This is a genomic window from Streptomyces sp. NPDC058880 (genome assembly GCF_042742535.1).
Lineage (GTDB): Bacteria > Actinomycetota > Actinomycetes > Streptomycetales > Streptomycetaceae > Streptomyces.
Genome location: NZ_JBHYMC010000016.1, coordinates 52,997 through 110,014, shown reverse-complemented (window position 1 = coordinate 110,014; position 57,018 = coordinate 52,997). Strand labels below are relative to the sequence as shown.

The following is a 57,018-nucleotide window of genomic DNA, read 5'->3' as shown; positions in this document are numbered from 1 at the left end:
GGTTCTCCGGCTTGCCGTTCGGTTGGGCGTCGATGGTCGCCGTTCCGAACGGCAGCGGCAGCGCGTTGGTCGTCAGTCGGCGGCGAGGCTGACCGTCGACGCCTTGGCTTGGCGGCGGGAGCGGGTGAGGCGGCGGGTCATGAGGGTGATGAAGGCCCACTGGATGTGGGCTTCGGCGTGGGACATGAGGCGTTCGTAGTCCCTCGCGTTGCGGCGGGCCCGCATCGTCCACGAATTCGACCGCTCAACCACCCAGCGCTTGGGCAACAAGACGAAGCCCTTGGCGTCCTTGGGCCGGGAGACGACCTTGACGGTGATGCCGAGGGTGGTCTGGGCCCAGGTGCTGAACTCGTCTCCGCCGTAGCCGTTGTCCGCCCAGACCAGGACGATCTCGGGGTGCTCGGCGTGAAGGCGGGTCAGCAGGACGCGGGCCGCGTCCCGATCCTGGACGTCGGCGGGCGTGACGAGCAGGTCGACGAGCAGGCCGTCCTGATCAACCAGGAGGTGCCGCTTCCGCCCATTTATGTGTTCGTTCGCGTCGTAGCCGCGCGTCGCCTTCGACACGGTCTCCGCGCCCTTGACGGACGGCGAGTCCACGATCACCCGGACCGGCCAGGGACACCGCCGGCGGTACAGCCGCAACCGCCGACGGAGCTGGTCGAGGATGTGCCGCAGCACGCCGGCCTTCGCCCAGCGGGCGAAATACCCGAACACCGTGCGCCATGGAATGCCGAAGTCGGCGGGCAACGCACGCCATTTCGTCCCGTTGTCGGTGATGTAGCGGATGGCGTCGACCACGCGCCGGCGGGGCCACTTCTCCGGGGCCCCGCCCTTCGGGGTCCGGCAGGCGGGGGTGGGCAGGAGCCGTTCCAGGAGGGCCCATTCGATGTCGCTGGTGTCGGAGGGGTAGCGGTAGCGGGACAGTGGCACGACGGGGTGCCGGGCCGCGACCTGAAGAAGGGGCCAACTGCGGGGCGGTCGCGGCCCGTTGCCTTTCCGGGGTTCACTCCAGGTTGGCGAGGAGCTGCAGGGTGGACTCGATCGCGCCCATCTGCGCCATGACCGTGCGGATGTAGGGGTCGTCGGGCTTCTTCTTCTGGTGCGGCAGGTACGCGTATCACGGCACAGCCGAATGATCAGCTACACCACGTCAAGGGACATGATCCTCAGTCGCCCCGAGCGTGACCGCGAGCGCTTGGAACGCACGCTCCCCCGCTTCGCCCTTGGCCGGCGGAGTGCGGCTCCACCCCGACCGGGTGCGCCCCTTGGCGGGTTTCAGGTGCTGCCCGGCCTCGTCCCTGAAGACCATCCATGAGCCCAGGAACCGGGTCGTCCCCGTCTCCGGCTCGGCGGTCCTTCAACCCGCCTCCGGGGTATGCCGGTCGTCACGACTGCCCACCCTCGTCGATGTCGGCTTGGGATACGCGCACTCCGCGCAGGGCTCGGCCGGCAGCTCGGCCTTCGCCTCGTCGAGGAGGCGCTCGTACCCCGGCCTTGTGCCCTGTCCTCCCAAAGGTCCGGCGAAGTGACCAGTAGCTCAGAGCGACCGGTCGGCGCCTTCGGCATGGAGGGCAGCGAAGTCGGCGTGGGCCGCTCCGACGGCTTCGGGGTACGCCTGGCGCTTCTCGTGCTCGGCGAGCGCCCGGTAGATGCTGGCCAGGCCGGGGTTCTGTCCCTTGCGCTTGCCAGTGGGGTGATCAGGTCGGGCCGGATCTTCTCGACGGACTCGCCCGCCGCGCGGCGCCGCAGCACGGTGTGCAGCATGTCGTCGGTGATGACGGGGGGCCGGCCGCCGTGCTTGCCCTTGCGGGAGGCGGCGTCGAGCCCTTCGAGGGTGGCTTCACGGATGCTCTCGCGCTCGGTCTCGGCCATCGCGGCGAAGAACCCGAACAGCATCCGGCCGCGGGCCGGACGGGTCGTAGATGCCGGGCAGCGGGCCGGCCAGCATCTCCAAGGCCAGGCCGTGGGCGGTCAGGTGGTCGGCCAGCGCCGTGAGTTCGGCGGCGTCGCGGCCGAGCCGCTTCATCTCGTACACGGCGCCTGTGCGCCGTCGTCGACAGGGGTAACGTTGCTTGATGGGACACGATCACTCTGTACCGGGGTTGCCGGCCCCTGGCCAGCGGGGGCCCGACGGGACCAGGCCTGCCTCGTACGCGGAGATGGCCGCCTCCACTCGGTTGCGTGCGCCCAGCTTCGCAAATACCGCGCTGACGTGTGCTTTCACCGTGCCCTCGACGAGGTGCAGCCGACTCGCGATCTCCGCGTTGGACAGTCCCGTCCCGAGTCCGGCGAGCACCTCGCGCTCCCGTTCGGTGAGCCGCTCCAGTGAGCGGTGAGGGTGCGCAGCCCGGTGGGCGCGCAGCCCGGCGATGACCCGGCCAGCGACCCGCGGGGACAGGTAGGCCCCGCCGGCTCCCACCGCCCTTACCCCGTTGAGGAGTTCTCTCGGGTCGTCCGCCTTCAGCAGGAAGCCGTCGGCGCCCTCTTCCAGGGCCCGGGTGACGTACTCGTCCTGGCCGAAGGTCGTCAACATGATCACACCGATCGCTGTCGACTCCCGGTGGAGCCGCGCCGCTGCCGTCAGCCCGTCCAGGCCAGGCATCTGGATGTCCAGCAAGACCACGTCCGGCCGGTGCAGGCGGCTGAGCGCGAGGGCCTCATGCCCGTCGCTTGCCTCGGCGACCACCTCAACGTGCTCGTCCCGGGCGAGGATGGCCAGCACCCCCGCCCGGACCGTCGCCTCGTCGTCGGCCACCAGGACCCGGACCGGCCGACTGCCCGGTGTTGTCTTTTCCACGCGGCGAGCCTACGGCCGACGCACAGCCGTGCGAAGGGCGGGCTCCACAGATTCAGTCCCGAGTCCGGGCACACCCCTGACGAACGGCAGGACGCTGCTGTCGTTCGACCCATGGGCGCCGGCGCCGCGGGCTTCTAGCGTCGCTCTCGTACAGGAAGCGCGGTGGCCGCCCAGGGCTGCGCACCATGCGTCGGTCGGTGCGCGCCGCCGTCGGCTTCCGCGTTCGGCGACCGACACGAAGGAGTTTCGTGATCACCCTTCGAGGACTGACCAAGCGTTACGGCGAGACCATCGCCGTGGACGGTCTGAGTCTTGACATCAAGAGTGGGCAAGTGACTGGCTTTCTGGGGCCCAACGGTGCCGGAAAGTCGACCACGATGCGCATGATTCTCGGCCTTGACCATCCGTCCGGGGGTGAGGCGCTCATCGATGGCAAGCCGTACTCCTCGATGCGCCACCCGATCCGCGAGGTCGGCGCGCTTCTGGATGCCAAGGCGCTGCACCCGGCCCGTTCCGCACGCAGCCACCTGGTGGCGCAGGCGCGTAGCAACGGCATTCCGCTGCGCCGGGTGGACGAGGTGCTGGAGACGGTCGGCCTGGCGAAGGTTGCGCGGCGCTCCGCTGGGGCGTTCTCCCTCGGTATGTACCAGCGGCTGGGCGTGGCGGGCGCGCTGCTCGGCGATCCACAGGTACTCATCTTCGACGAGCCGGTCAACGGCCTCGACCCCGACGGTGTCCGCTGGGTGCGTGAACTCGTGCGGTCCCTGGCCGCAGAGGGCCGGACGGTCTTCCTGTCCAGTCACCTGATGAGTGAGATGCAGCTGACCGCCGACCAGCTGGTCATTATCGGACGGGGCAAGCTTCTGGCCGACACGCCGATGGCCAACCTGTTGGCCAGCAGCTCGCTGTCGTCGGTGCGGATGCGCACCCCGGACGTGGCACACCTGCGCACGCTGATCGACCATCTCCGGAAGGACGGCGACGTGAACGTGGAGTCGCCCGCGGCCGACGAGCTTGTCGTGAAGGGCCGTAGTGTCGAGCAGATAGGCGACTTGGCCTACCGGCTGGGGCTGCGGCTGCACGAACTGCGGACCGTCTCCGCTTCGCTGGAACAGGTCTATATGGAACTGACCGCGCAGAGCGTGGAGTACGCAACGGGCGCCCCTGTGTTCGGTGGCACGAATTCCAAGGAGACGCAGGGAGCGGGAGCATGAGCACCATGTCGGCTGACGTGAGAGACGGCCGCCGTGGGCGCATGGTCTCCGGCCACACCGGTGGCGGATTCGTTGGCGCGTTCACCTCGGAGTGGACCAAACTGTGGACCATCCGCACGCCGTACGTCTGCCTGCTGGTTGGCCTGATCGTGACTGCGATCTTCACTTTTTACTACGGGTCGATCGCTCGGATCAACGACAAGCCGATCCAGCCGGTCGGCAACGCCTCGGTGTCCTCGGTCATCCTCACCCAGTTCGCCCTGGTGATTCTTGCGATGACGATGGTGACGAGCGAGTACTCCACGAGCAGCATGCGCACCTCGCTGCTGTGGGTGCCGGTCAGGCCCCGCGTGCAGCTGGCCAAGGCGCTCCTGAGCGCCTTGGTGGGCTTCGTCACCGCAGTGGGATGGGCTGTGCTGGGCATCGCCCTGGCCTGGGGGCCCTTCCGGGGTCACGCCAGCTTCGCGCTGTCAAAGGTGGTGTACCAAACCGTTGCCATGGGCGTCTATTCCGCCCTCGTCTGTGTGATGACGGTGGGGGTGTCGTTCGCCTTGCGGACGGCGGCGGGCTCCGTGGCCATGATTTTCTTCGTGGTCTCCGCGCTGCCCAGCATGCTGGTCGGACTGGGGGGCCCGGTGCTGCTGGCCATCAACAAGTACATGCCGCAAACCGTGGGTGGCTATTTCATGCTGGGTGATGGCAAAGCCCCGTTCCCGGATGTCGTGAGCTTGCTGATCCTGCTGGTGTGGGCAGTCATCGCGCAGGGGGCCGGTCTCTTCGTGCTGCGACGGCGTGACGCCTGAACAGCGGCGCAACCGGCCGAACGCCCTCACCGTGTACCCCCCCCGCGTCGGGCGTCCGGGTTCGTCCCACAGAATCGCCCCTGACCGGTGAGGACATCCAGCGGAAGGACGGCCGACGCGCCATGCTGCACACGCGTATCACCTCAGCCAGGCCCGTGTTCGCCGACGTGGCTCTGTGGGGTGTGCTCGCAGCCGCCACCGGCTTCGGGTTCTGGGACGCGGGTTCGGCCTCCCTGGTTCTGGATCTGTTCCTCCCCTTGGCCGTGCTGGTGGTGGCGGTGCCGTGGTCCCGCCGCCAGCCGGCGGCCGCCGTTGTGCTGGTCAACGGGCTGTGCGTGTTGGGCCTGTCCGACTCCGCGACTCCCGGCAACGCCCACGTCCTGTCGTTGGTCGCCGTGAGCTGTCTGCTGGGTGCCCGGGTCGCCGCGGCATGGCGCCCGCTCCTGGTGCTCGCCGGGTGCGCAGCGGTCGATCTCGCGACATGCGCGGTGCTGCGAACGCCTCCCGTATGGTGGCTCTACGCGATGACCGTGCTCCCCGCAGCCCTTTTGCTGCCCTGGCTGGTTGGACGGCATTGGCGTGGCCGGCGGGATCTCGTGAGGGAGGGCTGGCGGCTGGCCCGGAGCCTGGAAGAGCGCCAGCATCTGGTTGCGGAGCGGGCGCGGCTGACAGAGCGCGCGGATATCGCGGCCGACATGCACGATTCCCTCGGCCACGCCCTGAGCCTGGTCGCCCTGCGGGCCGGGGCCCTGGAACTCTCGCCCGACCTCACCAACCGCGACCGCGCCGACCTCGCCGAGCTGCGCAGGACGATCGCGGATGCGGTGGAGCAACTGCGGGAGACCGTCGCCGTCCTGCACGACCCGCCCGGCACGGACAAGGATGCGGTGCTGCCCGTCAACGGCACCGTCGAGGATCTCCTCTCACGGGCGGCCGCTTCCGGGGTGCCAGTGCAATGGGAGCGGCGCGGGGCGGTGCCCGAGATGTCCCCTCTCGTCGAACGCGGGATGCACCGGGTGGTGCGGGAGGCCCTCACCAACGCGGTGAAACATGCGCCGGACTGTTCGATCAGGGTGCGGATCACCCATGAGCCCGACCGTACCGTCGTGAGCGTCGTGAACGCCGCTCCGTCGGCTGGCGGACCGTCACACGCACGTGAGAGCTTGGCAAGCGGCGTCGGCGGCCGGGGGCTGACGGGGCTTCGGGAGCGGGTGACGGTCCTCGGCGGCTCGATGCGCGCCGGGCCCGGCGAAGGCGGGTTCCACGTCACCGCTGTCCTCCCGCATCAGGCCACTGCCACCGCCCGTCGCGGGACGCCGGCGCCAGAACCAGGATCGGCGGATGGAACGCCGGTCGGGAACCGAGGGCCCGCGTCGACGTCCGAATCCGCTCCCCACCTGGACCCGGAGACAGACGCAGCACCGGGCACCGTCGTACCGGAGTCCGCCAAGCGGCTCGCCTCCGTACGGAGCGACGCCCGTCGCCGCTCCGCCGTCGCCCTCGTGGCACCTGTCGTCGCAGCCGTCTTCTTCGTACCATCCGCCTTCTACCTGGCCTGGCAACTGACCACGAGCGTGCTGCCGCCCTCCCGGTACGAGGAGTTGACCACCGGCCGGCCTCGCGTCGAACTCGCCGCTCTCCTGCCGGCCCGCGCCTATCCCTACCCGTCCGACCAGGCCCGTTCCGCATCCCGACCGCCCGGCACATATTGCGAGTTCTACCGTTCGGGCCGCGATCTGTTGGGCGAAGTGGACCTCTACCGGCTCTGCTGGTCCGGCAACACGCTCATGACGAAGGACATCGTGCCCGCACGCCGCCCCTGACCGCCCCGAACAGAGCGAGAACCATGAAGTACGTCATACGCCGGATCGCGGCGGAGGAGTGGCGCGAGCTGCGAGCGATACGACTTGAGTCCCTGCTGAACTCGCCCGACGCCTTCGGCGTCCGTCACGCCGACGCTGTCGCGCTCTCCGACCGCACGTGGCGGAAGCAGACAGAAAGGGCCGCGGCGGCGGCCGACGACGCACTGTTCGTGGCCATCGACGAGACCGGCTCCTGGGCCGGAACCGCCGGGGTCGCACCCCTGGACGGCATCCCCGACACCGCACACGTGCACGCCGTCTATGTCGCCCCGGCGCACCGCGGTCCGGACGGTCCGGCGCGGGCGCTGATGGAAGCGGCAATCGACTTCGCACGCGAGCACACCGATTACACCTGGCTCACCCTGGGGGTACGCGAGGACAATCACCGCGCCATGGCCTTTTACCGACGCATCGGGTTCCACGACCTCGGGAAAACCATCCCCTACCCGCTGGACTCCACCAAGTTCGTGCGCATTCTGGGCTGCCCCGACTTCCGTGTCTGCCGAGTAGCACATCGAGGAGGCGGACGGAGCGGTCCCTATCCACCTCGCTCGTCGTTGCCGTCGTCATCGTCATCGTCATCGTCATCGTCATCGAGGCCGACGGCATCCGGGTCGCGCAGCGGGCGCAGGCCGTCGACCAGCTGAGATGCGGTGAAACTGTAGCGGCCCAGGACGTTCAGATGCCGCTGTCCTGTTCGAAGCTGCGGAGCAGGTCCGCCGCCACGCTCACCGCGATCGTGGCGGGCTCCTTCCCGCCGATCCCGGGGATCCCGATCGGGGTCTTGATCCGGTCGATGGCATCCGGGGCGTGACCGCCCTCGGTGGCCAGGCGCTGCCGGAACCGCGCCCACTTCGCCGAGGAGCCGATCAGACCGATCGAGCCGAGGCCGGCGGTGCGCAGTGCGGCGTCGCACAGCGCGGCGTCCTCGGCGTGGTCGTGCGTCATGATCAGCACGTGCGCACCGGGCGGCAGCTCGGCGAGGACCTCCTCCGGGAGCAGCGGCGTGTGGTGCACCCGGATCTGCGCCACCGCGTCCGCGAGCACCCCGAGCCGCTCGCCGGACAGCATGTCCGGGCGGGTGTCGACCAGGTGCAGATCGAGGTCGTGGCGGGCCAGGATGCGCGCCAGCTCCAGCCCGACGTGCCCGACGCCGAAGACCGCCACCGCCTCGACCACCGGCAGCGGTTCGAGCAGCACCGTGACGGAGCCGCCGCAGCACTGCACCCCGTGCGGGCCGGTGACCTTGTCGTTGAGGGCGAACTCCAGGATCTCCGGCTCGGGGCGGGCCGCACCGGTCAGCTCGCGTGCCCGGTCGATGGCGACGGCCTCGATGTTGCCGCCGCCGATCGACCCCCAGGTCTCGGTGCGTCCCACGACGAGCTTGGCACCGGCCCGGCGCGGGGCGTGGCCGCGCACCGCCGCGACGGTCACCAGCACGCCGGGCTCCCGGCGTGCCCGCAACCGCGCGACCGCGGCCACCCAGCCCGTGTCAGGCATCGCTCGGCGCACCCGCCCCGACGGCGAGCGGGCGGGCGTCGGGTGCCGGCCCGCCGTACGGTGTGCCGCCCCGGCGGGCCGACTCGACCGCCCAGTACACCGCCTCGGGCGTCGCCGGAGAGGCGAGTTCCACGCTGACCCCGGCGGGCCCGAAGGCCGCAGCGGCCTGCCGCAGTGCCTCCCGCACCGAGAAGGCCAGCATCAGCGGGGGTTCGCCCACCGCCTTCGACCCGTAGACCGCGCCCTCCTCCGTGGCGTTCTCCAGCAGCCTGACGTTGAACTCCTCGGGCATCTCCGAGAAGCTCGGCAGCTTGTAGGTGCTGGCCGCCCGGGTCAGCAGCCGCCCGCGGTGCGGACCGTCCCCGGCGTCCCATCGCAGGTCCTCCAGCGTCAGCCAGCCCGCGCCCTGTACGAAGCCGCCCTCGACCTGACCGACGTCGATCAGGGGGGAGAGGCTGTCGCCGACATCGTGGACGATGTCCACCCGCCGGATCCGGTAGGCGCCGGTGAACCCGTCCACCTCCACCTCGGCCGCGGCGGCGCCGTAGGAGAAGTACTTGAAGGGTGAGCCCCGGAACGCCTTGGCGTCCCAGTGCAGGCCCTCGGTTCGGTAGAAGCCTGCCGCCGACAGCTGGACGCGCTGGAAGTAGGCGGTGCGTACCAGGTCGTCCCAGTCCAGTTCCGCGTCGCCGCCCAGGACGCGCGCGACGCCGTCGACGATGCGCACGTCCGAGGCGTTCGCACCCAGCCGGGTACCGGCGACCTGGAGCAGCCGCTCGCGGATCTGCTCGCAGGCGTTCTTCACCGCGGCGCCGTTGAGGTCCGCCCCGGCGCTGGCCGCGGTGGCGGAGGTGTTGGGCACCTTGTCCGTGCGGGTGGGGGCCAGCCGCACCTTGTGCAGCGGGATGCCCAGCGTGGTCGCCGCCACCTGCAGCATCTTGGTGTGCAGGCCCTGTCCCATCTCGGTGCCGCCGTGGTTGATCAGGACCGAGCCGTCCTTGTAGACCAGCACCAGCGCGCCGGCCTGGTTGAAGGCGGTGAGGTTGAAGGAGATCCCGAACTTGATCCCGGTGACCGCGAGCGCCCGCTTGGTGTGCGGGTGAGCGGCGTTGAAGGCCGCGATCCCGGCCTGGCGTTCGGTGATCCGGGCGTCGCCCCGGACCTGGTGCCAGACGGTGGAGATCCGTTCGGGGTGCAGGACCCGCTGTCCGTATGGCGTCGCGTGGCCCGGCCGGTAGAAGTTGCGTTCGCGCAGTTCCATGGGGTCCAGGCCGAGCAGCGGCGCGCACCGGCCCATGATGTCCTCGATCACCCGCATGCCCTGCGGTCCGCCGAAGCCGCGGAAGGCGGTGTTGGAGACCTTGTTGGTCCTGGCGATACGGCCGGTGACCCGTGCGTTGGGGATCCAGTAGGTGTTGTCGATGTGGCACAGGGCGCGGGCCACGACCGGCTCCGACAGGTCCAGGCTCCAGCCGCCGTCCGCGGTCAGGGTCGCCTCCAGGGCCTGGATGCGGCCCTCGGTGTCGAAGCCGATCTTCCACGCGGCGTGGAAGCCGTGGCGCTTGCCGGACATGGTGAGGTCCTGGGTGCGGTTGAGCCGTACCCGGACCGGCCGGCCGGTGAGCCTGGCACCCAGCGCGGCGACGGCCGCGAACCCGTGGGGCTGCATCTCCTTGCCGCCGAAGCCGCCGCCCATGCGCAGGCACTGCACGGTCACCTCGTGGCTGTGCAGGCCGAGGACGTGCGCGACGATCTCCTGTGTCTCCGAGGGGTGCTGGGTGCTGCTCTGGACGAACATCTGCCCGTTCTCGTCGACGTGGGCCAGCGCCGCGTGCGTCTCGAGGTAGAAGTGCTCCTGGTCGGAGAACTGGAACTCGCCGGTGAACACGTGCGCGGAGTCGCCGAAGCCGGCGTCGACGTCTCCGGTCTCCATCAGAGGCCGGGCGCCGTGGAAGCTCCCGGCCTCCATCGCCTCCCGCAACGTGATCACGGAGGGATGCTCGTCGAGGTCCACCTCGACGGCCGCCGCACCCAGCCGCGCCGCTTCCAGGCTCTCCGCGAGCACCCAGGCGACGGCGTGGCCGTGGAACATGACCGTGTCGGGGAACAGCGGTTCGTCATGCTTCATCCCGGCGTCGTTGACGCCGGGCACGTCCGCTCCGGTCAGTACGCGGACCACGCCGGGCACGGCGAGCGCGGGTCCGGTGCGCAGCGCGGTGATCGTGCCGTGGGCCCGCATCACCTGGACCGGATAGGCGTGCAGGACGTCCTTGGTGCGGTGAACCAGGTCGTCGGTGTAGAGAGCGGCGCCGGTGACGTGCAGACCGGCGCTCTCGTGCGGCAGCGGAAGGCCGACGACGGGCCCCTCGGGGCGTTCGGACAGTTGGCTCATGACGACACCGCCTCGGTGGTTCGCGCGTACAGCTTCAGCAGGCTCTGCCCGAGCATCGCGGAGCGGTACCCGGCGCTGGCCCGATGGTCGTCCATCGGCGTGCCCTCTTCCCGCAGCACCCGGGCCGCGGCCTCGACGGTCCCTGCCGTCCAGGGCTCGCCCTCCAGGGCGGCCTCGGTGGCGAGGGCGCGGATGGGGGTGGCGGCCACACCGCCCAGGCCGATCCGTGCCGTGCGGACCATCCCGTCCTCGATGTCGAGGGCGAAGGCGACGGCCACGCTGGAGATGTCGTCGAAGCGCCGCTTCGCGATCTTGTGGAAGGCGGTGACGGGCGGCAGCGGCAGCGGAACGCGCACCGCACGGATCAGCTCACCGGGACGGCGCACGCTCTGCCGGTAGCCGGTGAAGTAGTCGCGGAGGGGGACCTCGCGCTCGCCGTCGGCGCCGGAGAGCACCAACGAGGCATCCAGCGCGAGGAGTACGGGCGGACTGTCGCCGATGGGGGATCCGGTACCCAGATTGCCGCCGAGGGTGGCGCTGTTGCGGATCAGGCGGGAGGCGAACTGCGGGAACAGCTCCGCCAGCAGCGGGACGCTGCCGTCGAGCCGGCGCTCGATCTCCGTGAGGGTCTGGGCGGCACCGATCTCGATGTGGTCGGATCCGACGTGCAGCGCGCGCAGCTCGGGCAGCCGGTCGACCGCGACCACGCATGGGGCCCGGCGGGAGAGGATGTTGACCTCGACACCCCAGTCGGTGCTGCCGGAGACGACCACCGCGTCCGGCCGTTCCCGCAGCATCCGCAGCGCGTCGGCCAAGGTCTCCGGCCGCAGGAACGTGCTGTCGCCCTGCGTGTAGGCGGTGGCGGCCGGCTCCGGCGGCGCCTGCTCGCGGCGCTGCGCCAGGGGGTCGTCCTCGGCGGGCATGCCGACGGCGAACGCGGCGTCGCGGATCGGGCGGTAGCCGGTGCAGCGGCACAGGTTGCCGCTCAGCGCGTGTAGATCAAAGCCGTTCGGGCCGTGCTCGGAGCCGGTGCCGTCGGCCGACCCGGCGTGCGCGCAGCGGCCGGGCCGGTAGTACTCGGAGGCCATGCTGCAGACGAACCCCGGTGTGCAGTAACCGCATTGGGAGCCACCGCGGACGGCCATCTCCTGCTGTACGGGGTGCAGTACGGCCGGGGCTCCGGACGTGTCGGCGGCGGCGAGGCCCTCGGAGGTGACGACCTCCTGGCCGTCGAGCGCCGCGACCGGGACCAGGCAGGCGTTGACCGCCACCCAGTCGGTGGGCTTGTCCACCCCCGGACGGGCCACCAGGACGGAACAGGCGCCGCATTCGCCCTCGGCGCAGCCCTCCTTGGTACCGGTCAGGCCCCGCTCGCGAAGGAAGTCGAGCGCCGTGGTGTGGGGTGGGGCCGGTGAAATCGGGGTTTCTTTCCCGTTGACGGTGATGCGCGCCGCTACCATCGCGCGGCCTCATTCCGGCGCACGGTCGATCGGACTGTCCAAGTCGCCATGTCAGGTGCTTTCTCTTCCGTGGTCGCAGCCGGGCACACCGCGGTACCGCAGCGCGACGGGTCGGCACGCGACGGCGTGCCGTAAGGGGTGACATAGATGAGAAGACGCCGGGGCCGCAATCGGCACGCCGGCGAGGGGGCTGCTCAGCAGCCGTGTGCTACACGACCCGGAGCCCAGGCGATCTGGTGTGCGAGGCGAATCAGCGCGGAGACGGTCGACATCCGGTTTCGCCTCCTTCCAGCAGCTCACGAGCGGGGTGCGGTCGAAGGTACGTTGCCGCAGGTTCATCGGTCAAGCAGGAGCCCGCCCATGCCGGCCGATCCGGACCGGCGGCGGGGCCGCCCCGGGCGCGCGCCGCGCACGGGGCGCTGTCAGGGGGCCCCGCCGGTCAGCAGTGCCTCGGCCACGGACGTACGGGCGTACAGCACGAAGCGGCCGGTCCGGTGGGCACTGACCAGGCCGGCGTCGCGGAGCGCGGTGAGGCACTGGGACACTCCCGCCGCCGACAACCCGGTACGGCCGGCGAGTTCGGTCGTGGTGGCGGGCGAGTCCAACTCGGCCAGCAGCAGGGACCGCGAGCGGCCGAGTACGGCGGCCAGGACGCCGTCCCGGGCGGCCGTACGGGGCTCCCACAGGGAGCCGATCCCGCGGGCCGGATAGGCCAGTTGCGGTGGGTCCGGCGGCGCCAGGCGGGTGAACGGGACCGGCCCGGTGAACACCGACGGGATCAGCAGTAAGCCGGCGCCGGCCTGCTGCCGGGACAGTGGCGCGCGCCGGCCGGCCAGCCGGAGGGCACTGTCGTCCCAGCTCACCGAGGAGTGGAGCTCGCTCAGGAGGCGCCCCGCGCCGTGCTCGGCCACCTGCCGGGCCCGGTGGAAGACGTCGGCGTCGAGCACCGCCCGGATCCGCACCCAGTAGGGCGCCAGAGCGACGGCCCAGTAGGCCTCGATCTCCTCCGCGACCCGCTCCAGAAGGCGCGGCACGTCGTCGTACAGGCCGCGGAGCCCGGGGCCGCTACGGCCCTGCTCGCCCCACAGCCGGTCGAGCTCCCCGCGTACCCGGTCGGCGGGCGTGGTCCGGATCGCCGCGAGTTCCTCCTCCAGCGTGGGGGACGGCCCGGTGGGCGCGGGATTGAGGAAGTCGGGGACGTACCCCGAGCGTGGTACCAGCTCGGCGAGCCGGCCCCGGTCGAGCCCCGCGGCCGCCAGCCGTGGCCGCACCTGCGCGGTCCAGGCCCGGTGCACGGCGTGCTCGTGCCCCGACCGGAGCAGGCGCATGCTGGGCCCGACCTCCCACATGGGTGAGACGGCGAACCTCATCCGCGCCAGGTCGCCCACCGAGAACGCCAGTTCAGCCCGCACCGCCACCCCGAGGATTCACACATGTCCGAACTGATGGGCAGGCAGCCTACCCGCCGACGATCATCCGGTGCATGACCTCACAGACGATCACAGCGGCAGGCACCTGGAAGCTCGGCGACCGCACGGTCCACCGGATCGGTTTCGGCGCGATGCGCCTGGCCCAGAGCGGCGAGGCCCTCGTCAAAGACGCCGTCCCGCGCGACCGCGGCCAGGCCGTGGACGTCCTGCGCCGCGCGGTGGACCTCGGCGTGAACCACATCGACACCGCGGCGTTCTACTTCTCCCCGCTGCGCTCCGCCAACGAGCTGATCAACCGCGCCCTGGCCCCGTATCCCGAGGACCTGGTGATCGCCACCAAGGTGGGGCCCGGCCGTGATCCCTCGGGCGAATGGACGCCCCACGCCCGGCCGGAACAGTTGCGCGGTCAGGTGGAGGAGAACCTCCGGCAGCTCGGCCGCGACCACCTGGACGTGGTGAACCTGCGGATCGTCGGCGCCGATTCGATCGCCGAACGCTTCGGAGTGCTGGCGGAGCTGCGGCAGGCCGGTCTCGTCCGGCACCTGGGGCTGTCCAACGTACGGCCCCACCACCTGGCCGAGGCACTGGCCATCGCACCGGTGGTGTGCGTGCAGAACATGTACGGCCTGGGGGTACAGCCCGGACAGGACGCGTTCCTGCGCTCCTGTGGTGAACAGGGCATCGCTTTCGTGCCGTTCTACTCGATCGCCGGCGGCGGACGGGAGGCCGGCGCGTCGGGGGAGGACAGCGCCGAGGTGCGCGAGGTCGCGTCGGCGCACCGGGCGAGCACCGCTCAGGTCAGGCTGGCCTGGACGCTGCAGCGGGGACCGCACGTCCTGGCGATCCCCGGCACGGGCGACCCGGAGCACCTCGCGGCCAATGTGGCCGCCGGCGCCCTGCGCCTGTCGACGGCCGAACTGGCCCTGCTGGACGCCCTGCACTCCCGCGAGGGCGCCCGGGCGCACGAAGCGCGCGGCCCGCAGCGGTCCGCCGGAGGCGGTGGCGCCCCGGGGGGCGCGGGCTGAGCTCCGCCCCCGCCGGCGGGGCACCTCGGCTCCGCAGGACGAGGGGGGTGCGCACGGACGTCCGTCGTGAACGGGTCCCGGAGCGGGGGGTGATGGACGTGCGCCGCGGCCGCGAGCCGGTGGTTTGCGTGGGTCGGCGGCAGAGCCTATCGTCCCTAAAAGCAAATCAATTGCTTTTAGGGGGCGCTTGCCCTCCGTGGACGACAAGGAAGGCTTCCCCCGTGCACCCAGCACCGCCCGCCGTCGCACCGTCCTGGACGGTCGGCTCCGTCGTCGTCCGACGCATCGACGAGATCCCCCTGCCGCCGCAGACCGGCCCGTGGCTCCTGCCGGCCGCCACTGCCGGCGTCGTCTCCGAACGGGACTGGCTGCGGCCCGACTTCGCGAGCCGGGACGGTGTCCTGCGGCTGGACAGCCACAGCTTCGCGATGGTCGTGGACGGGCTGCGCGTCCTCGTCGACACCGGTATCGGCAACGGCAAGACGCGGGCCAACCCGGCCTGGCACGACCTGCGCACCGACTACCTCGAACGCCTCGCGCGGGCGGGGTTCCCGCCGGAGTCCGTCGACCTGGTCCTGCTGACCCACCTGCACACCGACCACGTCGGCTGGAACACGCGCGAGGTCGACGGCGGCTGGGTCCCGACCTTCCCCCGCGCCCGCTACCTCACCTCGAAGGCCGAATACGACTTCTGGGCGGCCCGCGACATGGACGAGGCGCGGGCGGCGATGTTCCGCGACTCCGTACACCCGGTCGACGCCGCGGGGCTGCTGGAAGCGGTGGACGTGCCCGCCGGCGGCGTCACCGTCGCCGCCGGCCTGGAGCTGGTGCCGGCTCCGGGCCACACGCCCGGCCACGTGGCCGTACGGGTGACCAGTGGTGACGCCACGGCCCTGATCACCGGGGACTGCATCCACCACCCCGTGCAGCTGGCGCGGCCGGAGATCGGCAGCTGTGTCGACATCGACCCGGAGCTGGCCGAGGCGACGCGCCGCTCGCTGCTCGCCTCGCTCGCCGACACGGACGCACTCCTCCTCGGTACGCACTTCCCCCCGCCCACCGCCGGCCGCGTGGTCATCGACGGGGGCGCCTACCGGCTCGAACCCGTTCCCGGCCGGCCGGCGGACGCCGCGTCCTGACGTGCCGAGCGGGCGGCGGTACGGGACGGCGCGGCGGCCCGGCGGGGGGCGTCGAAGCCGTCCAGGAGGTCCCGCACGAGCGTGCGCGCGTACGCGGCGGTGAGACCCGGAGGATCTGTGGGATCCACGCGCTCCGCGGGGTTCCCCGAGCGGAAGAGGATGCGGTACATCATGGGCGCCACGACCCGGTCGAGGACCAGCTCCACCCCGGGGGCGTCCTCGCCGCGCACCGCGGCCCGGGCGAGCACGACCTCGATCTGCTCCGCCGCGTACTGCGAGCACCGCGCGGCGTTGGCGCCGTCGGGGGCCCCGAGCAGGGCGTCGCGGAGGTAGGCGCGGCCGACTGGCGAGGCCATCTCCTCGATGAACTGCTCGGCCCAGTGCCGCAGGTCCGCGGCCAGGCTGCCGTGGTCCCGCGGCGGTGCGTCCGGCCGCAGCTTCTCCACGGCGACGTCCGACAGCAGCTCCTGGAGGCCGCCCCAGCGCCGGTACACCGTCGACGGGGTGACACCGGCGCGCGCCGCGATCAGCGGAATGGTCAACTCGGTCCGGCGCGCCTCCGCCTGGAGTGCGCGCACCGCCGTGTGGACCGCCTCCTGGACGCGGGCGCTGCGGCCGCCGGGGCGGATCATCGGTTTGCCGGGCACGGCAGCAGCTTAAGGCAGAGTCCTTGCTCCACCGGGTGTGCGGGTCGGCCGGGCCGGTGAGCGGCCCGGAGGCCGGCCGAGCCCGATATCCGGGCCGGGCGGCGGCGCGCTCGAAGACGGCCGTCTTGTGCGCCCGCCCGCCGGGAGTCCTCCTCCGGCGCCCCGCCGACTGCCCTACAGTGGACCCTCCGCGATCCGCAGGAGACCGACATGCGAGCCCAGCCGTCCGCGGGCCGACCGGACGACAGCGCAGACGCCCTGTTCGGCCTGGAGGACATCGACCCGGGGCGGGCTTCCCGCGCGCCGGCGGACGCCGGTCCGCTGTTCCGCGACAGCCCCACCGCCCGCCGGCTGCTGTCCGTACGGGCCGTCTTCGCCGAGCCCGCGGCCGCCGCCTCGCCACGCGGCAGGCAGGTCCTCGCCCGGTACCCGGACGCCGAGATCGTCCCCGTCGACTCACACTGGCGGATCCCCGACCTCCACGGGAACGAGGGGAACGTCGACCGCTGGGTCCGCATCAAGACCGAGACCCTGGTCCTGGGAGAGAAGAAGACGCTCACCACCCGCCCCAACGGCCGCTCCGCGGACTGGATCGCCCCCGGTCCGGCCAACGGCTGCGCCATGGCCTGCGCCTACTGCTACGTGCCGCGCCGCAAGGGCTACGCCAACCCGGTCACCGTCTTCACCAACATCGAGCGCATCATCGCCCACCTCTCCCGGCACCTGGTGCGCCTCGGCCCCAAACCCGAGCCCAACCAGTGCGATCCGACCGCCTGGGTCTACGACATCGGCGAGAACAGCGACTGCTCCGTCGATGCGTTGATCAGCGACAACGTGGCCGACCTGGTGCACGCCTTCGCGGGATGGCCCGCCGCCAAGGCGTCCTTCGCCACCAAGTTCGTCAACCCGGACCTGCTCCGCCTGGAGCCCCGCGGCCGGACCCGCGTGCGCTTCTCCCTCATGCCGCAGAGCGATTCCCGGCTGCTGGACATCCGTACCAGCCCGGTGGAGAGCCGCATCGCCGCCGCCTCGGACTTCCTGGACGCGGGCTACGAGGTCCACTTCAACCTCTCGCCGGTCGTGCTGCGGCCCGGCTGGGAACGGGACTGGTCCCTGCTGCTGCGGCACATGGACGATGTGCTGCCCGCGCGGGTGAAGGCACAGGCGGCCGCCGAGGTCATCATGCTGACGCACAACAAGGACCTGCACGAGCTCAACCTGGGCTGGCACCCCCGCGCGGAGGACGTCCTGTGGCAGCCGCGTCTCCAGGAGCCGAAGCGCTCGGAGAACGGCAGCTGGAACGTCCGCTACCGCAGCGGCGTCAAGGCCGGGGCCGTCCTGGCGATGCGCGACCTCGTCGCGGCACACGCCCCGTGGCTGCGGATCCGGTACGCCTTCTGACCGGGCGCCGGTGTCAAGCACATTGACAGAAGTCGAACACGATCGGACGCTGAGAGCGCTCTCAGGCTTCAATGAACGCACCCCCTGCCCACACCTCTCCGTCGGCAGGTCCCCCCCACACACAAGGAGGAGAGAGAGTGTTGCGCTTGTCGAGAGTGCTGGCGTTCGGCGTCGCGGCCCTGTCCGTCGGCGCCGGTGTGCTGTTCTTCGGCCCGCCGCCGTCCGCCGGGGCCGTTCCGGCCACCATCCCGCTCACTGTCAAGAACACCTCGGGACGCGGCGAGCCCGTCTACATCTACAACCTGGGCACACAGCTCGCGACGGGCCGGCAGGGCTGGGCCGACGCCGACGGAACCTTCCACCCCTGGCCCGCGGGCGGAAACCCGCCCACCCCCGCCCCCGACGCGTCGATCGCGGGTCCGGCCGACGGACAGACCAGGACGATCCGCATGCCCAAGTTCTCCGGACGCGTCTACTTCTCCGTCGGACGCAAGCTCGTCTTCCGGCTCACCACCGGCGGTCTGGTGCAGCCGGCCGTCCAGAACCCCGCCGACCCCAACCACGACATCCTGTTCAACTGGTCCGAGTACACGCTCAACGACGCCGGCCTGTGGATCAACAGCACCCAGGTCGACATGTTCTCCGCCCCTTACGCGGTGGGCGCCAAGGCCGCCGACGGCACGGTGAAGACCACCGGCCGCCTCAAGGCCGGGGGCTACGACGCCGTCTTCGGCGGGCTGCGTGCGGCCGGCTGGGGCGGCCTGATCCAGAGCCGCGCCGACGGCACCCCGCTGCGGGCGCTGGCGCCCGGCCACGGCATCGAGGCGGGTGGAATCCCGGCTGGAGTGATGAACGACTACATCGACCGCGTCTGGAGCAAGTACAGCTCCACCACGCTCACCGTGAAGCCGTTCGCGAACGAACCGGGCACCACCTACTACGGCCGGGTCTCGGGCGGCGTCATGAACGTCACCAACGGTTCGGGAGCGGTGGTCACCAGCTTCCGCAAGCCCGACTCCGACAGTGTCTTCGGCTGCTACAAGCTCCTCGACGCCCCCAACGACACCGTACGCGGCCCGATCTCGCGCACCCTGTGCGCGGGCTTCAACCGTTCGACGCTCCTGACCAACCCGAACCAGCCCGACGTGAACGGATCCGGCTTCTACCGCGACGCCGTCACCAACCACTACTCCCGCCTCATCCACGCGCAGATGGCCGACGGCAGGGCGTACGGCTTCGCCTTCGACGACGTGGGCGCCCACGAGTCGCTCGTGCACGAGGCCGATCCGCGGGAGGCCTTCATGACGCTGGAGCCCCTCGGCTGATCCCGTGTGCGGCCGGCCGGTCAGCGGGCCTCAGTGGTCGTGGCGCGCGCCGTGCTCCATCGGCCGGGGCCCGTCCGCGCCGGCCTCGCGGCCGAAGAGGGGCAGGGGAGCTTGCTCGCCGGGTCCCGTCGCGGTGAGGGGGATGTGCAGGCTCTGGCACATCCGCCGGGCGCGGGCCAGCGCGCTGAGGGTCATGGGGGAGGGGGACCGGCTGGGCAGTTCGACGGTGACCCGAGTCGGGCGGTGCGTGTGCACGAGGGACTCGATCTGCAGGGCTGCCGCGGCCCGGTCGGTGACGTGCAGCTCGTGCAGGATCCGTACCCGCAGCGTTCCATCGGCGATGTGGTGACTGATGACCATGTCGAACCTCCCCGCACCCGCCGGGATCCGGGCACCCCGCCGTCGGGGTCTCCGGATCCCAGTGTGCGGCAGCAGGCCTGCCCGGACGAGCCGGGCGGGTCAGGCCTTGAGGACCCGGCCCGCCACCGTCAGGGCCAGGCGGCGCGGAGCCAGCGTGGACGCCGTCGCCGAGAGCCGGTTGCGGAGGCCGACGACGATGCTGGGCGGTGTCCTGTCGCGTTCCAGCGCCCGGCGGGTCGCCGTGACGACCTGCTCGGGGGTGGCCATCCGCCCGACGGCGGCGTCCCGGCTGCCGACGACGTCGAAGAACTCGGTGCTGACCGGGCCGGGCGATACGGCGAGGACCCGCAGCGAGGAGGAGCGCGTCTCGTAGGCGACGGCCTCGGTGAAGTTCAGGACGAATGCCTTGGTGGCCCCGTACACCGCCATCGCAGGGGTCGGCTGGTACGCGGCCGAGCTGGCGACGGTGACGAGGGCGCCCCGGCCGTCGGCCGCCAGGTCCGGCAGGAACTGCCTGGTCAGCTCTGTCAGCGCCGTTACGTTGAGCTGGATCATCTCGCTGATCCGCGCGGGGTCTTGGTCGGCGAACGACCCGTGGCTGCCGAACCCCGCGTTGTTGACCAGTGTCTGGACGCGCAGCCCGAGTGCGTCGAGCTCCGCGTGCAGCCCGGCCGCGGCGCCCGGCCGGGCGAGGTCGGCGGCGACCGCGCGGGCCCGCACCCCGTGCCGGCTCCGGAGGTCCGCCGCGATCTGCTCCAGCCGGTCGGCGCGGCGGGCGACGAGCACGACGTCCGCTCCGCGCGCGGCCCACTGCTCGGCGAACTCGACGCCGAGGCCGGCGCTGGCCCCGGTGATCAGGGCTGTGGTTCCGCGGTATGTCATAGACACGGTTGGCGTTCCGTTCCTGTGGTCAGGTTGATGGGCGATACCGTGAATGTAGACAGAGTAAACATTGTTGTCAATGACAACATCGAGCGAGGGGAGGCCGCTTTGGCCGACACCGATCCGCCCTACCACCACGGCAACCTCCGGGAAGCGCTGCTGGCGCGCGCGGAGGCGGTCCTCGCGGCGTCGGGGGCGGACAGCCTGTCCCTGCGCGCCCTCGCCCGGGACCTCGGCGTCAGCCACGCGGCGCCGGGGCGTCACTTCCGCGACCGGCAGGCGCTGCTCGACGCGCTCGCCGTGGGCGGCTTCACCCGCCTCAACGACGACCTGCGGGCCGCCGTCGAGGCACCCGGCCCCGTCACCGCCCGGCTCGCGGGCATGGGGCGCGCCTACATCGCCTTCGCCGTGGCGAACGCCCCGCTGCTGAGCCTGATGTTCACGGTCAAGCATGCCGACGACTCCAGCGCCGAACTGCGCGAGCTCGGACATCAGAGCCTGGACATCGCCGCCGGGCTCGTCGCCCTCGCGCAGCGGGAGGGCGTCGTGCGGGCCGGGGAGCCGGACCGTCTCGCCCAGGTCGCCTTCTCCACCGTCCACGGCCTCGCGGCCCTGGCGGTCGGCTCCCTCCTGGAGGGCACCCCGCTGTCCGAGGCGACCGACCTCGCCCTCGACGTCCTGATCACCGGCCTCGCCGCCCCCGGCGGCGGCGCGGTACGGCCCGGTGCCTGACCGCTCGAAACGGTGACCCCGTCGGTGTCGCTCGGGGCCTGTCCTGCGGAGCCGGGTCGGCCCCTGGCCGCGATCCGCCGGACAGGCCCCTAGCGCATTCGGGTCCGCGGCGCCACCTCGTGGCCGCGCTGCGCGCCGGGTGCCGGAGGGTGCCGAGGGGTGAAGGCTCATGCATCCGAGGCGTCGGCGGGCCTTCGACCTCCTGTTACGCCGCCGACTGTCCGGGGGTGCCCATCAGGGGGGCCGGAATTCGTCGCCGTCGATGGCGCATAACGGTTCCTCCGGTCCGATGAACTCCAACGAAAGTGCGCGTACGGGCAGTTGGGCGTAGTTATGCTCCCGCCGACCGGTCAGAAGGTGACCCTTTTCCGATAATTCAAGGACGCCGATGGAGCATAGAGACATTCCGCCCAAAACAGCCCGTCCGGAGGCGGGGGCAAGCCGGGCGCTGCCCGTGATCGGGTCCCTGGCCGCCGTCTGCCTGGTCGGGGCGCTTGTTTCCTCCTCCGAACCGGTCGGCACGATCCTGATCGCCGCGGGCGGCCTGTGCACCGCGGCTGTCGTCGTCGAAGCCTTACGGCGCGGCCGCGCGCTCGCTGCCCGAACCGCCGAGATCGCCGCGCTCCAGCACACCCTGTCCCGGCAGGAGACCGAGGCGACCCGCCTGTCCGCGGTGGTGCTCCCCGAGGCCATCGAGCGGCTGCGCCGGGGCGAGGCGGCCGAGGAGGTGCTCACCTCCCTGGGCGGCCGTGCCGGCAACGGTAACCGCTGGGGCAGCGACGCCGCGCTCACCCCCCGCTTCAGGGCCGCCCTGCAAGCCGTACTGGCCCATGTCATCGACGCCGTCGACAACGAGGAGAGCCTGCGCGACTCGGCGCAGCGGGCCTTCGTGAACGTCGCCCGCCGCGTCCAGGCGATCGTCCATCAGCAGGCCCACGAGATGCGCGAGATGGAGGACCGGCACGGCCGCAACCCGGACGTGTTCGGCGACCTCCTGCGTCTGGACCACGGCACCGCCCTGATCGGCCGGCTCGCCGACTCCATCTCCGTCCTCGGCGGCGCGCGCCCCGGCCGGCAGTGGAGCAGGGCCGTGACCCTCTACAGCGTCATGCGCGGCGCGATGTCACGGATCATCGACTATCAGCGGGTCGAGCTCCACTCGGTCACCGAGGTCGCCGTCCTCGGCCCGGTCGTCGAGCCGCTCATCCACACCCTCGCCGAACTGCTGGACAACGCCACCCGCTACTCCCCGCCGCACACCCGGGTCCACCTGACCGCCGTCGAGGTGCAGTCGGGCATCGCCGTGGAGATCGAGGACGGCGGCCTGAGCATGAGCGAGGAGGCCCGTGCGCGGGCCGAGAAGATGCTCGCGCAGGCGCAGTCCGGCATCGACCTCAACGACCTGGGCGAGACGCCGAGGCTGGGCCTGGCGGTAGTCGGCCGGCTGGCGCAGGCGTACGGGTTCCAGGTCTCCCTGCGCTCCTCCGCGTACGGCGGTGTCCGCGCGGTGGTCATCGTGCCGCAGCACCTGATCACCACGGCGTCCGCGGCGACCGGTCTCGCCCACGGCATCGGCTCCTCCTCGGGTCCCAGGGCGGTGTCCGCCATACCGCGTGAGCACCCCGTCGACGCACCGTCGGCCGGCCCGTCCGTGCCCCGGCCCGCTCCGGCACCCGGACCCCTGTCCGGCCCGATGCCCGCCGACGGCGGGCCGACCACCGAACGCACGGCGACCGGTCTGCCGCAACGGCGCCGGAAGGACCGTGTCACCACCTCCGACGTCCGGCCGGCCGCGAGGCCGCAGCCGACGCACGACAACGGCCCGGGGATGTGGCTGGAGGCGTTCCACAGCGGGCTGTCGGGTGAGCCCGGCGAGGACCCGCCGGGCGGCCAGGACGCGTCGGGTTCAGCGACCAAAGGGGCGTAAACAGTGATGACTCAGCGAAGCAGCATGGACTGGATGCTCAAGGACCTGGCCGCCGGAGTGCCGCAGACGCGGCACGTGATCGTGCTGTCGGCGGACGGGCTGTGCGTGGCGCAGTACGGAGCCGAGACGGACACGGCCGACCGCCTGGCGGCCGCGTGCGCGGGCCTGCAGAGCCTCGCCGGAGCGGTGGCCGCCGAACTGCCCAGCTCCGAGGGCAGAATGCGGCTGGTCGTGATCGAGATGGACGGAGGCTTCTTCTACCTCATGGCCGCCGGAGACGGCTCCTACCTCGCGGTCCTCGCCGACGAGGGCGTCGACGCGGGCCTGATGGGTGCGCAGATGCGCAACCTGGTGACCCGAATGGGGGACCACCTGAGCAGCCCGCCGCGGCACGACGGGCAGCCCGCGTGAAAGAGCCGCCCGTGAGCTGGGAGGACAGCAGTCCCGAACGGCTCTACGTGATCACCGGCGGACGCAGTGGGCCCTCCACCTCCGTCCGCCTGGACCTCGTGACCCTGGTGGTGGCGAAAGGACCTCCCCGGCCCGAGATGCAGCCCGAGCAGGCCTCCATCCTGCGCATGTGCCAGTCACCGCTGTCGGTGGCCGAGATCTCCGCGTACGTGGGACTGCCCGTGAGCGTCGTCACCGTGTTGGTCGGAGACCTGATGGCCGCCCAGCGCGTGCACGTCCGCCCGCCCGTCCCCGCCGCGCAGCTACCCGACCTTGCTCTGATCGAGGCAGTGATCGATGGACTTCAGAAGCTCTGACCCGCCCTCCGGGCCGCGCGAGGCGGACGTACTGCCGCAGACGGCCGCGGCGGCCGTGAAGGTCGTGGTCGTCGGCGGGTTCGGCGTGGGCAAGACGACGATGGTCGGTGCGGTGAGCGAGATCAAACCGCTGACGACCGAGGAGACGATGACCCGGGCAGGCGTCGGCGTCGACGACACCTGGGGGGTCTCCCACAAGATCACCACGACCGTGGCCATGGACTTCGGCCGCATCAGCATCAATGACGAGCTCGTGCTGTACCTGTTCGGGACACCGGGCCAGGAGCGCTTCTGGTTCCTGTGGCGCGGGCTTTTCGAGGGCGCGCTCGGCGCCGTCGTGCTCCTCGACACCCGTCGGCTGGAGATCAGCTTCGACGTCATCGGACGCCTGGAGGAGCGCGGCGTCCCCTTCGTCGTGGCCGTCAACTCCTTCCCCGGCGCACCTGACCATCCCCTGGAGGAGCTGCGCGAGGCCCTCGACCTGCCCCCCGCCGTCCCCATCCTCGTCTGCGACGCCAGAAGGCGGGACTCCTCCCGCGACGTCCTGCTGACCCTCATGCGCTACCTGCACTCCCAGGCAGCCACCCAGGAGGCAATGTGAGCACCACCCCCACCCCACCGCCCGGGTGCCCCGCCCACGCCGCGGCGGCCCCGGGCGGCCTGTACCGCCTGCACGGGGCGGAAGCGCAGGCGGACCCCTTCGCCCTGTACGAGAAGCTGCGGGCCGAGTACGGCCCGGTGGCCCCGGTGCTCGTGAGCGGGGACCTGCCGGCGTGGCTGGTCCTCGGTCACCGGGAGAACCTGGACGTCGCCCGCACCTCGTCGCGGTTCGCCCGCGATCCCCGCGGCTGGCGCGACATGAGAGAGGGCCGGGTGCCGGCCGACACACCGCTCGGCCCCATGGTCACGTGGGTACCCGTGTGCAACTTCACCGACGGCCCCGTCCACGAGCGGCTGCGCGCGGCCGTCGTGGAGTCCCTGGAGCGCTTCGACAAGCGCGGCATCCGCCGCTACGTGACGCGGTTCGCCAACCAACTCGTCGACCAGATCGCGGCCCAAGGGTACGCCGACCTGGTGTCCGCCTTCTCCGACCAGCTCCCCATGCTGGTCATGACCCAGCTCATCGGGGCCCCCGACGAACACGGGCCGCTGCTGGTCAACGCGGCGCGCGACATGCTCCAGGGGACGGAAACGGCCCTCCAGAGCGACCGCTACGTCACGACCACGCTGGAGAACCTGGTCGTCGAGCGCAAGGCCAAGCCGGCCCGCGACCTCGCCTCCTGGCTGATCGAGCACCCCGCGGAGCTGACCGACACCGAAGTCCTCATGCACCTGCGCGTCGTGCTGATCGCGGCCTACGAGACCACCGCCAACCTGATCGCCAACACGCTGCGCACCGTCCTGACCGACCCGCGCTTCCGGGCCAGCCTCTCCGGCGGTCACATGACCCTGCCGGACGCATTGGAGCAGGTCCTCTGGGACGACCCGCCGATCAACACGATCATCGGGCGCTGGGCCACCGGGGACACCGTGCTCGGCGGCCGGCAGATCAAGGCCGGGGACATGCTCCTGCTCGCCCTCGCGGCGGGCAACGCCGACCCCCAGATCCGGCCCGACCCCTCGGTGTCCGTCCACGGCAATCGCTCCCACCTGGCCTTCAGCAGCGGCCCGCACGAATGCCCCGGCCAGGACATCGGGCGTGCCATCGCGGACACCGGCATCGAGGTCCTGCTGGACCGGCTGCCCGACCTCCAGCTGGCGGTCGACCCGAGCGAGCTCCAGTGGCGGGGCACTCTGATGTCCCGTCACCTGCTGTCGCTGCCCGTGCGGTTCGCACCGCGCTCCGCCCCGGCCCCCGCCCCGGCCCCGCAGCTTCCGGTGGAGCAGTCGGCCGGGCACCCCGTCCACCCGGTGGTCCCGCCGCAGCCGACGGCGCCCCCGCCCCCGGTCGCAGACGGCCGCAGGCGCCGTGGCGTGAGCTGGTGGCGGCGGCTGCTCGGCCGCCGCTGAGCCGGCACCCTCGTGCCGGGGTCCCCGGCCGTACCGGCCGGGGACCCCAGTCCCTTCCCGTTAGTCACGCAGGTGCCGCCACCAGGACGCCAGGGCCGGAAGATCCGGCGGCTCGGTGGCGCTGGCGCTGGGCCTCTCGGCGTACCGGATCATGAACCCGGCCTCGCCGAGCGGCAGTTCGTATCGGTTGCGGGGACTGGCGTACCGGGGTGCCCGGGCCTGCCAGGCGATGGAGCCGGCCACGTAGTGGCCCAGCCCCGCCAGGTGGCGGCGCAGTGCGACGTCCTCGTCGCCCGCGTCGTCCTCCAGCCGTGCCCGCACCCCGGTGAACAAGGCCATCACCCGGTCGCGCAGGCCCACGGCGAGCGGGACCGCCTCGGCGGGGGAACAGCTCTCCTGATGGGCGAGGATGTTGACGAGGTTGATCTCGCGGGGTTCCAGGTGGTCGTCCTTGTCGTAGGAGAACAGGTCGTTGTCCGCGCTGACGACGAATCCGGCCGCTTCCGTGAGGGCCGTCAGGGCGGGGGAGTAGAGGACGTCGGCCGGCAGCCCGCCCCCGCGCGCGACCTCGGACCAGGTCAGTGAGAACCGGGTGCCGTTCGCCAGCGGCCCCATCGCGACGAAGTCGTTCAGCCCCGGCATCGACCCCGCCTCCGTCCGGGAGGCCCGCCAGGCCGCGCCGAGCAGCCAGTCCCGGGTCCCCTCGGCGAACCTGCGCAGCTCGCCGGGGCCGAGCATTGCGTGGGTGCGGTGCACCAGGTCCAGCAGGGCGCGGGTCATGGGTCCGTCGGGCAGGACGGACGCCCCGGGGTCCTCGACGGTGCGCAGCAGCCGCACCCCGTGTTCGACGACGGCTGCCGTTCCCACCTCATCGGACCCTGAGTCCTGCCAGTCGTCGACGGCGTTGGCCCAGTAGTTCCACTGGGTGAACAGCAGGACGGCCTCCACGTCCCCGTCGGGGATGATGCGGCAGGAGAAGTCGGCGCTGTGGGTGGCCAGCCCCCAGGCACGTTCGACGGGATCGGGGTAGATGCCGAAGGCGTCCAGCCATTCGACCGCCCTGGATTCCACCTCCTTGGCCTGTGGATGGACGAGATCGCGCGGCAGGGGGCAGTAGAAGGGAGGCAGTTCCGGACCGAGGAGTGAAGGCCGGGGCGGCGCCGTCATCGGCCACCGCCGATCCGGAAGCGCAGCAGCCGCGTCTCCACCGCGTGCTCCCGCCAGAGCCGGAAGAACCTGCTGTGGGCGATCGTCGACTGTTCGAGCCGGTCGTCGGTCCAGGCGCCGGGCCGGGCGGCGGGGTCCGCACGGAGCCGGTCGAGTTCGGCGGTGTTCCACGCCATGGACTGCACCCAGAACTCCGCCACCGACTCCGTCACGTCCTCGTCCTGCACCAGCTCGAAGCCGGCCGCCTCGGCCGCGGCCAGGTACTCCCCGCGCCGGCCGAGCCGTGTTCTGTAGTAGCCGTCCATGAACTCCCGCCAGGCGGAAGCACCCGCGAAGTGTTCCTGGATCCCGAACCAGCCGCCCGGAACCAAGGCCTTGGCGACGACCTCGAACAGGCGGGTCCGGTCGGTGTAGCCGCTGCTCTCGTTGGCGTAGACGGCATCGTAGGCGCGGGTCTCGTCCAGGTCGTGGACGTCCGCCAGTACGGGCCTCACCCGCTCGGCCACCCCGGCGTCACGGGCGAAGCGCCGCACGACGGGCAGGTGCTCGGGCGCGACGGTGAGGCTGGTGACCGAAGCCCCGTGCTCCTGCGCCCAGTAGAGCGAGGTGCCGCCCAGTCCGCAGCCGATGTCGAGCAGCCGCCGGGGAGGCGTCCCGTACGCGCCCCAGGTGCGGGCCGCGTGCTCGACTATGCGTTCCTGCGAGCGGAAGAGGCCCTGTTGCAGCGTGTCCTGGGAGACGGTGGTGTCCGGTGGGCCGTCCGGGTACAGCCCCACATGGAAGTGGACCCGCGGTCCCGGACCGTACTTGTGCAGTATCTCCTCTGTCTTGCGGCTGTAGTAGAGCCGCACCGGGTCCTCCGCGGCCGATCCGCGGTCGCCGCCTAACGGAGATGCGAACGGTGCAACGCGCATGGGGAGTCCGCCCTTTCGTGGGGTAGGGCTGCCCTCCGGGACGCGCCGGCGCCGCTCTCGTAGCGTCCCGAAAAAGGCACACGGTTGAAGCACGGACCATCGTGGCATTTCATGGGCGCCGCGTCAGCCCGCTGGAGCAGCACGGTACGGCAAGATCCTTGCCGCGTAGCCTGGTTGGAGGTGGAGAAGCCGCTCGGGTGCGCGGCCGCCGCGGCGGCGTCGGTACCCCGGTCGGGTAACTGGGACGATGCCCGTGCCCGGAGCAGCCGGATGAGCGTCCGGGCGTCGCCCACGGCCGCTCCGCCCTGGTCGTTGTTGAAGTACGCGAAGACGTTCCCGTCCCCGGTCCCGTCGCCGTCCCCGGGCCAGGTGTCCGAGATCCGGGCCGCCCAGGTGCGCAGCGCCGTCCGGCCGTAGCGCGGCGCGGGCCGGGCACGGCCCCCGTGGAACCGCACGTACCCCCAGTCCGTGGTGCGCCACAGCGGGGTCACCGGCCGCGACCCGCGGTCGGCCCAGCACAGGGCCGCACCGTGATCGGCGAGGACCGAGCGCACGGAGGGCGTCCACCAGGACGCGTGCCGGGGCTCGACCGCCACACGGACGTCGGCGGGGAAGCGGGCGAGGCACGCGTCGAGTGCGGCCGGGTCCGCGCGCAGGGTCGGCGGCAGCTGGAGCAGGATAGGCCCGAGCCGGTCGCCCAGGGCCGAGGCGTGTGCCATGAGCCGGGCGACCGGCTCGGCCGGCTCGTGCAAGCGTTTGACGTGCGTCAGGAAACGGCTCGCCTTGACCGCCATCACGAAACCGGGCGGGGTGCGGGCGCGCCACCGGGCGAACGTCTCCGGCGACGGCAGCCGGTAGAAGGCGCCGTTGATCTCCACCGTGCGGAAATGACCGGTGTACTCCTCCAGCCACAGGCGCCGCGGCCGGTCCGGCGGATAGAGGACACCCGACCAGTCCCGATACTGCCAACCGGACGTGCCGACGTACACGGTCATGCCATCCGCCTGCCCCGCACGAGGTCCGGCACACCTCAGGGGCCCCGTTCGGGCGGGGAGCCCGGCGCGGAGGCCGGCTGCCGTACCGCGGGCCCGCCCGCGGTACGGACCGAAGCGACCCCTCCGTCAGGAGAGCGCCGCCGCCAGCACCTCGGCGGCCCTGGCGACCAGTGCGTTCTCGTGCGGCGCGGCGGCGTCCGGCCGGGTGGTCAGCACCGCCAGCTCCACGGGCGGCCGCCCGGGAGGCCAGGCGATGCCCACGTTGTTGTTGGTCCCGTACGACCCGGCGCCCGTCTTGTCCCCGATCACCCAGTCGCGGGGCAGGCCGGCGCGGAACCGTTCGTCGCTCGTCGTGTTCGACACCAGCCACCGCGTCAGGAGCTCCCGGTGCCGCGGAACGAGCGCGTCGCCGAGCACGAGACGCCCGTAGGTGCGCGCGATGGCCCGCGGAGTGGTCGTGTCGGTCACCCGCGACGGCTCGGCCGAGTTGAGCTCCGGCTCCCAGCGGTCGAGTCGCGTCGTGCGGTCCCCGAGGGAACGGCAGAACCGGGTGACCGCCGTGGGCCCTCCCAGCTCGCGCAGCAGCAGGTTCGCGGCGCCGTTGTCGCTCTGGGCGATGGCGGCCGAGCACAGCTCGGCCACCGTCAGACCGCCGGCGACGTTCTCGGGCCGGCCGGTCACCAAGCCGCCGCCCGCGGAGGTGACGTCCTCCTGCGTGTAGTGGATCCGCCGGGCGAGGAACCCGCCGTCTCGGTCCAGGTCCCGCAGCACGGCCGCCACGGCCGGCGTCTTGAACACCGAGCACATGGGGAACAGCTCGTTCGCCCGATACCGCACCGTCCGGCCCGAGCGGGTGTCCCGGGCGTACGCCCCCACCCGCGCGCCGTACTCGCGCTCCAGTGCGCGCAGCCGTCGGACGGCCTCCCCACCCCCTCCGGGCGCCGCCGCGCGAGCCGCTCCCGCGGGCAGCGCCGCGCTCAGCGCCACCCCGGCTCCCAGAGTCAGTACGGCACGACGGGTCTGCTCCACGTCGCCTCTCCTCTTCCTTGGACGGTCACGTGGTGACAAGGACGCCAAAGGAGATCATTTCGGTTCCGTGCGCCGGCCGGGTCAGTGGCCTGCGGCCGGGGCGGGGTCCTGCTCGCGCAGGGCCCAGGGGGAGCCGTACGCCGTCAGCAGGTCCAGGAACGGCAGCGGCGGCAGGGCCTCGGGGCCCAGGACACCGGAACCGGACCACGCCCCGGTCGCGAGCAGTTCGAGGGCCACCACCGGGTTGACGGCGGTCTGCCAGACGACGGCCTGGGAACCGTACTCGCGCATCGACCACTGGTTGTCGACCACGTGGTAGAGGTACACCTCGCGCGGCAGGCCCTCCTTGGTGCCCTTGACCCAGGTCCCGGCGCAGGTCTTCCCCGTCATCCGGTCCCCGAGCGTCGCCGGGTCGGGCAGGCAGGCAGCCACCACGTCGCGCGGCGAGACCCGGACCTCTGCGCCGTCCTCCCCGCGGACCGGCACCCGGACGGTGGAGTCCAGCCCCAGGGCGTGCAGCGTCCTGAGCTTGCCGATGAAGTCCTCGCCGAGGCCGTACTTGAAGGTCACCCGGCGGGCGCCGACCCAGCGCGGTACGAGGAGGACCTCCTCGTGTTCGACGTTGACGCACTCGACCGGCCCGATGCCCTCGGGGAAGTCGAAGACCTCAGGCTCGCTGAACGGCTCGGTGGTGAACCAGCCGCGCTCGCTCTCGTAGACCACCGGAGGGTTCAGACACTCCTCGATCGTCGTCCAGATGTTGAAGGACGGGGCGAAGTCATGGCCCTCGACGGTCAGGTTCGCGCCGTCGCGGATGCCGATCTCCTCGATGTCGTCGAAGAGCTCGTCGGCCGCGTAGCGGGCGAAGACGTCCGACAGGCCGGGCTCGACGCCCATGCCGACGAGCGCCAGGCGGCCCGACTTCTCCCACTGCGCGGCCTGTTCGAACTGCTCGTCGCCGAGCTTGACCCCGCACTCGCTGTGCGGGTGCTCCGGGTGCGGGCGGGAGAGGGACATGGCCATGTCGACGTAGTGGCTGCCCGCCGCCAATGCGGCGTTGAACAGGGGCATCACAAAGCGCGGATCGGTGGCGTTCATCAGTACGTCGCACGCGTGCTCGGCGAGCAGCGCGGTCACCGCCGCCTCGTCGGAGGCGTCGACGCGACAAGCGCCGAAGCGCTTCTCGTCGGCACCCAGGGCGGCGACCGCGGCCTGCGCGCGGGCCAGGTCGTAGTCGGCTACGACGAAGTGGTCGAAGAAGTCGCGGCGAGCGGCGATCTTGGTGATCGCGCTTCCGACACCGCCGGCACCCACAAGCAGAACACGCATGTCTTGGTCCTTTCTCGGCGAGGCGTCCGCCTCTGAGGGCTGATGGAACCGGTCGCTCCGAGTTAAGGTCAATGGTGTTGGCATAAGACCGACTGGATGCGGAGGCGGGCGGCGATGGCGAAGGACGTGGTTCCCGAGGAGGCGCGCAGGCGACGGCGGCCAACCCGGCAGGGGACGGTGCTCTCCGAGCGGCTGATCGTCGAGACGGCGCTGCGGATGGTGCGCGAGCACGGCAGCGCGGGCCTGTCCGCCCGGCGGCTCGGCGCCGCCCTGGGCGCGGACCCCAGCACCCTCTACCGGTACTTCGAGGGCATGGACGGCCTCACCCTCGCCATCGGCGAGGAGCTGATCGGCCGGGCACTGGCCGGCTGGGCTCCGACCGGCAGGTGGCGCGACGACCTGCGCACCCTCGGCCTGCGGATCCACGGCGCCTATCTCGCCCACCCGCAGGCCGCCCTGCTGACCGCGAGCCGGGTGACCGGACGGCCGCGTGAGATCGCGGCCGACGAGGCGATCCTGGGCATCCTGCGCGGAGCGGGCTTCGCGGACGAGGACGCGGTGCGGATCTACCACGCCTACATCGACCAGAGCCTGGCCTTCGCGGCCCTCGACGCGGGCCCGCTCGCCCTGTCGGCCGAGGCGCGCGCGTCGGACGAGGAACGCTGGGAGTCGACGTACGCCCGTCTGCCGGCCGACGCCTACCCGAACATCGCCGCCACCGCAGGGCTGCTCGCCGCCCGGATGCCGCACAGCGCTTACCCCGTCGCGTTGGAGATGCTGCTGGACACGGCGGAGCGGCAGCTGGCGGATGCCCGCGGCTGAGCCGGCGCGGTGGCCGGGGTCCGGAGGGGCGCTTGGGTCCGGGCGGCCGGGGTCCGGAGGGGCGCCTGGGGTCGGACATGGGCCGGAACTCTTATGCCAACACCATTGACCTTCCGGGTGACGCACGGGTTTCCTCATCGCATTCACGCCCCGTTCACACCGCACCAGTGAGGGACCATGGTCGAAGACACCCCGCGGACGCCGCAGGCCGCCACGCTCAGACCAGACGCGATCGGGTTCGTCGACGCGCTCGCCGTCGGGCTCAATGCCACTTCGCCGGCGTACTCCCTGGCCGCGGTGATCGGGCCGATCGTCGCGCTGGTCGGCGTGCACGCTCCCGGGGTGATGCTCGCTTCGTTCGTACCGATGGTTCTCATCGCATCCGCTTTCTACTACCTCAACCGCGCCGACCCCGACTGCGGCACGACCTTCTCCTGGGTGACCCGCGCACTGGGTCCCACGGCCGGCTGGCTGGGCGGCTGGGCGATCACGATGACCGGGGTCCTGGTCGTCGGCTCGCTCGCGGACGTGGCCGTGACCTTCGGGCTGCTGGCCGTCGGTCTGGACGGCTGGGCGGGCGACACCGTGATCCGCCAGGCGCTGACCGTGCTCGTGATCGTGGTGATGGCGGCGCTGTGCGTACGGGACACGCAGGCCGCGGCCCGGCTGCAGAACGTCCTGGTCCTCCTGCAGACCGCCTGCCTGTTCGTCTTCGCGGGCGTGGCCCTCTACCGGGTCCACGCCGGCACCGCCTCCCCGGGAGCCCTGCGTCCGGCCGCCGACTGGCTCGACCCGTTCGGGGCCGGCGGGACGGCACTGACCGGCGGCCTGCTCCTCGGCGTCTTCGTCTACTGGGGCTGGGAGTCGGCCGTGAACCTCACCGAGGAGACGAAGGACCCCTCCTCGGCGCCGGGCCGGGCCGGCATCTGGTCGACCGTGGTGCTCCTGGCCACCTACGTCTGCGTGGCCTTCGCGGTCGTCGCCTACGCCGGCACCGGCTACCTCGCCGCGCACGCCGACGACGAGGAGGCCGTCTTCGCCTCCCTGGCCCGCGAGGCCCTCGGCGGCTGGGACTGGATCGTCCTCCTGGCCGTCGCCACCTCGGCGCTCGCGTCGACCCAGACGACGATCATTCCGGCGTCGCGCACCGCCCTGTCCATGGCGCGTCGGCACGCCCTGCCCAGCCGCTTCGGCCTGATCCACCCCCGGTTCCGCACCCCCGCCGTCAGCACCTGGTGGGTCGCGGGCACGGCCACCGTCTGGTACCTGCTCATCCACCGGATCAGCGAGAACGCCCTCGCCGACTCCCTGACCGCCCTGTCCCTGCTGATCGCCTTCTACTACGCCCTCACCGGCATCGCCTGCGCGGTCTACCACCGGCGCCGGCTCACCGCGGGCCTGCGCGAGTTCCTGCTCATCGGGGTCGGGCCGCTCGTCGGCGCGGGCATGCTGGTCTGGCTGCTGGCGGAGTCGGTGGCCGACATGGCGGACCCGGCGAACTCCTACGGCGGAACGCCCTGGTTCGGCATGGGTCCGCCGCTGGTGATCGCCCTTGGGCTGAGCCTCGTCGGAGTGCTCCTGATGCTCGTCCGGCGCGCGGCGTCCGGCACGTTCTGGACCGAACGTCCCACCACCGCCCCGGACCCCGCCCCGTACCGGCCCGAGGCCTCGCCCCGGCGCCCCGTCGCCTCCACCACCGGAGAGTGATCCGGCCGACCGGCGGGCGCACGCCCGGTCCGGCCCGTGTTAGCCGTGCGCCGGACCGGGCAGGCGCAGGGCAGGAAGAAGCGGAACCGCAATCGCGGAGGAGGCACCGATGAAGGCCTCGACCGTCGCGTACAAGCCCGCCGGGATGGCCCTCGGCGCCCTCGGAGGCGCGCTGGCCGGCATCGCGTTCAGGCAGGTGTGGAAGCGGCTCGGCCACGAGGACGACGCACCGAACGCCACCGACGAGGACCGGTCGTGGCGGGAGGTCCTCATCGCCGCGGTCCTGCAGGGCGCCGTCTTCGCCGCGGTCAAGGCAGCGATCGACCGAGGCGGAGCCGTGGCCGTCAGGCGCCTGACGGGCACCTGGCCGGACTGACCGGCCCGCGGACGGGCTGCGCGTCATGACCGGGACCGACACCCCGACCGGTGCCCCTGCCGCTACGCACGCGCCGGCTCGTCCTGTGCCGGCCCGGGGCCCGGGCCCGTCCGGCGGCCGTCGAGCCGTTCGCCGCGCCGCGGGCGAGGACCCGCCCCGGGCCGCCGTCCGTCCGGAGGTCGGATGGGCCGGGCTCGGCACGCGTGCCGGCATCGGGCCCGGAGCCGGGCGTAGGCCCACCTCGGGCGGGCCGGGTTGCGCGCTCAGGCCAGGGCCTCGCGCAGGGTGTCGACGGCGAGTCCGATGGCCAGGTTCGCAGCCGCGGTCTCCCGCAGGGCGTTCAGCATGACGAAGTCGTGGATGGTCCCCAGCGCGCGCAGCGCGGTGACCGGCACCCCGGCCGCCCGGAGCTTGGCCGCGTACGCCTCGCCCTCGTCGCGCAGCACATCGGCCTCGGCCGTGATGACCAGGGCCGGAGGCAGCCCGGTGAGCTGATCGGTGCCGGCCCGCAGCGGGGAGGCGGTGATCTCGGCGCGCTGGGCCGGGTCGGTCGTGTACTGGTCCCAGAACCAGCGCATGGCGTCGCTCCGCAGGAAGTAGCCCTCCGCGAACTCCTGGTAGGACGCGCTGTCGAAGGCGGCGTCGGTCACCGGGTAGAAGAGGACCTGCTGGACGAGGCGGACGTCGCCGCGCTCCTTGGCCATCAGGGTGAGGGCGGCGCTCATGTTGCCGCCCACCGAGTCTCCGGCGACGGCGAGACGGCCGCCGTCGAGACCATGCCGGCCGCCGTCTGCGGTGATCCAGCGGGCGACGGCGTAGTTCTGCTCGATGGCCACCGGGTAGCGGGCCTCGGGGGAGAGGTCGTACTCGGGGAAGACCAGGGCCGCCCCGGCGCCCACCGCGAGTTCGCGCACGAGGCGGTCGTGGGTGTGGGCGTTGCCGAAGACCCAGCCGGCGCCGTGGAGGTAGAGGACCACGGGGAGCGGGCCGGTGGCGCCGCGCGGGCGGACGATCCGGGTGCGGACCTCGCCGGTCGGGCCGCCGGGGACGGTGAGCCACTCCTCGTCCACGGGCGGCAGGGTGACGCCGTCGCCGCTTTGGACGTCGTCCACGGCCTTGCGGCCGTCGGCGACGGGGATCTCGTAGAGGAACGGCGGCTCGGCGGTGGCGTCGGCGAAGACCTGGGCGGCGGGCTCCAGGACGGGGCGGTCGGGCATGGCGGGACTCCTGGGGGACGCGGTGGGTGGTGGCCGCTACGGCGCCCAGGATCATGCCGGCGGCTGCTCCCGGGCGGGAGAGGGCCGTCGGCGCGCCGGAGCGGGACCCGCTCGGCCGAGGAGGGCGGGCACGGTGGCGCCGACCGCGTCCCCGCGGGGTGACGGCGGCGTGCCGAGGACCGTCTGCGCGCAGACGGCAGCCAGGCCGTACGCGCCGGAGCTCCAGCGGGCTGACCTTTGGTCCACGGACCGGGCCGCATTCATCGAACACGGGCGTGTCCGACCGGAGATGGCCTGAGGCGGAGGGGGGTGGCGGCCGCGGGGGTGTCGCGGCGCGCGGTCCCGTCACCGCAGGTCCGCTCCGATCGGCCCGATGGCCCGTCCTTGCCACGGGACTTGCCCGCCATCGCACCGCGGGCGCGGGGGCACGGGCCGCTCCTGTGGGAGAGGAGTAAAGGATCGGCCATATCAGTGGCGCGATATACACCTTAATTGGATCACGGCATCATGCTTGGATGGCGCAGCGGCAGTAATTCGTTTACCGCTTAACGGTTTTGACGAACCGGCGGTAACAGCGTGAAGCGTCCGGGTTACGGAGAAGGGAGAAAAGGCCTGCGGGAAGGAAAGGAGTGTCCGCCGGCTCGACTTCCGCAAGATTCTCTATGTAGTGTTCCGGTTATTCACCGCCCAACGGGGGCGGACGGCGACTTCGGGATTGGTCCGGACTATTTCCGGCGTGTGGCGAACCCGAAGAACCGGCTGACCACCGCCCCCGCCCACGCTCCCCATTGGGGGAATGCGTGTCCCGACACGGGGGATCAGTCATCCGGTTCCAGCTTTTGGGGCCCCTGAGCATTGCGCACGGCCCGGAATCCGTCGTTCTCAAACCGTCCAAGCCAACGAGCCTTCTCGCCGCACTGCTGCTCCACCCGAACACGGTGGTTTCGACCGCCTACCTGCTGCGTGCCGTATGGGACGAAGAGCCGCCCGCCACGGCGCGCGCCGCACTGCAGACGTGCGTCCTCCGGCTGCGCCGGCTGTTCGCCAAGTACGGCATATCCGCCACCGTCATCGAGGCCGTTCCCGGCGGATACCGGATGCGCTGCGACACCGAGACGCTCGATCTCGTCCGGTTCCGCGCACTCGCGGCCCGGGCCGGATCGGCGGGGGACCCGGGGGAGGAGCTCTACCGGCTGCGCGAGGCGCTCGCCCTCTGGCAGGGGCAGCCCCTCGCCAACGTCGCCTCGCACCTGCTCCAGGAGGACGCGGTACCCGTCCTGGAACAGGAGCGCCTGCGGGTGCTGGAACGGGTATGCGACCTTGAACTCGCCGCCGGCAACTGCCATCAGGTCCTGGTCGACCTGTACGAGAGCGCACGCCGCCACCCAGTGCGCGAACGCTTCACCGAACAGCTCGTCGAGGCGCTCTACCGCACCGGACGGCAGGCCGAAGCCCTCGCCGAGTACCGCACGGTCCGCGACCGGCTGCGGGACGAACTCGGCATCGACCCCGGACCGGGACTGCGCCGCCTGGAACTGGCCATCCTGCGCGCCGAAGAGCTCTCGCCCGCCCCGCCGGAACCCCCGCGCGCCGCGGCCGCGGCGGAGCCCGCCGCGCTGCCCGCCGGCCCGTCCGCCCCGGTCCGGACGGCGCACGTGGTGCCGCCCGTACCCGCCTTCGCCGGCCGCGACGCCGACCGCAGGGCCGTGGCCGCCCGGCTCACCGCCGCCGACGGCCCGCGCCTGGTCGTCATCTCGGGGGCGCCGGGCATCGGCAAGTCCGCGCTCGCCCGCCAGACCGCGCACGAGGTCCAGGAGTCCTTCCCCGGAGGTGTGTCGACCCTCCAGCTGACCCGGCCCGATGGGACCCCGGTCGCCGTCGAGGAGGCGGCGCGGCTCATGCCCGAGCCCGCCCCCGGCCGCCGCCTGATCGTCCTCGACGGCGCGGCCGGCGCCTGGCAGGTGCTGCCGCTGCTGCCCGCCGCGGACGGCGCCGCCGTCCTCGTGACCAGCAGGCGCCAGCTGGCCGCCGTCGTCGCCACCCACGGCGGCGCCGTGCACCGGCTCGACGTGCTCCGCTCCGCCGAGGCGCACGCCCTGCTCGCCGGGCTCGTCGGCGCCGAACGCATCGCGGCCGAGCCCGCGGCGACCCGCGAACTGGCCTTTGTGTGCGGCCACTTCCCGCTCGCCCTGCGGATCGCCGCGGGACGGCTGCTGACCCGGCCCGGCCTGTCGGTCGCCGACTGCGCTGCCTGGCTCGCGGCGGATCCCGTCGCCCGCCTGGCGCTCGCGGAGGACGCGGGGCTCTCCGTGCCCGGTGTCCTGGGGCAGGCGCTCGACGCGCTCGCCCCCGAGCTGCGGGAGGCGTTCCTCCGGCTGGCCGGGCGCGCCGAGGACGCAAGCCCGCCGGCCCCCGACCCCGCGGCCGCTGAGAGCGAGTCCGTACTCGAACAGCTCGTGGAGGCCGGGCTGCTGGAGGACGGGCCGCCCGGCCCGTACCGCCTCCACGGCCTGCTCCGCATCTACGCGCGTTGGCGCCTGCGCGCGCACGAGACGGCGGCCGCGGCCGCACCTCGCTGACCCCTCCCGGCTCGCGCAGCCCCGCCGCGCCTGCCCCCGCACCTCCCGCTCAGGTTCTCTCCCCGATCCCGCCCAGACCGCACCCAGGGGTGTCCCCATGGCCCACGCCAGCTATCACGCCGTTGCCGAGACCCGTCCCCGGATCCGCCGGGACGTGCTGTTCACCGAGACGCCCGACGGCGTGCTGTTCCACAACGCGGACGGCGGCTTCCGGCTCACGGCCAAGTCCGCCTACCGCTTCGCAACACTGATCGTCCCCCACCTCACCGGCGAGCACTCGGTCGCCGACCTGTGCCGGGGTCTCGGCGAGGCACAGCAGGCCATGGTCGGCGAACTCGTGCGGACCCTGTACGAAAGGGACTTCGCCCGTCCTGTCGCCGCCCCCGACGCATCCGCGGCCGGGCAGCCGGCGCCCGCCCCCGACGTGGCCCGCCGGTACGCCCCGCAGATCGCCTACGCCGACCACTACGCCGACGACGCCGAAGCACGGTTCCTGCGCTTCCGCGACACCCGCGTGGCCGTCCTCGGCGACGACGACGTCGCCCGCTGGTGCGCATCGAGCCTGATACGCAACGGCTGCGCGCTCGTCGGTGTGACACCGGCCCTGCGCACCCCACCGCCCGGCACGCCCGAACTCGACGCCGAGGCGGCCGAGGCCGTCGCCGACGGCTGCCCGGTGGAGCTGCGTACCCTGCCGACGGCCCCGGACCGGCAGCCCTCCTGGTCCGAACTGTCCGAGTACGACCTCGTGGTCGTCACCGGCGGGCGCACCGCGCCCGCACGCCTGCTGCCGCTGCTGCGCACCGGCATCCCGGCCGGCCGCACCCTCCTGCCGGCCTGGTCCTACGGGGCCGACGCCGTCATCGGCCCGCTCATGACCTCCACCGCCACCGGCTGCTGGGCCTGCGCCGCGCTCCGGCTCGGCGCGGCTGCGGGCCGCGACGGTGCCGCGGCGGCCGAGCTCTGGAGCGCCCTGGCCCTGCCGGGCGGGCCGACCGCGTCCGGCCCGGAGCCCGGGCGGCCACTGGCCGCGATGATCGGCAACCTCCTCGGCTACGAGGTCTTCCGCACCACCAGCGGGGCGCTGCCCGCCGAGACCGCAGGCCAGGTGATCGTGCAGGACATGGCTTCGCTGGACGTGACGGCCGAACCGCTCCTGGCCCACCCGCGCTGCCCGTTCTGCGCCCCGGACGAAGAGGCGACGAGCCGGGCCACGGCCCCCGTGGACCTCGCCGAAGCCGGTACCACCTGCACCCCCGCCCTGCCCACCCTGGACACCGCACGTGCGGCGGAGGCCCTGGTGGAGGAGCTGAACCGGCGCTCCGCGCTCGTCCGTCCGTACACCGGCGTCTTCACGCGCTACGCCGACGAGCCGCTGACCCAGATCCCCCTCAAGCTGAGCGTGGTCGAGTTCGGCACCGGACCCGCGGCCTCCCGGGCGATCGCGGCCTTCGACGTCCACCACGTCGCCGGGGCCCGGATGCGGGCGCTCGACGCCGCGGCCGTGGTCTACGCCGAGCACGTCGTCCCCGCGTACGGTGTAGCCGCCCGTGGCGAAGCCGCGGTCGCGGAAGGCTCGCTGACCATCGCTTCCGGGCTGCCCGGTACGGCCGCCGCCTGGCAGCCGGCCGTCTCCCTGGTCACGAAGGAACCCGCCCTCGTGCCGGCGGGCGCCGTACGCCCCTTCGGCCCGCACAACGGCGACCGGCTCTTCGAGCGGACCCGCGCCGGCGCCGGCGCCGGACCCTCGCCCGCCGACGCGGCCGCCGCGGGCCTGCTCTCCGCCCTGGCCCACGACGCCCTGCTGCGGGCCGTCCGCGGGGCGGCGGCCCTGCCGGTGCCGCTGCCGGACGGCAGCGACGACACCGGCGACGCCGAACTCGTTTTCCTCGTACGGTCGGCGGACCGGCTCGGGCTCGCCGTCGAGCTCCTCGACCTCGGCGAGGCCGCGCACTCCGGTGTCCAGGTGCTCCTGGCCCGGGCCGGGGAACGCTGGGCCGTGGGCGCCTGCCTGGACCGACGAACGGCGACGGTGACCGCGCTGCGGGACCTGCTGGGCGCCGTGCAGTTCGAGCGGGACGAGGACGCGCCCGGCGGACCGGCCGACACGGGTGATCCCCTGCTGGCCGACCTCGACGCCCGCACGCTCACCGTCGCGACCGACGGCCGGTCCGCCGACGGCCGGTCCGCCGACGGTTGGTCCGAGGTGCTCGACCGGCTGCGGTCGGCGGGCCGCGACGTCTACGCCGTGTCCACCGGCACCCCGGACCTGGCCTCGGCCGGACTCCACACCGCCAGAGTGCTGCTGACCTCCGCTCAGGAGCCGGGCGATGACCACTGAGCCCCTGGCGCCCGGCCTCCCCGGCCTCCCCGACGCGCTCGGCCCCGACGCGGCGGCCCGCTTCACCGCCCGGCTCGACCGCGACCTCGCGGCGCTCGGAGGCCCCCGGGTCACGCTCACCCCGCTCGGTCTCGCCGACGCCTTCACCCGCCCCGTGCCCGAGCCCCTCGACGGCGCGACCGTGCCCGTGCACCTCTACGGCCACCAGGCGGTCGTCGGGCCGGCCGGCGGATGCGCCCGTTGCCTGGAACGCCGCTGGCAGGCGGTACGGTCCGTGGCGCTCCGGGACGCCCTCGAACTCGGCGGCGCCACCCGGGCCGCGGGGGACTGGCCCTACGCGCACCCCTTCGCGGCCTCGGCGCTGGCCGCGCTCGTCACGGCCGCCCGGGAGCCCCGCCCCGGCGCGCCCGCAGCGGGCGGCGTCTTCCCCGCCGTCCGGCTGCTGGACCTGCGGACCGGCCGCGTACGCAGCTACCCGCTGGTGCCCGACCCGGAGTGCCCGGTCTGCGCCGCCCCGCAGGAGGACACCGCCGCAGCGGCCGTGCCCGAACTGCCGCCCGCGCCGAAGCACCGGCCCGGGGTGTTCCGCACCCGGCCCGTCGAGTCGTACGGGATCGACGTGGCCGCCTTCGCCAACCCGCTGTGCGGGGCGCTGGGCCCCTCCCTCGTCCAGGACGTCTCCTCCACCTCCACCTCCGCCACCATCGGCTGCTTCTCCATGCGCTCGGGTGCGTACCTGCGCGAGACCTTCTGGGGCGGACACACGGACTCCTTCGCGCGCAGCGCGCACGTGGGCGTCCTGGAGGGCCTGGAGCGCTACGCGGGGATGCGGGCCCGGGCCCGCACCACGAGCGTCACCGGCACGCTGAACCGGTTCGGCGCCGACGCGGTGGACCCGAGGGACGTCGGGCTGTACGACGAGGCCTTCCACCGCGACAACCCGCGCGTGCGCCCCTTCGACCCGGACCGGGAGATCGCCTGGGTCTGGGGCTGGTCGCTGCGCGACCGGACGCCCCGCCTGGTCCCGGAGATCCTGACGTACTACCACGCCCCCGGCCTGGAGAACCGGTTCGTGCAGGAGAGCTCCAACGGCTGCGCCTCGGGCGGCAGTCTGGCCGAGGCGGCCTACTTCGGCCTGATGGAGGTCGTCGAGCGCGACGCCTTCCTGCTCAGCTGGTACGGACGCCAGCCGCTCCCGGAGATCGACCCGGCGAGCAGTTCCCGCCCGACCACCCGCGCGATGGTCGACCGGCTGGCGATGTACGGCTACCGGGCCCGGTTCTTCGACACGCGGATCACCTTCCCGGTCCCCGTCGTGACCGCGGTCGCCGAACGCTTCGACGGTGGACCCGGCCGGATGTGCTTCGGCGCGGGCGCCGGCCTCGACCCGGAGTCCGCCCTGGCCTCGGCGCTGTGCGAGATCGCCACGGACGCCGTCAACCTGCCCGGGCGCACCGAGCGCGACGAGGCCCGGCTGCGCGCCATGGCGGCCGATTTCGATCTGGTCACGGCACTGCACGACCATCCGCTCGTCTACGGGATCCCGGAGATGGGAGCCCACGCGGACTTCCTGCTGCGCAGCTCCGGCCGCGAACGCCCGCGGACCGTCGCCGAACTGCGGTGGCCCGACCAGCAGGGCGCGACCGCCTCCGACGACGTGCGCACCGATCTGGAGCGGTGTGTGTCGGCGGTCACCGCCGAGGGGTTCGACGTCGTCCTCGTCGACCAGACGATGCCCGAGCAGCGAGCCCTCGGACTGCACACGGTGAGCGTGCTCGTCCCCGGCCTGCTCCCCATCGACTTCGGCTGGTCGCGGCAGCGGGCGCTCGGCATGCCGCGGATGCGGACCGGCCTGTTCGCCGCCGGGCTGCGCGAGCGCCCGCTGGAGCCCGGCGACCTCAACCCGGCACCGCACCCCTTCCCCTGACCGGCCACCGCCGGCGTCCGACCCGAATGCAGGAGGACCCATGGGCCACGCCCATGTCTACGCCCACGAGATCATGCACCGCGGCCGGGTGCCGATGGAGCCCGCCGACTTCGTCCCCGACTGGGCCGACCGGCCCCGCAAGGCCAAGTTCCACCCGGATGCCGAGACGCTCCCCCTACCGGTGCCGCCGCACACGCCGCCGGGGCTCCTGCCGGGCTTCACCCTGCCGCTGCTGTCCGGGATGCTGCGGGACTCCTACGGGCTGACCGGCCGGCGCCTCGCGGTCCAGGCCAACACCGACCTGGCGGCGCTCCCGCACTACCACCACGCGAACTGGTCGCGCGGTACCGCCTCGGGCGGCGGCCTCTACCCGGTGACGGTCCACTGGGCGGCCGGACCCGGCGGACCGCTGACACCCGGGCTCTACCACTACGCTCCCCACCAGCACGGGCTGCGCAGACTGCTCGCCGGCGACGTCACCGGCGACGTCCGGGAGGCCCTCGGTCCGGGCGCGGGCCCGGCCGGACGGGCCACGCAGTACCTCGTCCTCGGCGTCAAGTACTGGCAGAACGCCTTCAAGTACAACAGCTTCTCCTTCCACGCCGTCAGCATGGACGTCGGCGCCCTCGTACAGACCTGGCGGCTGTGGGCGGCGCAGTACGGGCTGCGGATAGACCCCGTGCTGTGGTTCGACGAGGAGCGCCTGGCCCGGCTGCTGGGCGTGGCCCCCGAGGAGGAGGGCGTCTTCGCCGTCGTCCCGCTGACCTGGGAGGGCGGGCGCGAGCCCGGTGCGGGCGGGGCGACGGGCGCCACCACGCGGCACCGGGACGCCGAACGTTCGCGCCGTGTCCTGGAGTTCGAGACCCTGCGGCGCGTCCACCGGGCCACCGAGGGGCGGGCCGCCGACCGCCCGGCGCCCGGAGCGCTGGACGCGGCGGCCGCCCACCCGCCCCGCGGCGCGCAACCGCTGGCGCTGCCCCGGCCCCCCGCGCCGCCGGTCCCGGCCCCCCGCGCCCTACGCGAACGCCGCAGCAGCTTCGGCCGCTTCGACGCCTCCCGGCCCGTCGCCGCCGAACAGCTCGCCGCGGCACTTGCCGACTGCGCGGCCACCCGGTACGGGACCGAGGCCGAGAGCCCCGGCGGCCCCTCCCTCACCTCGCTGTACGCCTTCGTCAACCACGTCCGGGGCATCGACCCGGGCGCGTACGCCTACGACCCGGCCGCGCACACCCTGCGGCTGATCACGGCAGGACCGCCCGGCCCCTTCCTGCAGCGCACCTACTTCCTCTCCAACTACAACCTGGAGCAGGCCGGTGCGGTGCTCGTCCCGACGGTCCGCACCACCGCAGTGCTGGACGGAGTCGGCGACCGCGGCTACCGGCTCGTGGGCGGCACCGTCGGAGCCGTCGCCCAGACCTTCTACACCACGGCCGCGGCCTTCGGCCTGGGCGCCGGGGTGGCCCTCGGCTTCGACAACATCTCCTACATCGAGGAGCTGGGCCTGACCGGCACCGACGAGGCTCCCCTGCTGATCATGCTGCTGGGTCACGAACGTCCCCGGCCGGCCGACTTCCGTCACGAGATCGCCTGAAGGGAGCGGCACGATGAACACCACCGAGTGGCACGCGGGCGACCGCTTCATGCTGCGCGTCGCAGGGCTCCCGCTGTCCGCGGTCGACGTCCTGCGCGCCGACCGCACCCGCGGCTGGGCCGAGGAGGTCCTCACCGCCGAGACCGGTCTGCGCCAGGGCGCCGCGCGACTGGGAGACGCGCTCCACGCGGCCGTCGGGGCCACCGACCCGGCCCCGGACGGCCCGGGCGCGGCCCGGCGCCGCGCGCTGCTGAAGCTGCGCCGCCAGATCCACAACGACCGGCTGCCGGCCCGGCCCGACGCCTCGACGGAAGCCGCCGTCGAAGCCGTCGCCGCCGTGGACGAGGCCGCCGCCGAAGACCTGGCAGGCTGGCTGCACCGGCGCCGCCTGCTGGACAAACTGCTGGCCGAAGGGCCGCAACTGCTCACCGCGGACCTGGCCCGCAATCGGTCCGCGCTGCGCGGCCTGGTCCGCGACGAGCGGCTGCGCGCCGGGCTGCTGCTGGCCTCACCGGTGCTCGAAGGGCAGCTCGACGGATACGCCCGCGCCGGGAACGCGCCGAACGGGCGGGCCCGCAAGGCCGAACGGTCCCTGCTGTCCTACGTGTACCGCACGGCCTGCAAGACGAGCCCGTTCAGCACCCTCACCGCCGTCGCCACCGGACGCTTCACCGACAGCACCGGCGGGGGCGTACCGGGCGGGACGCGGGTGGCCGACGCGTGGAGCAGCAGCGTACGGCTCAACGTCGTCGTCCTCGCCCGGATCGCCGAGCTGATCCAGGCCGACCCGGAACGCCGCCGGGACCTGCCGCTGCGCCTGGCCTCCGGCTGGGGCCACGAGGACGACCGGATCCGCTATGTGCGGCGCTCGGTCACGGCGGGCGACGACGCGGCCGCCGTCACCTTCGACGCGGTCCAGGACCGGCTGTTCTTCCTGCGCCGCAGCGGCACCCTGGAGCGGCTCCTCGGCCTGTTCGCCGAGCGTCCCGAGCTGCGCCACCGGGACCTGACCGACTGGCTGGCGGCCGAGCACGCCGCCGGCCCCGAGGAGTGCGAGGCGTACGTCTCCGCCCTCCTCCAGCTCGGCATGGTGCACGCGCCCCGCCTGGACACCCAGGTGCACAGCGGCGACCCGCTGAGCTCCTTCCGGCAGGCGCTGACCTCGCTGGAGCGCCCCTGGGCGGACCGGCTCGCCGCCCTGCTCGAAGCGCCCGCCGCCGCTCTGGCCGGCTACCCGGCCGCCGACCGCGCACAACGGGCCGAACTGCTGCGGGTGCTGCGCAGCGGCCTGCGCCGCGCCCAGGAGGAGCTCGGGGCACCGGACGCGGCCCTGCCGCAGACCCTGCTGTACGAGGACGTGAGCGCCGGCGCTGAACTGCCCTGCCCGCCGCCCGACTGGACCGCGCTGCGGTCGGTCGAGCGGATCCTGCCCGCCTTCGACCTCACACTGGCCCAGCGGATCACCTTCGAAGGGTTCTTCGCCGCCCGCTACGGCGCCGGGGGCCGCTGCGAGGACCTCCTCGGGCTGGTGCACGACTTCCACGAGGACTTCTTCGACCAGTACCTGTCGTTCACCGCCCGGCGCAGACCCTTCGACGAACGCGGCGAGTACGTGCCCGAGGAGAACTGGCTCGGCCTGCCCGGCATCCGCGCCCTGGACGCGGCGCGCCGTGCCTTCACCGGACGGATGCGGCGGGCCTGGACGGCGTACGGGGACGCGCACGGCCGTGACACGGCGGCCGTCCTGCGTCTCGACGAGGCGGACCTCGCGGCGGTCGCGGACGAACTGGGCCCGATCGCAGCGCCGTTCGCGCCGCGCTGCCACCACCTCCAGCTCGGCCGCGACCCGGCCGACGGCACGCCGCTGACCGTGCTGAACCGCTCGTACGGCGGGCTGTCCTTCCCCTTCAGCCGCTTCACCCACGTGTACGACGGGACGGGCGCCGGCCTCTCGGACGCCCTGCGGGCCACGGCGAACCGGATCACCCCGCCCGGCGCGGTCCTCGCCGAGGTGACGGGCGGCCCGGTCACCACCAACCTGAACCTGCACGGCCGGCTGACCGACTACGAGATCGTCTGCCCCGGCGAGAGCGGCACCCTCGCGCCGGAGCACCAGCTGCACCTGGACGACCTGTACGCCGAACACGTGCCGGCCACCGGGCGCGTGGTGCTGCGGTCGCGCAGCCTCGGGCGCGAGGTGGTCCCCGTCTACCTCGGCTACCTGGTGCCGCTCGCCCTGCCTGCGATCCCGCGCACGCTCCTGCTGCTGTCCCCGTCCTCGATGTCACCGCTCGACGTGTGGGCCGGCGTACCCGAGGGCCCCGCCCGCGACAGCGTGACCACCCGGCCCAGAGTGGTCCACGGCGATGTCGTGCTGAGCCGCCGCAGCTGGACCACCGCGGCCGGCGACCTGCCCGTCCGAGGGGCACTGGAAGCGGGCAACTTCCTGGACTGGCAGCGCTGGCGCCGGGCCCACGGACTGCCGGAACAGGTGTTCGCGACGGTGTCGGCCGGCCCGTCGGCAGCCGGGGCCAAACCGACCTACGTCGACTTCGCGAGCCTGCTGTCGCTCGCGGCCTTCGAGACCCTGCTGCGCGATCCGGCCCACCGGGTCGTCTTCCGGGAGATGCTCCCCGACCCCGGAGGCCTGCACGTGCGCTCGGCGGACGGCGCGCACGTCGCCGAACTGGCCGTCGAGACCTTCACTACCACCCACCGGCACGCAACGGACCCCGAAGACCAGGAAGGCGGCACGCGATGGCCGAGATGACCCCGTCCACCACCGGCGCCCCCGGCGACACCCGCGGAGCCTGGCAGGCCCTGCACATCTTCTACGCCGCCAACCCGCAGCCGCTGCTGGTGCAGTGCGTCCGGCCGCTGATCGCCGGCCTCACCGCCGACGGGCTCCTCGCCGGGCACTTCTTCATCAACTACTGGCTGGAGGGACCGCACGTGCGGCTGCGGCTGCGCCCGGCCACTCCGGAGGCGGAACCCGAGGTGCGGCGCCGCGCGGAGGAGGCCGTGGCAGCCTTCCTGCGGGCCCGGCCGGCCCTCTACGAGGTCGACTCCGGATTCCTCAACGAGTTCTACAACACGCTCTTCGACATCGAGTTCCCGGAGGGCGACCGGGCGGCCTTCATGGGACCCGACGGCCGGATGAACCTGCGCCCGAACAACTCGTACTCCCGCGAGCCGTACGAGCCCGAATTCGGGAAGTACGGCGGTCCCGCCGGCGTCGAACTCGCCGAATGGCACTTCGCCCGCTCCAGCGACCTGGTCATCGACGCGCTGCACCGCATGAACCTGCACCTGCGCACCGTCCTGCTGGGCACCTCCGCCCAGCTGATGATGGTCATGGCGGGCGTCTTCCTGCCCGACCGGGACGAACTCGCCGGATACCTCGACCGGTACTACGAGTTCTGGCACCAGGCCTTCCCCGGCACCGGGTTCATCGGTTCCCAGGAGTACGACCGGACCTACGGGCAGACCGCCCCCGGGCTCGGCCGCCGTTTCGCCGCCGTGCGCGACGCGCTGGCCTCGGGCGAGACGGGCCGGCTCCCCGCCTTCCTGGCCGGGTGGGCGGAACACTGCCACGAGCTGCGCGAGCGCGCCGAGGCGCTGGCCGCCGACGGGGAACTGGTCTTCCGCTCCTGGGACGGCACCCGCGACGAACGGGTGACGGACCCCGCCGAGGCGCTCCCCCTGCTGCTCTCCCCGTACATGCACATGACCAACAACCGGCTGCACGTCACCATCCGCGACGAGGCGTACCTGGCCCACCTGCTGGGGCGGGTGCTGCGCGAGGGCGAGGTCCCGGCCGGCAGCCCGGCGGTCGCCACATGACCGGGCTGCTGGACCACCGGCCCGCCCTGCGCCCGGAGGTCCTGCTGTCCCCTCCGCTCCTCGCCGGGCCGGCGACCGTCCACCTGGTCAAGGACCCCGTGTCGGGGGCCTCGTTCGAGATCGGCCCCAAGGAGCACTTCCTCGTCTCCCGGCTCGACGGCACCCGCAGCCTGGCGGAGATCGGGACCGAGTACGGCCGGACCTTCGGGCGGCGGCTCGGCGAGGCCAACTGGCAGCAGTTGCTGGCCCTCCTCGGCAGCCGCCGGCTGCTCGCCGGTGGCCCGCCGCCCCCCGCGCCCGCCCCGGCCGGACCACCGCTCACGGGCGGCCTGCTCCGCGGTACGCTGCGGCTGGTCGCGGACGCCGATGCCACGACGGCCCGGCTGCACCGCGTCCTGCGCCCGCTCCTGCACCCGGCGGTGCTCGGCGCCCTGCTGCTCGGCTGCCTCGCCATGGAGACCGCGCTCGTCCGGTCCGCCGGCGAACTCGTTTCCTCCTTCGGCTGGTTGCTGCGCCAACCGGTCCCGCTGCTGGCGGTGGCCACCCTCATGTGGCTGAGCACGGCCCTGCACGAGTTCGCGCACGGGGTGGCCGCCCGCCATGTCGGCGGCACCGTGGGCGAGATCGGGCTGCGCTGGCGGCTGCCCGTCGCCATCATGTACTGCACCGTCGACAACTACCGTTTTCTGGACAGGCGTCGGCAGCAACTTGCGGTCGCCGCCGCGGGCGCCTTCGCCAACCTGCTGTTCCTGCTGCCGTTCTGGCTCTGGTGGACCCTGCTGCCCGCGGGCGACGACCCCGTCCGGCGCACCCTCGCCGCACTGCTGCTCATCGGCAGCGCCCAGGCGCTCGTCAACCTGATCCCCCTGCCCCCGCTGGACGGTTACACGATGCTCGGACACGGCCTGCGCGTCACACGGCTGGCACCCGCCAGTTCGGGGTATCTCCGCCTCCGGATGCGCGACCGGACGGCCGCTGCCGCCTATCCGCCGCGCGCCAGGAGGCTCTACCTCGGCTACGCCGCCGGCTCCGCCGCCCTCGTCCTGCTCCTGGCGGCAGGACTCACGACAGCCGTCTGGTACGCCGCCACCGCCTGAACCCACCCAGCCCGAACCCACCCGGCCCGAACCCACTGCACGACAGACACACGACAGACACAGAGGGACGCACGACCCATGACGACAGACAGCACCCAACCGCCCGACTCCCCGGCCATCGCCGTTGAGGACGTCCACAAACGCTACGGCGACCGCCGGGCGGTGGACGGGGTCTCCCTCGAGGTGCGCCGCGGCGAGTTCTTCGGGCTCCTCGGCCCGAACGGAGCGGGCAAGACCACCCTCATCGAGATCATGGAGGGGCTCCGCCAGGCCGACGGCGGCACGGTCACCGTCCTCGGCCAGAGCCCCTGGCCCCGCAACACCGCCCTGCTGCCCCGGATGGGCGTACAGACCCAGGCCTCGGCCTTCTTCGTGCGGCAGAGCGCGCGCGAGCACCTCGCCACCGTCGCCGGCCTGTACCGGCGTGATCCGGCTGCCGCGGACCGCACCCTGGAGAGCGTCGGACTCACCGAGCAGCGCGACGTCCTGGTGGAGAACCTCTCCGGGGGCCAGCGCCAGCGGCTGGCCATCGCCTCCGCACTCGTCCACGAACCCGAGCTGATTTTCCTCGACGAACCGACGGCCGCCCTGGACCCGCAGGCCCGCCGCGACCTGTGGGAGGTACTGCGCGCCCTCAAGAGCCAGGGCCGCACGATCGTCTACACCACCCACCACCTCGACGAGGCCGAAGCCCTGTGCGACCGCGTCGCGATACTCGTCGGCGGCCGGATCGCCGCCCTCGACTCGCCGCACCGGCTGGTCACCGCGGCCGGCGCCCCCTCGCGCCTGCTGCTGCCCGTCGGCCGGCTCGGTGTCGAGGAGGCGGCGGCGCTGCCCGGTGTGGACCGGGCCGTCCTCCAGGGCGGCTCCCTCGTCCTGGAGACCGCGACGCCGGGCAAGGTGCTCCAGGCCGTCGACGCGCTCACCGGACTGGACGGGGTGATGACCCGCACGGCGACGCTGGAGGACGTCTACCTCGAACTCACCGGAGCCGCACACCCCGGCCCGCAGGCCGGCCCCCACCCGCAGACGGAGTACCAGGCATGAGCGCATACACGGCCCTGACCGCCGCCGGCTACCGGGCGCAGGTCCGGGACAAGGCAACCCTCTTCTTCACCTTCGCCTTCCCGCTGCTCTTCCTGGTCGTCTTCGGCCTGATCTTCAGCGGCCAGGACGTCGAGGAGACCGGCCGCCCGTACATTTCATACATCGCGCCCGGAGTGATGTCCTGGGGCGTCGCCAACGCGGCCGTCTTCGGGATCGCCTTCACCCTCATGCAGTGGCGCCGCGACGACCTGCTGAGGCTGATCCGGCTGACGCCGACCCCGCTGACGACCGTGCTCGCCTCGCGGTACGTACTGGCCCTGGCCGTGGGCGCAGTGCAGGCCGCGGTGTTCGTCGCGGTGGCCGTGCTCCCCGGCTTCGGACTGGTCCTGGACGGCCGCTGGCCGCTCGTGCTGCCCGCCCTGCTGCTCGGGATCACCGCCTTCCTCGCCATCGGAGTGATCGTCGGAAGCTACGCGAACACCCCGGAAGCCGTCGCCGCCATCGCCAACTGCCTGATGGTGCCGATGGCGTTCCTGTCCGGGTCCTTCCTGCCGTTGGACATGATGCCGGCCTGGCTGCAGTCGGTCTCCCGCGTCCTGCCGCTGCGCTACCTCAACGACGCGGCGACCGGCGCGCTCACCGGCACCGGATCCCTGGCCGCCATCGGCACCGGCTGCGCGGCGCTCCTCGGCTTCGCCGTCCTGTTCGGGGCGATCGGGCTCAAGACCTTCCGCTGGAGCAACCGGATATGACCACGACCCCGCCGTGTCCGCCCGCCCCCGACGGGACACCCCTCGAATCCGCCCGGCGGGACCTCGCCGAGGCGCTGGTCCCGCTCGGCGCCGTCGTGGTGACCCTGGGCGTGCACGATGCCCTGGGGCCGCGCGCCGCCGACCCGTTCGCCGCCGTCCGGCCCCGGGCCACCGTCCACCTCAGCGCGCGGGAGGTGCTCGTCGGCCCCTGGGGCGGAGACGGCGGCGCACCGGCGTGCGGCCAGTGCCTGGCCATGCGCCGCCAGCGGCTGCGCAGCCGGAGCGAGCGCGACGCGCTGGAGACCGGCCGCGGGCCGGGTACGCCCACAGGCTCCGAGTGGCCCCGGCTGTCCCCGTACGCGCACGACGCGGTGTACGCCCTGCACGAGGCGGTCCACGGCGGCCGGGTCGCCGCACCCGCCGGTGCGGCCGCCGACCGGGCCCTGCCCCAGGTATCCCGGCTGGACCTGGAGACACTGCGCGTACGGACGTATCCGCTGCTGGCCGATCCGCTGTGCCCCGACTGCGGGCCCCGGGGCGCCGACGCACCGCGCCCCTTCACCCCCACCTCCAGGCCCAAGCCCGCTCCCGAAGCCCAGCGGCTGCGCGCCGCGTCCTCCTACCCGATGCCGTACGCGGCGCTGGCCAATCCGGTGACGGGGGTGCTGGGCGGGGGGACCTGGCAGAACGTCACCTCGCCCACCACCGCACCGGTTGCGGGCAGCGTCTTCATGCGGGGGTACGCGGGACTGACGGACGTGACGTGGAGCGGGCAGGCCAACAGCTTCGCCGTCAGCCGCGACCTCGCCCACCTGGAAGGACTGGAGCGGTACGCCGGAACCCACCGCCGCACCGGCAAGACCCTGCTCACCGCCGCGTACGCCGAACTGGGCGAGCGGGCCCTGGACCCGGCCGCGTGCGGGTTCTACGCGGCCGAGACCTACCGGGACGACCCGCTGGTGTCCCCCTTCGACCCCGAACGGCCCATCCCGTGGGTGTACGGGCACTCGCTGCGCGACGACCGCCCCGTGCTGGTCCCGGCCCGGCTGGTGCACTACAGCGCCGGCGTCGCCGCCGACAACTTCGTCTTCGAGTGCTCCAACGGCTGTGCCATCGGCAGCTGCGAGGAAGAGGCGCTGCTCGGCGCCCTGCTCGAACTCGTGGAGCGGGACGCGTTCCTGCTCGCCTGGTACGGCGGACTGCGGCTGACCGAGATCGACCTGGCGAGCGTGCCGGGGACCGCCGTGCGCGCGATGGCCGACCGGGCCGCGCTCCAGGGCTACGACGTGCACGCCTTCGACAACCGCATCGACCTGGCCGTCCCGGTCGTCACCGGGCTCGCGGTGCGCCGCGACGGCGGCCCCGGGCTGTACTCCTTCGGCGCGGGCGCCGCGCTCGACCCGGCGGCGGCGGTGGAGGCCGCCCTGTCGGAGGTGCTCACCTACATCCCGCACCTGCCCCGCCAGGTCGAGGAGCGGCGCGGCGAACTGGAGGAGATGGCCGCCGACTTCGACAAGGTGCTGCACCTGAAGGACCACGCCCAGCTGTACGGGCTGCCCGCGATGGCGGAGCACGTCCGCCCCTACCGGGAACCGCTCGCCGTACGCACGATGGACGAGCTCTACCGGTCCTGGACGGAGCACGGACGACCCCGCACCGGAGACCTCCGCGACGATCTGCGGTGCGTCGTGGACGAGCTGGTACGCGCCGGACACGACGTCGTCACCGTCGACCAGACCACCCCGGAGCAGCGGCGGATCGGCCTGCACACGGTCTGCGCCGTGGTGCCCGGGCTGCTGCCGATCGACTTCGGCTGGGCCCGGCAGCGCGCCCCCCACCTGCCACGGCTGCGCACCGCGCCCCGGCGGGCGGGGATGCGCACGGCCGACCTCGCGGACGCCGACGTCCGCAGGATCCCGCACCCCTTCCCGTAGGAGGCCGCAACGGCCGATGCCCCGGCCCCCGCAGATGCGGGGCCGGGGCATCGCCGCGTCCGCGGCCCGACGGGTCAGGCGGAGCAGGAGGTGGTGCTGGTGGTCGACGAGCAGGTCGAGGTGGAGCTGCAGCTCGTGGAACCGGCGAGCACGACCTCGCTGGCGTCCGAGTAGTCGGAGATCTCGAACGTCTCGGACTCCAGCTCCAGGATCTCGTCCGCGAGCGAGGCGAGGGGCGACTTCTGCATGGTGGCTCCTTCGGGTGGGCGGACGGCGCGGGGTCGCGCCGTGCCGGGTCTGCTCCCATCACAGCGGGTACCGCCGTCACCGGACCCGTCGCAGCGCTGACACTCCGCTGTCACGAAGTGTCAGCGCCCTGCCGGGGCTGCCTCCGGCCCGCCGTCCGATCATGGCTCCATGACCGGCCACGCACCCGAACCGCCCGCCGCACCGCTCAGCCGACTCGGGGCGCACCTGCGCGACCTGACGGCCTGGTACCTGGAACTGCACCACGATCCGGAGCTGTCGGGGGAGGAGCGGCGCACGGCGGACCGCTTCGCCGGCAGGCTGGAGTCCGCCGGGTACACGACCACGCGCGGCATCGGCGGGCACGGTGTGGCCGGCGTGCTGCGCAACGGGGACGGTCCCACGGTCCTGCTGCGGGCCGAACTCGACGCCCTGCCGGTCCGGGAGACGACCGGACTGCCGTACGCGGCCCGCGGGGAGGCGGCGCACGCCTGCGGGCACGACCTGCACCTCGCGGCGGCCGCGGGCACGGCGCTGCTGCTCGCCCGGACCCCCCGGGCCTGGCGCGGCACCCTCGTCGTGGCCGGGCAGCCGGCCGAGGAGACGCTGGAGGGGGCCAGGGCGATGCTCGCCGACGGCCTCTACCGGCGGTGCGGCCGGCCCGACGACGTCCTGGCCCAGCACGCGGCGCCGCTGCCGGCCGGCATGGTCGCCCACGGATACGGGCCCATGACGGCGGGCAGTGTCACGCTCCGGGTGGTGGTGCACGGCCGCGGCGGGCACGCCGGAGCTCCGCACCTCGCCGTGGACCCGGTGGTGGCGGCGGCGCACGTGGTGACCCGGCTCCAGGCGGTGGTGGCACGGGAGGCCGCTCCGGCCGACCAGGTGGCGGTGACCGTGGGCTCCTTCCGGGCGGGGGAGCGGGCCAACGTCATCCCGGACCGCGCGGAACTGGCCGTCACGGTGCGGGCGGTGAGCGAGGCCTCGCTGGCCCGGGCCGCCGCGGCCGTGGAGCGGATCGTGCGCGCCGAGTGCGCCGCAGCGGCCTGCCCGCGGGATCCGGAGATCGTCCGGATCTCCACCTCCCCCGTCACCCACCCGGATCCGGCGCTGACGGCGGCCGTACGGGAGGCGCACGCCGCCGAGTTCGGGGCGGAGCGGGTGGCGATGTGGCCGCCCTCGCTCGCCACGGAGGACTTCGCCCTCTTCGGCGATGCCGGGGCGGAGGTGCACGGCGAGCGGGGCATCCGGCTCGGCTACTGGATGCTGGGCACGGCCGGCCCGGCCGCCTGGTCCCGCGCAGCGGGCTCGACCGCGGCGGAGAAGATGGCGGCCCTCCCCGCCAACCACGCGCCGGACTTCGCCCCGGACGCCCGGACCGCCCTGCCGGCCGCAGTCCGCGCGCTGACCGCCGCCGCGCTGTGCCGGCTCGGCCCCTCGTGAACCGTCACGGCCCGTCGGGTGGAACCGAGTTCCGCGGTCGGCTCGTCCCAGGCCACGTACCACGAGCAGACTTGGAGAATCGTTCCACCATGGCAACACCGCACCACCCGGCCGGCCACAGCCCCGCGACTGGCACCCCGTACGCGGCTTCCGGCGGCCAGGGCCACCCGCAGCCCTGGGGCAACCCCGCCGCCGCGGCCCCCGGTTACGGACCCCCGGTTCCAGCAGGTCAGGCCCCGCCCGCGGTCTGCCGCGCGTGCGGCGGCCGGACCGCCGTCGACTTCAAGGTCAGAGCCCACACCGGCATCCTCATCATGATGAAGTTCGAGCACCTGGACGGGCCGTTCTGCCGGGACTGCGGCCTGGCCGTCGTCCGGCAGATGACCTACCGGACCCTCATCCTCGGCTGGTGGGGGCCGCTCTCCCTGGTCATCGTCAACCCCCTCACCCTGGTGTGGAACCTGGTCGCGTACCTCAAGTACCGCGGGCTCGCACCGTCCGAGCCCGTCCCGGGCCGCACCCACCTCGACACGGGTCCGCCCGTCCTGCGGCGGCCGCTCGCCTACCTGGCCCTGATCCCCCTGGCGTGGGCCGTGTGGGTCCTGACCCAGATCCTGTCCCATTCCGCGTGAGCCGGCACCGGTGCGGGCGGCGTCCGCCGCCCGCACCGGGACGCGTCCGCCGCCGAACGGCCGCCGATCGCGCAGAACGATCTCCCACCCGACGAGAAACGATCTGCAAAGAGTGGAAGCCGTACGTCGGAGTCCGGTGTGCAGGCACTGAAGCGCTCCGGACGGCGAAGTGCATCGACGCGGCCGCCCGCTCCAGGCCGGGGCACGAGAACCGGGCGGCGGCACCGCTCGGCTCGACCCGATGGTGCACCGCGACCTGATCCTGCTCGGCCGAGCGCGCGCCTCCGGCGTCTGGACCGGGGCTGCGGAAGTCAGCCGTGAGCGGCAGCGGTGGCCACCACGTCGATGATCGCGGACTTGACGCCGTGCGCGGGGCCCGTCATGCGGACAGTCGCTGGAGCCATTCCGCCAGAAGGTGCTGTTCGGCCTGGCTGAGGGCCTTCTGGCCGGGCAGTGCTGCGTGCAGGGCGCGGGCGGCGCCGCCCGGCCCCGGTTCCTCCACAGCCGGTTCCTGAGTGGTGATGGTGGCGATCATGGATTCGCGCAGGGCGGCAAGGAGTGCGGGGTCGCGCTCGGGCTCGGGGAGGGACAGCCAGGTCAGGATGGCGCCGCTGGCGGTGGCGTGGACGATCTGGGCCGCGAGCCCCTCTTCCAGGCGCAGAAGCCCCGCACCGGCGATGCGGCGAATGCGGTCCATGAGGTGTTCGAGGCCGATCCGGAACATGGTCGTGGACCGCGCGGGTTCGCCGTACATCAGGGCGTACAGCGCGGGGTTGGTCACTCCGAACTCGACCACGGTGTCCCAGCCGTCGCGCAGCTCCTTGACCGGGTCCTGCGGTGTGGGTTCGATCTGTTGCTTGGCTGCGAGGAACCGGGTGAAGCCGTGCTCGGCCACCGCGTCCAGCAGCCCCTTCTTGTCGCCGAACAGCCGGTACAGGGCCGGCGGCTGCAGTCCGGCCGCGTCGGCGACCGCCCGGGTGGTGACCGCGTCGCGACCTCCGCTCTCCAGCAGGCCGGTCGCGGCCTCGATGATCCGGCGGCGCGTCTGCTCCCGTGCGGCGGTACCGGGCTCCGCGGCGCGCCGAGTGAGGGTCGGTTCAACAGGCATGGACCAACGATAGCCTCCTCGCAGCGGCATGGGTATCAACGTTCTCCGTATCGTGGTGTCATCGATAGTATCGTCGATGTCACTTTATGGGTTTCAGTGGAAACATCAGCGCGAGGAGAACCGTCATGTCCGACCGTCTGCGGATCATCGGGGTGGAAGAAACCGTCGTCGTACCGGCCGTCTACGAGGCGTACCGGCGGGTTGGGTCGCCCCAGGTCTTCTCGCGCGGGTTCGGGGACAGCCCGATAGCGAAGAACCTGCACGAGGTCGGAGAGCAGCGGCTGGCCCACATGGACGACCAGGGCATCGACGTCGCCGTGCTGTCCCTGTCATCTCCGGGTGTGCAGGACCTGCCCGAGGCCGACGCCGTGATGGTGGCGCGCGAGGCCAATGACCAGCTTGCCGCGATCGTTGCCTCCAGGCCCGATCGCTTCCAGGCGTTCGCCGCGATTCCCACTCAGTCGCCGGCTGCGGCCGCGGCCGAGCTGGAGCGCGCGGTGGTCGAGCTGGGCTTTCCCGGGGCCATGCTGTACGGACGCACCGGCGACAAGCCGGCCGACCACCCGGACAACGACGAGCTGTACGCGATGGCCGAGCGGCTCGCCGTGCCGCTGCACTTCCATCCGCAGACGCCGGTCCAGCCCGTCATCGACGCCTACTACTCCCACCTCCCCGAGCCCATGGGCCCCGTGCTGGCCGGCGCCGGACTCGGCTGGTACTACGACCTCGGCATCCAGTACCTGCGCATGATCTTCTCGGGTGTCTTCGACCGGTTCCCCGACCTGCAGGTGATCGCCGGACACTGGGGCGAAGTGGTGATGTTCTACCTCGACCACACCGGCTTCTTCGGTGAGGCAGGCGGTCTGCGGCAGCCCCTGACGGACTACTTCAAGCAGAACTTCTGGGTCGCCGGCAGTGGCACCAACAGCCCCCGCTACCTGCGCTGGACCGCCGAAGTGATGGGAACCGACCGGATGCTGTACTCCACCGACTACCCCTTCACCTACGGTTTCCGCCCCGGCGGCTTCCCCTACGTCGACACCAGCAACGGCCAAGCCCGCTCCTTCCTGGAGACCTCGCCGTTCACCGATGAGCAGAAGGCCGACATCGGCCACCGCAACTGGGAACGCCTCACCGCCCGCGCGAAGCACCTGACGGCCTGAAACGCCGATCGCGGGCCGGCGGAGCGCCACGGGGCGCTCCGGCCGGCCCGCCCGGCCCCCCGAGGGGGCCCGCGGCGCCCGCCCGC

47 protein-coding genes and 2 pseudogenes are annotated in these 57,018 nt (G+C 72.9%); 30 read left to right on the top strand and 19 right to left on the bottom strand.

What is annotated here, in order from left to right:
- Positions 1–117: 117 nt before the first annotated feature.
- The 4 genes and pseudogenes from ACFW2G_RS12720 to ACFW2G_RS12705 form a co-directional block, all read right to left on the bottom strand.
- A pseudogene (locus tag ACFW2G_RS12720) lies at positions 118–924 on the bottom strand (IS5 family transposase); the annotation flags it as partial.
- 351 nt (positions 925–1,275) lie between these two features.
- The gene (locus ACFW2G_RS12715; protein WP_384454757.1) at positions 1,276–1,872 is read right to left on the bottom strand and encodes a hypothetical protein; all 597 of its coding nucleotides are present in this window, start codon (positions 1,870–1,872) and stop codon (positions 1,276–1,278) included.
- Positions 1,841–2,035 carry a hypothetical protein gene (locus ACFW2G_RS12710; protein ID WP_384454755.1) on the bottom strand — a complete coding sequence of 65 codons (195 nt, stop codon included), beginning with the start codon at positions 2,033–2,035 and terminating at the stop codon, positions 1,841–1,843. Before ACFW2G_RS12710 ends, ACFW2G_RS12715 begins: the two co-directional genes overlap by 32 nt.
- A gap of 51 nt (positions 2,036–2,086) precedes the next feature.
- Positions 2,087–2,797, bottom strand: coding sequence for a response regulator (locus ACFW2G_RS12705; protein WP_384454752.1), 711 nt, complete (start codon positions 2,795–2,797; stop codon positions 2,087–2,089).
- Positions 2,798–3,045: 248 nt separating this feature from the next.
- Between ACFW2G_RS12705 and ACFW2G_RS12700 the strand changes: the two genes are divergently transcribed.
- The 4 genes from ACFW2G_RS12700 (at position 3,046) to ACFW2G_RS12685 (ending at position 7,323) form a co-directional block, all read left to right on the top strand.
- Entirely contained in the window at positions 3,046–4,011 is a 966-nt protein-coding gene (locus ACFW2G_RS12700; protein ID WP_384581647.1) for an ABC transporter ATP-binding protein, read from the top strand.
- Positions 4,008–4,814, top strand: a complete 807-nt coding sequence (locus tag ACFW2G_RS12695) for an ABC transporter permease (protein ID WP_384581649.1) — start codon at positions 4,008–4,010, stop codon at positions 4,812–4,814. Before ACFW2G_RS12700 ends, ACFW2G_RS12695 begins: the two co-directional genes overlap by 4 nt.
- A gap of 122 nt (positions 4,815–4,936) precedes the next feature.
- The gene (locus tag ACFW2G_RS12690; protein ID WP_384581651.1) at positions 4,937–6,637 is read left to right on the top strand and encodes a sensor histidine kinase; all 1,701 of its coding nucleotides are present in this window, start codon (positions 4,937–4,939) and stop codon (positions 6,635–6,637) included.
- Between the two features lie 23 nt (positions 6,638–6,660).
- The gene (locus ACFW2G_RS12685; RefSeq protein WP_384581653.1) at positions 6,661–7,323 is read left to right on the top strand and encodes a GNAT family N-acetyltransferase; all 663 of its coding nucleotides are present in this window, start codon (positions 6,661–6,663) and stop codon (positions 7,321–7,323) included.
- A 31-nt stretch (positions 7,324–7,354) separates the two neighbouring features.
- Here the strand turns inward: ACFW2G_RS12685 and xdhC are convergent, their stop codons facing one another.
- From xdhC to ACFW2G_RS12665, 4 genes are all read right to left on the bottom strand, one after another.
- Positions 7,355–8,176 carry a xanthine dehydrogenase accessory protein XdhC gene (gene xdhC, locus ACFW2G_RS12680; protein WP_384454738.1) on the bottom strand — a complete coding sequence of 274 codons (822 nt, stop codon included), beginning with the start codon at positions 8,174–8,176 and terminating at the stop codon, positions 7,355–7,357.
- Positions 8,169–10,568 carry a xanthine dehydrogenase molybdopterin binding subunit gene (gene xdhB / locus ACFW2G_RS12675; RefSeq protein WP_384581655.1) on the bottom strand — a complete coding sequence of 800 codons (2,400 nt, stop codon included), beginning with the start codon at positions 10,566–10,568 and terminating at the stop codon, positions 8,169–8,171. The genes xdhC and xdhB overlap by 8 nt, the downstream gene beginning before the upstream one ends.
- Positions 10,565–12,028, bottom strand: a complete 1,464-nt coding sequence (locus ACFW2G_RS12670) for a xanthine dehydrogenase small subunit (protein ID WP_384581657.1) — start codon at positions 12,026–12,028, stop codon at positions 10,565–10,567. The genes xdhB and ACFW2G_RS12670 overlap by 4 nt, the downstream gene beginning before the upstream one ends.
- 422 nt (positions 12,029–12,450) lie before the next feature.
- Positions 12,451–13,440 (bottom strand): ArsR family transcriptional regulator, encoded by a 990-nt coding sequence (locus ACFW2G_RS12665; protein ID WP_384581659.1) that lies wholly within the window; start codon positions 13,438–13,440, stop codon positions 12,451–12,453.
- A 71-nt stretch (positions 13,441–13,511) separates the two neighbouring features.
- Between ACFW2G_RS12665 and ACFW2G_RS12660 the strand changes: the two genes are divergently transcribed.
- On the top strand, positions 13,512–14,483 hold the full coding sequence (locus ACFW2G_RS12660; protein WP_384581661.1) for an oxidoreductase: 972 nt from the start codon (positions 13,512–13,514) through the stop codon (positions 14,481–14,483).
- A gap of 221 nt (positions 14,484–14,704) precedes the next feature.
- A complete protein-coding gene (locus tag ACFW2G_RS12655; RefSeq protein WP_384581663.1) occupies positions 14,705–15,622 on the top strand; it encodes an MBL fold metallo-hydrolase in 918 nt (305 codons plus the stop codon).
- Here ACFW2G_RS12655 and ACFW2G_RS12650 read toward each other — a convergent pair.
- Complete coding sequence (locus ACFW2G_RS12650) at positions 15,574–16,254, bottom strand: TetR/AcrR family transcriptional regulator C-terminal ligand-binding domain-containing protein (RefSeq protein WP_384454771.1); 681 nt, start codon at positions 16,252–16,254, stop codon at positions 15,574–15,576. The genes ACFW2G_RS12655 and ACFW2G_RS12650 overlap by 49 nt on opposite strands.
- A gap of 225 nt (positions 16,255–16,479) precedes the next feature.
- On the opposite strand from ACFW2G_RS12650, the gene ACFW2G_RS12645 reads away from it, so the two are divergent.
- Complete coding sequence (locus ACFW2G_RS12645; protein ID WP_384454720.1) at positions 16,480–17,670, top strand: spore photoproduct lyase family protein; 1,191 nt, start codon at positions 16,480–16,482, stop codon at positions 17,668–17,670.
- A gap of 137 nt (positions 17,671–17,807) precedes the next feature.
- Positions 17,808–18,995, top strand: a complete 1,188-nt coding sequence (locus ACFW2G_RS12640) for a glycoside hydrolase family 64 protein (RefSeq protein WP_384454717.1) — start codon at positions 17,808–17,810, stop codon at positions 18,993–18,995.
- Positions 18,996–19,025: 30 nt separating this feature from the next.
- Here ACFW2G_RS12640 and ACFW2G_RS12635 read toward each other — a convergent pair whose 3' ends face one another.
- Both ACFW2G_RS12635 and ACFW2G_RS12630 read right to left on the bottom strand, forming a co-directional pair.
- Complete coding sequence (locus tag ACFW2G_RS12635) at positions 19,026–19,355, bottom strand: hypothetical protein (protein ID WP_384454714.1); 330 nt, start codon at positions 19,353–19,355, stop codon at positions 19,026–19,028.
- A 99-nt stretch (positions 19,356–19,454) separates the two neighbouring features.
- Positions 19,455–20,243 carry an SDR family oxidoreductase gene (locus ACFW2G_RS12630; protein ID WP_201773395.1) on the bottom strand — a complete coding sequence of 263 codons (789 nt, stop codon included), beginning with the start codon at positions 20,241–20,243 and terminating at the stop codon, positions 19,455–19,457.
- A gap of 102 nt (positions 20,244–20,345) precedes the next feature.
- Between ACFW2G_RS12630 and ACFW2G_RS12625 the strand changes: the two genes are divergently transcribed.
- The 6 genes from ACFW2G_RS12625 to ACFW2G_RS12600 all read left to right on the top strand — a co-directional run bounded on the left by ACFW2G_RS12625 (position 20,346) and on the right by ACFW2G_RS12600 (position 25,673).
- Entirely contained in the window at positions 20,346–20,969 is a 624-nt protein-coding gene (locus ACFW2G_RS12625) for a TetR/AcrR family transcriptional regulator (protein ID WP_384454709.1), read from the top strand.
- A gap of 388 nt (positions 20,970–21,357) precedes the next feature.
- Positions 21,358–22,896, top strand: a complete 1,539-nt coding sequence (locus tag ACFW2G_RS12620) for a sensor histidine kinase (protein ID WP_384454706.1) — start codon at positions 21,358–21,360, stop codon at positions 22,894–22,896.
- Between the two features lie 6 nt (positions 22,897–22,902).
- Positions 22,903–23,307, top strand: coding sequence for a roadblock/LC7 domain-containing protein (locus tag ACFW2G_RS12615; RefSeq protein WP_030031532.1), 405 nt, complete (start codon positions 22,903–22,905; stop codon positions 23,305–23,307).
- 11 nt (positions 23,308–23,318) lie between these two features.
- Positions 23,319–23,663, top strand: a complete 345-nt coding sequence (locus tag ACFW2G_RS12610) for a DUF742 domain-containing protein (RefSeq protein ID WP_384454702.1) — start codon at positions 23,319–23,321, stop codon at positions 23,661–23,663.
- Positions 23,644–24,264, top strand: coding sequence for an ATP/GTP-binding protein (locus tag ACFW2G_RS12605; protein ID WP_384454699.1), 621 nt, complete (start codon positions 23,644–23,646; stop codon positions 24,262–24,264). The genes ACFW2G_RS12610 and ACFW2G_RS12605 overlap by 20 nt, the downstream gene beginning before the upstream one ends.
- Complete coding sequence (locus ACFW2G_RS12600; protein WP_384581665.1) at positions 24,261–25,673, top strand: cytochrome P450; 1,413 nt, start codon at positions 24,261–24,263, stop codon at positions 25,671–25,673. Before ACFW2G_RS12605 ends, ACFW2G_RS12600 begins: the two co-directional genes overlap by 4 nt.
- Positions 25,674–25,733: 60 nt before the next feature.
- Here the strand turns inward: ACFW2G_RS12600 and ACFW2G_RS12595 are convergent, their stop codons facing one another.
- The 5 genes and pseudogenes from ACFW2G_RS12595 to ACFW2G_RS12575 all read right to left on the bottom strand — a co-directional run bounded on the left by ACFW2G_RS12595 (position 25,734) and on the right by ACFW2G_RS12575 (position 31,107).
- The gene (locus ACFW2G_RS12595; protein WP_384680919.1) at positions 25,734–26,744 is read right to left on the bottom strand and encodes a hypothetical protein; all 1,011 of its coding nucleotides are present in this window, start codon (positions 26,742–26,744) and stop codon (positions 25,734–25,736) included.
- Positions 26,745–26,836: 92 nt separating this feature from the next.
- The gene (locus ACFW2G_RS12590; protein ID WP_384449158.1) at positions 26,837–27,754 is read right to left on the bottom strand and encodes a methyltransferase domain-containing protein; all 918 of its coding nucleotides are present in this window, start codon (positions 27,752–27,754) and stop codon (positions 26,837–26,839) included.
- Between the two features lie 257 nt (positions 27,755–28,011).
- Positions 28,012–28,749, bottom strand: a pseudogene (locus tag ACFW2G_RS12585) (DUF72 domain-containing protein); the annotation flags it as partial.
- Between the two features lie 126 nt (positions 28,750–28,875).
- Entirely contained in the window at positions 28,876–29,778 is a 903-nt protein-coding gene (gene bla, locus ACFW2G_RS12580) for a class A beta-lactamase (RefSeq protein WP_384449164.1), read from the bottom strand.
- A gap of 81 nt (positions 29,779–29,859) precedes the next feature.
- On the bottom strand, positions 29,860–31,107 hold the full coding sequence (locus ACFW2G_RS12575; protein ID WP_384581670.1) for a saccharopine dehydrogenase family protein: 1,248 nt from the start codon (positions 31,105–31,107) through the stop codon (positions 29,860–29,862).
- Between the two features lie 114 nt (positions 31,108–31,221).
- Here ACFW2G_RS12575 and ACFW2G_RS12570 point away from each other — a divergent pair, with 114 nt between their 5' ends.
- The 3 genes from ACFW2G_RS12570 to ACFW2G_RS12560 all read left to right on the top strand — a co-directional run bounded on the left by ACFW2G_RS12570 (position 31,222) and on the right by ACFW2G_RS12560 (position 34,012).
- Positions 31,222–31,929 carry a TetR/AcrR family transcriptional regulator gene (locus ACFW2G_RS12570; RefSeq protein ID WP_037916995.1) on the top strand — a complete coding sequence of 236 codons (708 nt, stop codon included), beginning with the start codon at positions 31,222–31,224 and terminating at the stop codon, positions 31,927–31,929.
- 177 nt (positions 31,930–32,106) lie between these two features.
- On the top strand, positions 32,107–33,636 hold the full coding sequence (locus tag ACFW2G_RS12565; RefSeq protein WP_384449170.1) for an APC family permease: 1,530 nt from the start codon (positions 32,107–32,109) through the stop codon (positions 33,634–33,636).
- Positions 33,637–33,745: 109 nt separating this feature from the next.
- Positions 33,746–34,012, top strand: a complete 267-nt coding sequence (locus ACFW2G_RS12560; protein WP_037916998.1) for a DUF4235 domain-containing protein — start codon at positions 33,746–33,748, stop codon at positions 34,010–34,012.
- Positions 34,013–34,275: 263 nt separating this feature from the next.
- On the opposite strand, the gene ACFW2G_RS12555 is transcribed toward ACFW2G_RS12560, so the two are convergent.
- The gene (locus tag ACFW2G_RS12555; RefSeq protein ID WP_384581672.1) at positions 34,276–35,229 is read right to left on the bottom strand and encodes an alpha/beta hydrolase; all 954 of its coding nucleotides are present in this window, start codon (positions 35,227–35,229) and stop codon (positions 34,276–34,278) included.
- A gap of 938 nt (positions 35,230–36,167) precedes the next feature.
- Between ACFW2G_RS12555 and ACFW2G_RS12550 the strand changes: the two genes are divergently transcribed.
- From ACFW2G_RS12550 to ACFW2G_RS12505, 10 genes are all read left to right on the top strand, one after another.
- Complete coding sequence (locus ACFW2G_RS12550; RefSeq protein WP_384449176.1) at positions 36,168–37,808, top strand: BTAD domain-containing putative transcriptional regulator; 1,641 nt, start codon at positions 36,168–36,170, stop codon at positions 37,806–37,808.
- A gap of 97 nt (positions 37,809–37,905) precedes the next feature.
- Complete coding sequence (locus tag ACFW2G_RS12545; protein ID WP_384449179.1) at positions 37,906–40,149, top strand: TOMM precursor leader peptide-binding protein; 2,244 nt, start codon at positions 37,906–37,908, stop codon at positions 40,147–40,149.
- Positions 40,139–42,076 carry a TOMM precursor leader peptide-binding protein gene (locus ACFW2G_RS12540; RefSeq protein ID WP_384581675.1) on the top strand — a complete coding sequence of 646 codons (1,938 nt, stop codon included), beginning with the start codon at positions 40,139–40,141 and terminating at the stop codon, positions 42,074–42,076. Before ACFW2G_RS12545 ends, ACFW2G_RS12540 begins: the two co-directional genes overlap by 11 nt.
- A gap of 40 nt (positions 42,077–42,116) precedes the next feature.
- A complete protein-coding gene (locus tag ACFW2G_RS12535; protein ID WP_037917005.1) occupies positions 42,117–43,667 on the top strand; it encodes a SagB family peptide dehydrogenase in 1,551 nt (516 codons plus the stop codon).
- Positions 43,668–43,680: 13 nt separating this feature from the next.
- Entirely contained in the window at positions 43,681–46,437 is a 2,757-nt protein-coding gene (locus ACFW2G_RS12530) for a lantibiotic dehydratase (RefSeq protein WP_384581677.1), read from the top strand.
- The gene (locus ACFW2G_RS12525; protein WP_384449303.1) at positions 46,434–47,510 is read left to right on the top strand and encodes a lantibiotic dehydratase C-terminal domain-containing protein; all 1,077 of its coding nucleotides are present in this window, start codon (positions 46,434–46,436) and stop codon (positions 47,508–47,510) included. The genes ACFW2G_RS12530 and ACFW2G_RS12525 overlap by 4 nt, the downstream gene beginning before the upstream one ends.
- The gene (locus tag ACFW2G_RS12520; RefSeq protein WP_384581679.1) at positions 47,507–48,607 is read left to right on the top strand and encodes a peptidase M50; all 1,101 of its coding nucleotides are present in this window, start codon (positions 47,507–47,509) and stop codon (positions 48,605–48,607) included. The genes ACFW2G_RS12525 and ACFW2G_RS12520 overlap by 4 nt, the downstream gene beginning before the upstream one ends.
- A gap of 78 nt (positions 48,608–48,685) precedes the next feature.
- The gene (locus tag ACFW2G_RS12515) at positions 48,686–49,654 is read left to right on the top strand and encodes an ABC transporter ATP-binding protein (protein ID WP_384449188.1); all 969 of its coding nucleotides are present in this window, start codon (positions 48,686–48,688) and stop codon (positions 49,652–49,654) included.
- Complete coding sequence (locus ACFW2G_RS12510) at positions 49,651–50,406, top strand: ABC transporter permease (RefSeq protein ID WP_384581681.1); 756 nt, start codon at positions 49,651–49,653, stop codon at positions 50,404–50,406. The genes ACFW2G_RS12515 and ACFW2G_RS12510 overlap by 4 nt, the downstream gene beginning before the upstream one ends.
- Positions 50,403–52,340, top strand: a complete 1,938-nt coding sequence (locus ACFW2G_RS12505) for a TOMM precursor leader peptide-binding protein (RefSeq protein ID WP_384581683.1) — start codon at positions 50,403–50,405, stop codon at positions 52,338–52,340. The genes ACFW2G_RS12510 and ACFW2G_RS12505 overlap by 4 nt, the downstream gene beginning before the upstream one ends.
- A 74-nt stretch (positions 52,341–52,414) precedes the next feature.
- Here ACFW2G_RS12505 and ACFW2G_RS12500 read toward each other — a convergent pair whose 3' ends face one another.
- Positions 52,415–52,588, bottom strand: a complete 174-nt coding sequence (locus tag ACFW2G_RS12500) for a thiazolylpeptide-type bacteriocin (protein WP_037917023.1) — start codon at positions 52,586–52,588, stop codon at positions 52,415–52,417.
- Between the two features lie 169 nt (positions 52,589–52,757).
- Between ACFW2G_RS12500 and ACFW2G_RS12495 the strand changes: the two genes are divergently transcribed.
- Together ACFW2G_RS12495 and ACFW2G_RS12490 are read left to right on the top strand one after the other, a co-directional pair.
- Positions 52,758–54,029 carry an amidohydrolase gene (locus ACFW2G_RS12495; protein WP_384449195.1) on the top strand — a complete coding sequence of 424 codons (1,272 nt, stop codon included), beginning with the start codon at positions 52,758–52,760 and terminating at the stop codon, positions 54,027–54,029.
- An 89-nt stretch (positions 54,030–54,118) separates the two neighbouring features.
- Positions 54,119–54,661, top strand: a complete 543-nt coding sequence (locus tag ACFW2G_RS12490; RefSeq protein ID WP_384581685.1) for a hypothetical protein — start codon at positions 54,119–54,121, stop codon at positions 54,659–54,661.
- Positions 54,662–55,040: 379 nt separating this feature from the next.
- On the opposite strand, the gene ACFW2G_RS12485 is transcribed toward ACFW2G_RS12490, so the two are convergent.
- The gene (locus ACFW2G_RS12485) at positions 55,041–55,769 is read right to left on the bottom strand and encodes a TetR/AcrR family transcriptional regulator (RefSeq protein ID WP_384581687.1); all 729 of its coding nucleotides are present in this window, start codon (positions 55,767–55,769) and stop codon (positions 55,041–55,043) included.
- 125 nt (positions 55,770–55,894) lie between these two features.
- On the opposite strand from ACFW2G_RS12485, the gene ACFW2G_RS12480 reads away from it, so the two are divergent.
- Complete coding sequence (locus ACFW2G_RS12480) at positions 55,895–56,932, top strand: amidohydrolase family protein (RefSeq protein ID WP_384449204.1); 1,038 nt, start codon at positions 55,895–55,897, stop codon at positions 56,930–56,932.
- Positions 56,933–57,018 lie beyond the last annotated feature (86 nt).

What these genes read in the sequence shown, in the direction of transcription:
- ACFW2G_RS12715 (WP_384454757.1), bottom strand. Translation starts at nt 1,872, where the DNA reads ATGGCCGAGACCGAGCGCGAGAGCATCCGTGAAGCCACCCTCGAAGGG.
- ACFW2G_RS12695 (WP_384581649.1), top strand. Translation starts at nt 4,008, where the DNA reads ATGAGCACCATGTCGGCTGACGTGAGAGACGGCCGCCGTGGGCGCATG.
- ACFW2G_RS12690 (WP_384581651.1), top strand. Translation starts at nt 4,937, where the DNA reads ATGCTGCACACGCGTATCACCTCAGCCAGGCCCGTGTTCGCCGACGTG.
- ACFW2G_RS12685 (WP_384581653.1), top strand. Translation starts at nt 6,661, where the DNA reads ATGAAGTACGTCATACGCCGGATCGCGGCGGAGGAGTGGCGCGAGCTG.
- xdhC (WP_384454738.1), bottom strand. Translation starts at nt 8,176, where the DNA reads ATGCCTGACACGGGCTGGGTGGCCGCGGTCGCGCGGTTGCGGGCACGC.
- xdhB (WP_384581655.1), bottom strand. Translation starts at nt 10,568, where the DNA reads ATGAGCCAACTGTCCGAACGCCCCGAGGGGCCCGTCGTCGGCCTTCCG.
- ACFW2G_RS12670 (WP_384581657.1), bottom strand. Translation starts at nt 12,028, where the DNA reads ATGGTAGCGGCGCGCATCACCGTCAACGGGAAAGAAACCCCGATTTCA.
- ACFW2G_RS12660 (WP_384581661.1), top strand. Translation starts at nt 13,512, where the DNA reads ATGACCTCACAGACGATCACAGCGGCAGGCACCTGGAAGCTCGGCGAC.
- ACFW2G_RS12650 (WP_384454771.1), bottom strand. Translation starts at nt 16,254, where the DNA reads ATGATCCGCCCCGGCGGCCGCAGCGCCCGCGTCCAGGAGGCGGTCCAC.
- ACFW2G_RS12645 (WP_384454720.1), top strand. Translation starts at nt 16,480, where the DNA reads ATGCGAGCCCAGCCGTCCGCGGGCCGACCGGACGACAGCGCAGACGCC.
- ACFW2G_RS12635 (WP_384454714.1), bottom strand. Translation starts at nt 19,355, where the DNA reads ATGGTCATCAGTCACCACATCGCCGATGGAACGCTGCGGGTACGGATC.
- ACFW2G_RS12620 (WP_384454706.1), top strand. Translation starts at nt 21,358, where the DNA reads ATGGAGCATAGAGACATTCCGCCCAAAACAGCCCGTCCGGAGGCGGGG.
- ACFW2G_RS12615 (WP_030031532.1), top strand. Translation starts at nt 22,903, where the DNA reads ATGACTCAGCGAAGCAGCATGGACTGGATGCTCAAGGACCTGGCCGCC.
- ACFW2G_RS12605 (WP_384454699.1), top strand. Translation starts at nt 23,644, where the DNA reads ATGGACTTCAGAAGCTCTGACCCGCCCTCCGGGCCGCGCGAGGCGGAC.
- ACFW2G_RS12590 (WP_384449158.1), bottom strand. Translation starts at nt 27,754, where the DNA reads ATGCGCGTTGCACCGTTCGCATCTCCGTTAGGCGGCGACCGCGGATCG.
- ACFW2G_RS12575 (WP_384581670.1), bottom strand. Translation starts at nt 31,107, where the DNA reads ATGCGTGTTCTGCTTGTGGGTGCCGGCGGTGTCGGAAGCGCGATCACC.
- ACFW2G_RS12570 (WP_037916995.1), top strand. Translation starts at nt 31,222, where the DNA reads ATGGCGAAGGACGTGGTTCCCGAGGAGGCGCGCAGGCGACGGCGGCCA.
- ACFW2G_RS12565 (WP_384449170.1), top strand. Translation starts at nt 32,107, where the DNA reads ATGGTCGAAGACACCCCGCGGACGCCGCAGGCCGCCACGCTCAGACCA.
- ACFW2G_RS12560 (WP_037916998.1), top strand. Translation starts at nt 33,746, where the DNA reads ATGAAGGCCTCGACCGTCGCGTACAAGCCCGCCGGGATGGCCCTCGGC.
- ACFW2G_RS12555 (WP_384581672.1), bottom strand. Translation starts at nt 35,229, where the DNA reads ATGCCCGACCGCCCCGTCCTGGAGCCCGCCGCCCAGGTCTTCGCCGAC.
- ACFW2G_RS12545 (WP_384449179.1), top strand. Translation starts at nt 37,906, where the DNA reads ATGGCCCACGCCAGCTATCACGCCGTTGCCGAGACCCGTCCCCGGATC.
- ACFW2G_RS12540 (WP_384581675.1), top strand. Translation starts at nt 40,139, where the DNA reads ATGACCACTGAGCCCCTGGCGCCCGGCCTCCCCGGCCTCCCCGACGCG.
- ACFW2G_RS12535 (WP_037917005.1), top strand. Translation starts at nt 42,117, where the DNA reads ATGGGCCACGCCCATGTCTACGCCCACGAGATCATGCACCGCGGCCGG.
- ACFW2G_RS12530 (WP_384581677.1), top strand. Translation starts at nt 43,681, where the DNA reads ATGAACACCACCGAGTGGCACGCGGGCGACCGCTTCATGCTGCGCGTC.
- ACFW2G_RS12525 (WP_384449303.1), top strand. Translation starts at nt 46,434, where the DNA reads ATGACCCCGTCCACCACCGGCGCCCCCGGCGACACCCGCGGAGCCTGG.
- ACFW2G_RS12520 (WP_384581679.1), top strand. Translation starts at nt 47,507, where the DNA reads ATGACCGGGCTGCTGGACCACCGGCCCGCCCTGCGCCCGGAGGTCCTG.
- ACFW2G_RS12515 (WP_384449188.1), top strand. Translation starts at nt 48,686, where the DNA reads ATGACGACAGACAGCACCCAACCGCCCGACTCCCCGGCCATCGCCGTT.
- ACFW2G_RS12510 (WP_384581681.1), top strand. Translation starts at nt 49,651, where the DNA reads ATGAGCGCATACACGGCCCTGACCGCCGCCGGCTACCGGGCGCAGGTC.
- ACFW2G_RS12505 (WP_384581683.1), top strand. Translation starts at nt 50,403, where the DNA reads ATGACCACGACCCCGCCGTGTCCGCCCGCCCCCGACGGGACACCCCTC.
- ACFW2G_RS12500 (WP_037917023.1), bottom strand. Translation starts at nt 52,588, where the DNA reads ATGCAGAAGTCGCCCCTCGCCTCGCTCGCGGACGAGATCCTGGAGCTG.
- ACFW2G_RS12495 (WP_384449195.1), top strand. Translation starts at nt 52,758, where the DNA reads ATGACCGGCCACGCACCCGAACCGCCCGCCGCACCGCTCAGCCGACTC.
- ACFW2G_RS12490 (WP_384581685.1), top strand. Translation starts at nt 54,119, where the DNA reads ATGGCAACACCGCACCACCCGGCCGGCCACAGCCCCGCGACTGGCACC.
- ACFW2G_RS12485 (WP_384581687.1), bottom strand. Translation starts at nt 55,769, where the DNA reads ATGCCTGTTGAACCGACCCTCACTCGGCGCGCCGCGGAGCCCGGTACC.
- ACFW2G_RS12480 (WP_384449204.1), top strand. Translation starts at nt 55,895, where the DNA reads ATGTCCGACCGTCTGCGGATCATCGGGGTGGAAGAAACCGTCGTCGTA.